Annotated in this window: 52 protein-coding genes (2 of these 52 running past the window's edge); 28 read left to right on the top strand and 24 right to left on the bottom strand. The window is 59.7% G+C overall.

All coding sequences use genetic code 11. The annotated features are described in order from the left end of the window. Positions 1 to 90, top strand: partial view of an SDR family NAD(P)-dependent oxidoreductase gene (locus RWK44_RS10180; RefSeq protein ID WP_131642824.1) — the 3' portion only. 714 nt of this gene lie to the left of the window's left edge; 90 of the gene's 804 nt are visible here — the last part of the coding sequence; its start codon lies off the left edge, out of view; its stop codon occupies positions 88 to 90. Positions 91 to 109: 19 nt separating this feature from the next. Beyond that, positions 110 to 1,504: an FAD-dependent oxidoreductase gene (locus tag RWK44_RS10175; RefSeq protein ID WP_316028745.1), complete on the top strand. Its 1,395-nt coding sequence runs from the start codon at positions 110 to 112 to the stop codon at positions 1,502 to 1,504. Between the two features lie 41 nt (positions 1,505 to 1,545). On the opposite strand, the gene RWK44_RS10170 is transcribed toward RWK44_RS10175, so the two are convergent. Genes RWK44_RS10170 through RWK44_RS10160 form a run of 3 tightly spaced genes read right to left on the bottom strand, consistent with a single transcriptional unit; the run spans position 1,546 to position 3,951 of the window. Then, a complete protein-coding gene (locus RWK44_RS10170; RefSeq protein WP_077979179.1) occupies positions 1,546 to 1,881 on the bottom strand; it encodes a hypothetical protein in 336 nt (111 codons plus the stop codon). Then, positions 1,881 to 2,747 carry a DUF6772 family protein gene (locus RWK44_RS10165; protein ID WP_026265415.1) on the bottom strand — a complete coding sequence of 289 codons (867 nt, stop codon included), beginning with the start codon at positions 2,745 to 2,747 and terminating at the stop codon, positions 1,881 to 1,883. Before RWK44_RS10165 ends, RWK44_RS10170 begins: the two co-directional genes overlap by 1 nt. Positions 2,748 to 2,805: 58 nt before the next feature. Further along, the gene (locus RWK44_RS10160; protein WP_316028744.1) at positions 2,806 to 3,951 is read right to left on the bottom strand and encodes a mandelate racemase/muconate lactonizing enzyme family protein; all 1,146 of its coding nucleotides are present in this window, start codon (positions 3,949 to 3,951) and stop codon (positions 2,806 to 2,808) included. Positions 3,952 to 4,111: 160 nt separating this feature from the next. On the opposite strand from RWK44_RS10160, the gene RWK44_RS10155 reads away from it, so the two are divergent. From RWK44_RS10155 to RWK44_RS10130, 6 genes are all read left to right on the top strand, one after another. Then, positions 4,112 to 4,870, top strand: coding sequence for a FadR/GntR family transcriptional regulator (locus RWK44_RS10155; protein ID WP_077979277.1), 759 nt, complete (start codon positions 4,112 to 4,114; stop codon positions 4,868 to 4,870). Further along, complete coding sequence (locus RWK44_RS10150; protein WP_168284564.1) at positions 4,867 to 5,658, top strand: SDR family NAD(P)-dependent oxidoreductase; 792 nt, start codon at positions 4,867 to 4,869, stop codon at positions 5,656 to 5,658. Before RWK44_RS10155 ends, RWK44_RS10150 begins: the two co-directional genes overlap by 4 nt. A 132-nt stretch (positions 5,659 to 5,790) precedes the next feature. Then, positions 5,791 to 7,038: an ABC transporter substrate-binding protein gene (locus RWK44_RS10145; RefSeq protein ID WP_316028743.1), complete on the top strand. Its 1,248-nt coding sequence runs from the start codon at positions 5,791 to 5,793 to the stop codon at positions 7,036 to 7,038. 11 nt (positions 7,039 to 7,049) lie between these two features. Beyond that, on the top strand, positions 7,050 to 7,973 hold the full coding sequence (locus RWK44_RS10140) for a carbohydrate ABC transporter permease (RefSeq protein WP_168284562.1): 924 nt from the start codon (positions 7,050 to 7,052) through the stop codon (positions 7,971 to 7,973). Further along, positions 7,970 to 8,812, top strand: a complete 843-nt coding sequence (locus RWK44_RS10135) for a carbohydrate ABC transporter permease (protein WP_132613920.1) — start codon at positions 7,970 to 7,972, stop codon at positions 8,810 to 8,812. Before RWK44_RS10140 ends, RWK44_RS10135 begins: the two co-directional genes overlap by 4 nt. A gap of 13 nt (positions 8,813 to 8,825) precedes the next feature. Continuing rightward, positions 8,826 to 9,875 carry an ABC transporter ATP-binding protein gene (locus RWK44_RS10130; RefSeq protein ID WP_077979174.1) on the top strand — a complete coding sequence of 350 codons (1,050 nt, stop codon included), beginning with the start codon at positions 8,826 to 8,828 and terminating at the stop codon, positions 9,873 to 9,875. Positions 9,876 to 9,935: 60 nt separating this feature from the next. On the opposite strand, the gene RWK44_RS10125 is transcribed toward RWK44_RS10130, so the two are convergent. Together RWK44_RS10125 and RWK44_RS10120 are read right to left on the bottom strand one after the other, a co-directional pair. Next, complete coding sequence (locus RWK44_RS10125; protein WP_029872506.1) at positions 9,936 to 10,934, bottom strand: ABC transporter permease; 999 nt, start codon at positions 10,932 to 10,934, stop codon at positions 9,936 to 9,938. A 40-nt stretch (positions 10,935 to 10,974) separates the two neighbouring features. Next, positions 10,975 to 11,715 (bottom strand): ATP-binding cassette domain-containing protein, encoded by a 741-nt coding sequence (locus RWK44_RS10120; RefSeq protein WP_025395777.1) that lies wholly within the window; start codon positions 11,713 to 11,715, stop codon positions 10,975 to 10,977. Positions 11,716 to 11,974: 259 nt separating this feature from the next. On the opposite strand from RWK44_RS10120, the gene RWK44_RS10115 reads away from it, so the two are divergent. The 5 genes from RWK44_RS10115 (at position 11,975) to RWK44_RS10095 (ending at position 16,213) form a co-directional block, all read left to right on the top strand. After that, positions 11,975 to 12,955: an NAD-dependent epimerase/dehydratase family protein gene (locus RWK44_RS10115; RefSeq protein ID WP_077979173.1), complete on the top strand. Its 981-nt coding sequence runs from the start codon at positions 11,975 to 11,977 to the stop codon at positions 12,953 to 12,955. A gap of 48 nt (positions 12,956 to 13,003) precedes the next feature. Further along, entirely contained in the window at positions 13,004 to 13,990 is a 987-nt protein-coding gene (locus RWK44_RS10110) for a substrate-binding domain-containing protein (RefSeq protein WP_077979172.1), read from the top strand. A 193-nt stretch (positions 13,991 to 14,183) separates the two neighbouring features. Next, a complete protein-coding gene (locus tag RWK44_RS10105) occupies positions 14,184 to 14,966 on the top strand; it encodes a FadR/GntR family transcriptional regulator (RefSeq protein WP_316028742.1) in 783 nt (260 codons plus the stop codon). A 133-nt stretch (positions 14,967 to 15,099) separates the two neighbouring features. After that, positions 15,100 to 15,693 (top strand): ankyrin repeat domain-containing protein, encoded by a 594-nt coding sequence (locus tag RWK44_RS10100; RefSeq protein WP_316028741.1) that lies wholly within the window; start codon positions 15,100 to 15,102, stop codon positions 15,691 to 15,693. Positions 15,694 to 15,706: 13 nt separating this feature from the next. After that, positions 15,707 to 16,213 (top strand): YHS domain-containing (seleno)protein, encoded by a 507-nt coding sequence (locus tag RWK44_RS10095; protein ID WP_131666190.1) that lies wholly within the window; start codon positions 15,707 to 15,709, stop codon positions 16,211 to 16,213. A gap of 14 nt (positions 16,214 to 16,227) precedes the next feature. On the opposite strand, the gene RWK44_RS10090 is transcribed toward RWK44_RS10095, so the two are convergent. The 3 genes from RWK44_RS10090 to RWK44_RS10080 form a co-directional block, all read right to left on the bottom strand. Further along, a complete protein-coding gene (locus tag RWK44_RS10090; protein ID WP_165504466.1) occupies positions 16,228 to 18,399 on the bottom strand; it encodes an adenylate/guanylate cyclase domain-containing protein in 2,172 nt (723 codons plus the stop codon). A 194-nt stretch (positions 18,400 to 18,593) separates the two neighbouring features. After that, positions 18,594 to 20,381: an adenylate/guanylate cyclase domain-containing protein gene (locus RWK44_RS10085; RefSeq protein WP_316028740.1), complete on the bottom strand. Its 1,788-nt coding sequence runs from the start codon at positions 20,379 to 20,381 to the stop codon at positions 18,594 to 18,596. Positions 20,382 to 20,527: 146 nt separating this feature from the next. Further along, a complete protein-coding gene (locus RWK44_RS10080) occupies positions 20,528 to 22,846 on the bottom strand; it encodes a membrane-bound PQQ-dependent dehydrogenase, glucose/quinate/shikimate family (RefSeq protein WP_316028739.1) in 2,319 nt (772 codons plus the stop codon). Between the two features lie 142 nt (positions 22,847 to 22,988). Between RWK44_RS10080 and RWK44_RS10075 the strand changes: the two genes are divergently transcribed. Together RWK44_RS10075 and RWK44_RS10070 are read left to right on the top strand one after the other, a co-directional pair. Next, on the top strand, positions 22,989 to 24,209 hold the full coding sequence (locus tag RWK44_RS10075; RefSeq protein ID WP_206105933.1) for an acyltransferase family protein: 1,221 nt from the start codon (positions 22,989 to 22,991) through the stop codon (positions 24,207 to 24,209). A 591-nt stretch (positions 24,210 to 24,800) separates the two neighbouring features. Further along, positions 24,801 to 25,097, top strand: a complete 297-nt coding sequence (locus RWK44_RS10070) for a hypothetical protein (protein WP_131666186.1) — start codon at positions 24,801 to 24,803, stop codon at positions 25,095 to 25,097. Between the two features lie 152 nt (positions 25,098 to 25,249). Here the strand turns inward: RWK44_RS10070 and RWK44_RS10065 are convergent, their stop codons facing one another. Continuing rightward, the gene (locus tag RWK44_RS10065; RefSeq protein ID WP_131666185.1) at positions 25,250 to 25,906 is read right to left on the bottom strand and encodes a sugar transferase; all 657 of its coding nucleotides are present in this window, start codon (positions 25,904 to 25,906) and stop codon (positions 25,250 to 25,252) included. Positions 25,907 to 26,358: 452 nt separating this feature from the next. Here RWK44_RS10065 and RWK44_RS10060 point away from each other — a divergent pair, with 452 nt between their 5' ends. Continuing rightward, the gene (locus RWK44_RS10060) at positions 26,359 to 27,108 is read left to right on the top strand and encodes a Crp/Fnr family transcriptional regulator (protein WP_077979163.1); all 750 of its coding nucleotides are present in this window, start codon (positions 26,359 to 26,361) and stop codon (positions 27,106 to 27,108) included. A gap of 186 nt (positions 27,109 to 27,294) precedes the next feature. Here the strand turns inward: RWK44_RS10060 and RWK44_RS10055 are convergent, their stop codons facing one another. After that, positions 27,295 to 28,317: a glycosyltransferase family 2 protein gene (locus RWK44_RS10055; RefSeq protein WP_316028738.1), complete on the bottom strand. Its 1,023-nt coding sequence runs from the start codon at positions 28,315 to 28,317 to the stop codon at positions 27,295 to 27,297. Between the two features lie 133 nt (positions 28,318 to 28,450). Further along, a complete protein-coding gene (locus RWK44_RS10050; RefSeq protein ID WP_131666182.1) occupies positions 28,451 to 29,362 on the bottom strand; it encodes a glycosyltransferase family 8 protein in 912 nt (303 codons plus the stop codon). Between the two features lie 308 nt (positions 29,363 to 29,670). Between RWK44_RS10050 and RWK44_RS10045 the strand changes: the two genes are divergently transcribed. Then, positions 29,671 to 29,970: a hypothetical protein gene (locus tag RWK44_RS10045; protein WP_077979160.1), complete on the top strand. Its 300-nt coding sequence runs from the start codon at positions 29,671 to 29,673 to the stop codon at positions 29,968 to 29,970. Positions 29,971 to 30,155: 185 nt separating this feature from the next. On the opposite strand, the gene RWK44_RS10040 is transcribed toward RWK44_RS10045, so the two are convergent. From RWK44_RS10040 to RWK44_RS10020, 5 genes are all read right to left on the bottom strand, one after another. Next, entirely contained in the window at positions 30,156 to 31,622 is a 1,467-nt protein-coding gene (locus tag RWK44_RS10040) for a hypothetical protein (RefSeq protein WP_168284558.1), read from the bottom strand. 125 nt (positions 31,623 to 31,747) lie between these two features. After that, positions 31,748 to 33,133: a polysaccharide biosynthesis/export family protein gene (locus tag RWK44_RS10035; protein ID WP_168284557.1), complete on the bottom strand. Its 1,386-nt coding sequence runs from the start codon at positions 33,131 to 33,133 to the stop codon at positions 31,748 to 31,750. 6 nt (positions 33,134 to 33,139) lie between these two features. Next, positions 33,140 to 34,162, bottom strand: a complete 1,023-nt coding sequence (locus RWK44_RS10030) for a glycosyltransferase family 2 protein (RefSeq protein ID WP_206116923.1) — start codon at positions 34,160 to 34,162, stop codon at positions 33,140 to 33,142. Then, a complete protein-coding gene (locus tag RWK44_RS10025; RefSeq protein ID WP_168284556.1) occupies positions 34,159 to 35,922 on the bottom strand; it encodes a GumC family protein in 1,764 nt (587 codons plus the stop codon). Before RWK44_RS10025 ends, RWK44_RS10030 begins: the two co-directional genes overlap by 4 nt. Positions 35,923 to 36,040: 118 nt before the next feature. Next, complete coding sequence (locus RWK44_RS10020; RefSeq protein WP_168284555.1) at positions 36,041 to 36,742, bottom strand: sugar transferase; 702 nt, start codon at positions 36,740 to 36,742, stop codon at positions 36,041 to 36,043. Between the two features lie 468 nt (positions 36,743 to 37,210). Between RWK44_RS10020 and RWK44_RS10015 the strand changes: the two genes are divergently transcribed. From RWK44_RS10015 to RWK44_RS09995, 5 genes are all read left to right on the top strand, one after another. Continuing rightward, a complete protein-coding gene (locus RWK44_RS10015) occupies positions 37,211 to 37,948 on the top strand; it encodes a Crp/Fnr family transcriptional regulator (protein WP_026265410.1) in 738 nt (245 codons plus the stop codon). Further along, complete coding sequence (locus RWK44_RS10010; protein ID WP_206105931.1) at positions 37,945 to 39,294, top strand: glycosyltransferase family 4 protein; 1,350 nt, start codon at positions 37,945 to 37,947, stop codon at positions 39,292 to 39,294. Before RWK44_RS10015 ends, RWK44_RS10010 begins: the two co-directional genes overlap by 4 nt. Next, a complete protein-coding gene (locus RWK44_RS10005) occupies positions 39,291 to 40,535 on the top strand; it encodes a glycosyltransferase family 4 protein (protein ID WP_221943135.1) in 1,245 nt (414 codons plus the stop codon). The genes RWK44_RS10010 and RWK44_RS10005 overlap by 4 nt, the downstream gene beginning before the upstream one ends. A 69-nt stretch (positions 40,536 to 40,604) precedes the next feature. Then, positions 40,605 to 42,086 (top strand): lipopolysaccharide biosynthesis protein, encoded by a 1,482-nt coding sequence (locus RWK44_RS10000; RefSeq protein ID WP_316028737.1) that lies wholly within the window; start codon positions 40,605 to 40,607, stop codon positions 42,084 to 42,086. A gap of 50 nt (positions 42,087 to 42,136) precedes the next feature. Then, the gene (locus RWK44_RS09995) at positions 42,137 to 42,964 is read left to right on the top strand and encodes a glycoside hydrolase family 16 protein (protein WP_316028736.1); all 828 of its coding nucleotides are present in this window, start codon (positions 42,137 to 42,139) and stop codon (positions 42,962 to 42,964) included. Between the two features lie 134 nt (positions 42,965 to 43,098). On the opposite strand, the gene RWK44_RS09990 is transcribed toward RWK44_RS09995, so the two are convergent. From RWK44_RS09990 to RWK44_RS09965, 6 genes are all read right to left on the bottom strand, one after another. Further along, on the bottom strand, positions 43,099 to 44,172 hold the full coding sequence (locus RWK44_RS09990; protein WP_316028735.1) for an ABC transporter ATP-binding protein: 1,074 nt from the start codon (positions 44,170 to 44,172) through the stop codon (positions 43,099 to 43,101). Beyond that, complete coding sequence (locus RWK44_RS09985) at positions 44,169 to 45,098, bottom strand: PfkB family carbohydrate kinase (RefSeq protein WP_131666172.1); 930 nt, start codon at positions 45,096 to 45,098, stop codon at positions 44,169 to 44,171. The genes RWK44_RS09990 and RWK44_RS09985 overlap by 4 nt, the downstream gene beginning before the upstream one ends. Continuing rightward, complete coding sequence (locus RWK44_RS09980; RefSeq protein ID WP_131666171.1) at positions 45,099 to 46,121, bottom strand: SIS domain-containing protein; 1,023 nt, start codon at positions 46,119 to 46,121, stop codon at positions 45,099 to 45,101. Beyond that, positions 46,118 to 46,963, bottom strand: coding sequence for a carbohydrate ABC transporter permease (locus tag RWK44_RS09975; protein WP_222011768.1), 846 nt, complete (start codon positions 46,961 to 46,963; stop codon positions 46,118 to 46,120). The genes RWK44_RS09980 and RWK44_RS09975 overlap by 4 nt, the downstream gene beginning before the upstream one ends. Beyond that, positions 46,963 to 47,847: a carbohydrate ABC transporter permease gene (locus RWK44_RS09970; protein WP_131666169.1), complete on the bottom strand. Its 885-nt coding sequence runs from the start codon at positions 47,845 to 47,847 to the stop codon at positions 46,963 to 46,965. Before RWK44_RS09970 ends, RWK44_RS09975 begins: the two co-directional genes overlap by 1 nt. A 74-nt stretch (positions 47,848 to 47,921) precedes the next feature. Further along, positions 47,922 to 49,160, bottom strand: coding sequence for an extracellular solute-binding protein (locus RWK44_RS09965; protein WP_222062000.1), 1,239 nt, complete (start codon positions 49,158 to 49,160; stop codon positions 47,922 to 47,924). A gap of 223 nt (positions 49,161 to 49,383) precedes the next feature. Here RWK44_RS09965 and RWK44_RS09960 point away from each other — a divergent pair, with 223 nt between their 5' ends. From RWK44_RS09960 to RWK44_RS09940, 5 genes are all read left to right on the top strand, one after another. Beyond that, the gene (locus RWK44_RS09960) at positions 49,384 to 50,595 is read left to right on the top strand and encodes an ROK family transcriptional regulator (RefSeq protein WP_168257759.1); all 1,212 of its coding nucleotides are present in this window, start codon (positions 49,384 to 49,386) and stop codon (positions 50,593 to 50,595) included. 357 nt (positions 50,596 to 50,952) lie between these two features. Further along, positions 50,953 to 52,308: an extracellular solute-binding protein gene (locus RWK44_RS09955; protein ID WP_168257760.1), complete on the top strand. Its 1,356-nt coding sequence runs from the start codon at positions 50,953 to 50,955 to the stop codon at positions 52,306 to 52,308. A gap of 127 nt (positions 52,309 to 52,435) precedes the next feature. Next, entirely contained in the window at positions 52,436 to 53,320 is an 885-nt protein-coding gene (locus RWK44_RS09950; RefSeq protein ID WP_168257761.1) for a carbohydrate ABC transporter permease, read from the top strand. 10 nt (positions 53,321 to 53,330) lie between these two features. Continuing rightward, the gene (locus RWK44_RS09945; RefSeq protein WP_222062001.1) at positions 53,331 to 54,245 is read left to right on the top strand and encodes an ABC transporter permease subunit; all 915 of its coding nucleotides are present in this window, start codon (positions 53,331 to 53,333) and stop codon (positions 54,243 to 54,245) included. A 12-nt stretch (positions 54,246 to 54,257) separates the two neighbouring features. Further along, positions 54,258 to 55,367, top strand: coding sequence for a sn-glycerol-3-phosphate import ATP-binding protein UgpC (locus RWK44_RS09940; protein ID WP_168257762.1), 1,110 nt, complete (start codon positions 54,258 to 54,260; stop codon positions 55,365 to 55,367). A gap of 73 nt (positions 55,368 to 55,440) precedes the next feature. On the opposite strand, the gene RWK44_RS09935 is transcribed toward RWK44_RS09940, so the two are convergent. Further along, positions 55,441 to 55,914 (bottom strand): cupin domain-containing protein, encoded by a 474-nt coding sequence (locus tag RWK44_RS09935; protein WP_131666164.1) that lies wholly within the window; start codon positions 55,912 to 55,914, stop codon positions 55,441 to 55,443. A gap of 132 nt (positions 55,915 to 56,046) precedes the next feature. On the opposite strand from RWK44_RS09935, the gene RWK44_RS09930 reads away from it, so the two are divergent. Next, complete coding sequence (locus RWK44_RS09930; protein ID WP_168257763.1) at positions 56,047 to 56,589, top strand: hypothetical protein; 543 nt, start codon at positions 56,047 to 56,049, stop codon at positions 56,587 to 56,589. 4 nt (positions 56,590 to 56,593) lie between these two features. Here RWK44_RS09930 and RWK44_RS09925 read toward each other — a convergent pair whose 3' ends face one another. Further along, on the bottom strand, positions 56,594 to 56,903 hold the 3' portion of the coding sequence (locus RWK44_RS09925) for a beta-galactosidase (RefSeq protein ID WP_316028734.1). The gene runs 1,793 nt beyond the window's last position; only the last 310 of its 2,103 coding nucleotides appear in the window; its start codon lies off the right edge, out of view; the stop codon is at positions 56,594 to 56,596.

Here is a 56,903-nt window from a genome sequence, read left to right as displayed (position 1 = left end):
GCGGCGGCAATCATGTTCCTGTGCTCGGATGCAGCCAGCTTTACCTACGGCGCCGCGCTCGATGTCGATGGCGGATCGATGTTCCGCTAGATGGGGAGGGGATAGAAGTATGCAGCAGACAGCCCACCGTTACGCCTATTCGGCCGATATTCCCGAACTCGATGGTGTCGATGTGCTCGTCATCGGGGGCGGACCATCGGGATTATCGGCCGCGGTCGCGGCGGCACGTCTTGGCGTGCGGGTACGCCTTGTGGAGCGCTACGGCTTCCTCGGCGGCAACCTTACGGCGGGCCTCGTCGGCCCCTGCATGACCTCCTATTCGCTCGACGGCAGCCAGCAACTGATCCGGGGCATCTACGAAGAATTCGTTCAGCGGATGATGGCGCTCGGCGGCGCGCTGCATCCGAGTACGATCCCGGCAGGTTCGGCCTATTGCGGCTTCATCGTCTACGGCCACGACAAGGTGACACCTTTCCAGCCTGAGGCGGCGAAGGTCGCGGCGCAGCGCATGTGCGTCGAGGCGGGAGTGGAATTGTTGCTGCACACCATGGTCGTCGATGCCATTGTCGATGACCATGACGCGGACAATCCCCGGGTGCTCGGGGTCGTTTGCGCCGGCAAAGGCGGGTTGAGGAGCGTTCGTGCCAAGGTCGTCGTCGATTGCTCGGCCGACGGCGATGTCGCCCATTATGCCGGTGTCCATACCCGTCAGGGGCGGGAAAGCGACGGCCTTTCCCAGCCGCAAACATTGTTCTTCCGCGTGCAGAACGTCGATGACCAAGCTGTGGAGGATTACATCCGCGCGCATCCGCAGGATTTTCGGCCTTTCGCCTCGATCGTCGCCAAGGCGACGGCCGAGGGCCGCTTTCCCGCGCCTCGCCGCGGCATCGGCCTTTACAAAACCATGGAACCGGGCGTCTGGCGCATCAATACCGGCCGCGTGTTGCGCCGCAATGGGGCTGATGCCCTTGAGCTCTCGCTTGCCGAGATCGAAGGCCGGGAGCAGACCGTGGCGCTGCTCGATTTCTTCCGCAACAATCTGCCCGGCTTCGAACAGGTGGAACTGCGGGACACGGCAACCCAGATCGGCGTACGGGAAACCCGACGGATCGATGGAGCCTACGAACTGACGCTGCAAGATTTGCATTCCGGCCGCGCCTTCGACGATGTCGTGGCGTTGTGCGGCTATCCGCTCGATATTCACGACCCCACAGGCTCGGGCGGTGGGACCGGTGGCGAGGGGCTTGATGCGGCGAATATCTACCAGATACCTTACCGGGTCATGCTGCCGCGCGTTCATGAGGGCCTGCTGGTGTCCGGCCGCGCGGTCTCGGCGACGCATGAGGCGCTCAGCGCCATTCGCGTCATGCCGCCCTGTTTTGCGCTCGGCCAGGCGGCCGGTGTTGCCGCGGCACTTTCGGTCGGCAACAGGGCCAGTCCCCGGCATGTCGACTACGCGGACTTGCGCAGGGAACTTCTGGCCCAGGGCGCCTATCTTGGCTGACGGAAGGAGAAAGCGGGGAGCGATACCCGCGGTTTCTCAAGTCAGGCCTTCAGATGAAGGGTCACCAGCACGGTGCATTCAGCGCCATCGGCAAATCGGGTTGCAACGCGCAGCCAATTGCCGAAGGCGTTGAGCCGGGCCACGGCAACGCCGTCCTGTTCGGCCGGCATGGCGAATTCCGTTCCTTCCCGGACCCAGTGCATGCCGTCAGGCGAGATTTCCACCCAGCCCTTGGGTGCAGTGCCGACGGGAGGCTTCAATGCCCGAATGAAGAATACGGCTTCATGCGCCCAACCGGCCTCATAGGGTTCGCTCGCGGCGTCACCGCTCCAGCGCTCATTGCGGGTTATCACCGCCGTGATGTTTTCGGGAAGCATCAAAAATCCCCTGAAATGCAAATGGAATCGACATAGAGAAAGGCACGCTTGGCGACATCCGTCTCGGCGAACAGGCAGAAGTTCAGCATGCACCAGAGGTTTTTCATCGCCGGAATCCGGATCGACTCGAAGCCGGATACATCGAAATTCCGGTCGTTGCATTGCAAGCCGGTCGCCTTCATGGAGGCGAGGTCGAAATCGAAGCGCATATAGCTCCAGTTCACCTTCGTCGGGATCTCGTTGTAGCAGAGCCGTTGTTCACCATCCGGCAAGTCCAGCCAGCCTTCGGGCGCCAGGTGATAGTGGCTTACGGTCTTGTCTTCCCGGCCGATGGCGGTGAAGGGCGTGGTCTCGCGTTTGTACTGCCATTTCTGCAAGTGCTTGCCGTCAAGTGCATTGAGAAAGCGCAGATGCGGCATAACCCGCTCGCCGTCTCCGTCCCGATCGCCGCATTGCAGATCGAACAGGAAGCCGATCGATCGCACGTCGGTTTCCGATAGTTTCAGTTCCGTCGCCTCCGGCTTGAACGTGAAGAAAATCTCGAAGCGGATCGGGCCGCGCTTGCGGAAGGTATGGCGCTTGATTGCAACGTTCTGGGCGCCCGGTTTTGCCTTTGTGGCGATCTTTAGCGCATAGGACGAATCCATGCCGCCGTGGGATCCTGCATCCCAATGCCCGAGAGTTGAGAGCATGGCGCTCGAGTGCTGGGCAAAGCCCGGCAGCATGACGTCGAGGCTGTCCTCGTAATTGCCGACCAACTGCGACCAGCCGCAATGCCCGCGCGAAAAATCGTCAAACGACAGGATGCGCGGCAGAGGATCGAAACGACTGAGCGCCGGATCTGCGCGAAGCATTGCGAGCCTCATGGCTTCCATCATGTCGGCTGTAGAAGAGGGCGCTGATGTCGTCATTATGGTGTTGACCTCACTGTACGCGGAGCCGTTTGACGGCGTCCCAATCGATTTCGATGCCGAGACCCGGCCGTGTCGGCACGTCGAGCCGGCCATTCTTCTGGCGCAGGCAGCCGGGCGCCAGATCGGCCAGGTCGCGCTTGAAGGTGCTAAGATCGCATTCGCATTCCATCACCCGGAAATTCGGAAGGGCGGCTGCCAGATGCGTGCTGGCCGTCTCGCAGATAATGCCGGACATGCCGATATGCGGGGCGTAGCCCACATCGTGCAGGGCGGCATAGTCTGCCATGCGCCGTGTTTCGGATATGCCGCCGGCACGGGCGACATCCGGCTGCAGGATTGAAAGGGTGCGGTTGGCGACGAGACGCTGCGCCTGATCGGCGGTAAAGTTGCTCTCTCCGGCTGCGAGCGGCACGTCGCAGCGCTTGCGCAGTTCCTCGTAGCCTTGCTCGTTTTCCGGCGCCAGCGGCTCCTCGAACCAGAAGTAGCCATTGGTCGAAAGTGCCCTGCCGACCTCGATCGCCTGGTCCAGATCATAGGCCCAGTTGGCGTCGACACAGAGTTCGATATCGTCGCCGGCGCGCTTGCGCAGCCGTTCGATGCGCCGGCAGGCTTCTCTGACCGGATTGGCCATCTTGACTTTGATGCGCGGGAATCGCTCGCCGATATAGCGCTCCAGTTCCCGATCCGCCTCAGCATCGTCGACCCAGTTTACGGCGGCGGCATAGACCTCGATCGTTTCCCGGCCGATGCCGCCAAGCAGCTTGGCGATCGGCATGCCCGCGGCCTTGCCCATGATGTCCCACAGCGCAATGTCGACGCCTGCGATCGCCTCGATCAGCATGCCGCCGGCGCGGCCTGACAGCGAGCGCCGCATGGATTGCCAGAGCGCGCCGATGTTACGCGCGTCCTGTCCGATCAGCCGTGGCTTTAACGAGGTTTCGATCAGTTCCGCATAGGCCTTAGGCGAAAACCGGGCCAGAACCTCACCGACGCCGACGATGCCGGCATCTGTGCGCAACTCGACAAGAACCATCGAGACTTTGTGATAGGTACCCCAGGACGTGACGGTCGGTTTGGGCAGCGTCTGGCTGAGCGGATGGGCGATGACATCTGAAATAATGATCGCCGGTCCGGTCGAAGGTTGCACAGAATCCATCGGCTCTTTCGTTCCCAATGTTTTGCTCGTTGCTCTTGGTTTTGCTCGCTGCTTTGGGGCGTGTCTGTTATTCCTAGCTAGATGTTGGTGACTTGGCAACTGATAAACCTAGTTGCTAAGTTGGAAACTGCGTGTTAGCTTTGTGAATATGAGGATCGAGATGAGTGAAATTCCCGAAAGGAAACCCGTTTTCACCGCCAAGCCGCCCAACCCTTCGCGGTTGGCGGATGGGGTTTCCGATGCGATTGCCGCCGCGCTCTTTGATGGGCGCATCTCGCCTGGCGAGCCGTTGCCGCCCGAAGGGGAGATCGCCAGGGAGTTCGGCGTCTCGAAGCCTATCGCCCGCGAGGCGCTTCGCCAGCTGACGGCAGCCGGGCTGATCTTCACCCAACAAGGCAAGGTTGCCCGGGCCAAGGCGCTGAGCGGCGAATCGATGGACAAAATCTACGGCTACGCGGTCCGCTCCAGTCTCAAGCGGCTGCGCGAAGCCAATGAAATGCGCCGCGTCGTCGAGACGGGAATTGCCCGACTCGCCGCCGAACGTCGCGATCCGGAAGGTCTGGATATTATGCGGCAGGGCTTGGCGGGCATGCTGGCTTCCGTCCAGGAGCCCTCCGGCTTTACCGCCGCCGACATCCTGTTTCACCTCGGCCTCGCCGTGACGACGGGTAATTACATGATCCGCGTGCACATGGAGAGCATGCGTTCCGTGCAGCGCGAGGTGTCGGAATTGTTTTCACGTCGCGCCAATCGCAGCGACGCTGACTGGCGGGCAACGATTGGCCGGCATCAGGCAATCTACGACGCAATTGCAGTTGGTGATGCCGACCTCGCCGAGCAAAAAATCCGGGAGCATTTCGAAGCTGCCGACATTGCCTCGCTCGAGGTGGCCGACAAGTTGAAAGATGCCGAGCGATGAGCGCCGCGCGCTTTTCACTGAAAGGCCGACGCGTGCTGGTAACCGGTGCCAGTTCCGGCATCGGCCGGGCTGTTGCGCTTGGCCTTGCGGAGCATGGAGCGGAACTGATCCTGCATCATTTCGGTAATGAAACGGGCGCGCGTGAGGTGGCCCGGGCGACCGGAGGGACGGCGCCGGTACTGGAAGCAGACTTCACCGACGGGCGTGCGACGCAGGCTTTTGCCGATGAAGTGCTCAAAACACACGGCCCGATCGATATCCTCATTGCCAATGCCGCCATCGAACGTCGGCGGCCCTGGCAGGAATTGGATGAGGCGCATGTCAACGCCCATGTGGCATCGAATTTCTCGGCGCTGCTGACGCTGACGGCAAAGCTGGTTCCACCGATGGCCGAGCGGGGCTGGGGCAGGGTCGTCGCCACAGGCAGTATCATGGCGGTGCGACCGCGGGCGGAAACGGTTGTTTATGCGTCGCTCAAGGCGGCGCAGTTGACTGCGATCAGGTCGATTGCGCGCGAAATCGGCCGTCGCGGCGTCACGCTGAATGTGGTTTCGCCGGGTGCGATCGAGATCGAGGCCAATGCCGCGCGCTACGGCGACCCGGCGTTCCGCAAAGCGGTAGCCGCCAAGATCCCTGTGGGCAGGCCGGGCCAGCCGCAGGACCTGGTTGGGGCGTTTGTTTTTTTGTGCAGCGATGCTGCCAGCTACATTACGGGTGCAAATATTCCGGTCGACGGAGGATGGTCGATCGGAGACGCGCCCGGGAGCCTTCCGCACGCTGCCGGGTGAACGGCCTGCGGCAAGGTTTTCGAGATCATGCGGCGGAACCATCCGCCGCAGCTTGCAGCCAAATTCCAGGCGAATGCCGTTTGCATTCAATCGGTGAAGGCTGATTGCCGACGACCAAAAAGGGAGGAAACCATGAAGGCCGCATTAGCAGGTATCGCAGCATCCGCGTTGACATTGTGCATATCGACGTCTGCCGTCTTCGCGACGGATCTCCGCATGACGGTCTGGACCGGGAGCGAGGCTCATCTGAAGATGCTGAATGGCATTGCGGAGAGCTTCAAAGCCACACATCCCGACGTCAACGTGAAGTTCGAGACCGTGCCGGTCAACGACTACACGCAGAAACTGACCTTCCAGATCGCCGGCGGCAATGCTCCCGATGTAGCCTGGATGATGGAGGATGCCGCTCCGGCTTTCGAAAACGCCAATCTTCTGATGGATCTCGGCCCGACGCTCAAGGCGGCGGAAGGCTATGATTTCGATGATTTCTCAAAGCCGGCCATGGGCCTCTGGCAGAAGGATGAAACGGTCTACGGCATTCCGTTCTCCACCTCGCCTTTCATGATCTACTACAACAAGGACATGTTCGATAAAGCCGGGCTCGAAGATCCGCTGACGCTCGCCGCCAAGGGCGAATGGAACATGGACATGTTCCAGGAAGTCTCCAAGAAGCTCGCGGCAGCCAATCCCGGCAAATGGGGCTTCGAGTTCAAGGATGGCGAAGGCTATGCCTCTCGCATGACCCACGCCCTTCTGCCGCCAATCCGCGCCTATGGCGGCGACATCTGGTCGAACAAGGAATGCGGCTTCGACAAGCCAGAAGCCGTCAAGGCGGTCAAGCAGCTGCATGACATGGTCTTCAAGGACAAGTCCATCGTTCCGCCGGGCGAACAGGGTGATTACTTCTCCGGCAATTCGGCGATGACGGTCAACCAGATTTCCCGTGCTTCGAAGATGGCGGAAGCCGGCTTCAAGTGGGGCATCGCACCGTTGCCCACCGGCCCAGGTGGTGAGTCACCCGTTATTGGCCAGGCCGGTCTTGTTGTGTTCGCCGAAGGCAAGAATACCGAAATCGCCGCAGAATTCGTGGCGCATATGACCAATAAGGAGAACGTCGCCACCATGGCGCAGTTCTTCCCGCCGGCCCGCAAGAGCGTTCTGCAGGCCGATGCATTCATCAACGGCAACAAGCTCGTGCCGCCCGAGATGATGAAGAATGTGGCTGCCGCGATAAAAAAGGGCCGGGTGGTCTCGGCTAACGAAAAAGCGCCCCAGATCCTTGCCGCCATGGCGCCTCGCGTCGATGCCCTGTGGAAGCCGGATGCCGATGTCGATGCCGCCATCAAGGGCATCTGCGCGGCAATCCAGCCGCTGCTTTGATCAGAACGAAGATGGCCGATACCGTTCATAACTCCATTCGAACCGGCCAAAAGACCTGGCTGACGTTGAAGATAAGAGAGATGATGGAGGCGTGGCTGTTTGTCAGCCCCACCTTCATCGGCTTCCTCATCTTCTTCCTCGGTCCGCTCTGCGCAGTGGTCTATTATTCAATGACCGAATGGAACCTGCTCAGCCAGCAGGCCACCTTCGTAGGCCTTGCCAATTTTCAGAATGCGCTCCTCGAAAACCCTGACTTTTGGCTTGTGGTACGCAATTCGGTTATTTTCGCGATCGGTCTCGTGCCGCTCAACATGGCGCTCGCGCTCGCCTTGGCGCTCGCCCTTTCCCGGCCGTTCTTCGGGGTCGTGTTCTTTCGCACGGTGTTTTTCGCTCCCGTCATCACCTCGGCCATCGCCTGGGCGATCGTCTGGAAATTTCTGCTGCAGGGAGAAGGTGGTTTCATCAACCAGGTACTGGCGCTGGTCGGGATCACTGGTCCAAACTGGCTGCGTGAACCGAACTGGGCCATGGCGGCGGTCATCGTCACCCGCGTCATCAAGATGGTCGGCCTCAACATGATCCTCTACATTGCGGCGCTGCAGGCGATCCCGCGGGACTATGAAGAGGCAGCGCGCCTGGAAGGCGCCTCGCGCCGGCAGATCTTCAGCATGATCACCTGGCCGTTGCTGGCGCCGACCACGCTCGTCATCATGGTCATCACGACGATCGGTTCTTTCAAGGTCTTCGATCATATATATCAGATGACCGGTGGCGGCCCGGAAAACGGCACGCTGGTGCTTGCCTTCTACATCTACCAGCAGGGCTTCAAGTTCTTCAATGTCGGCTATGCCTCGGCGCTCGCGATGATCATGTTCGTGATGATCATGGCGCTGACCCTGGTACAGGTGATGCTGCGGAGAAAGGGATCGGAATGACCCAGCGCCAAATCCAGATCCTCTACCGCACCTGCTGGACGATCGCGCTCCTGATCGCCGCCATACCTTTTGTTTTCCCATTCGTTTGGATGGTGTCTGCCGGCTTCAAGAGCGTGACCGAGATATTCGGTGCGCCGACGCTTATTCCCCGCGTCTGGCGCTGGCAGAATTTCGTCGAAGTGTTCACCTACCAGCCGTTCGCGCGGCAGTATTTCAACTCGCTTTACATCGCGATCGTGGTGACGGCGCTCACCCTCGCCATCTCGTCCCTGGCCGGCTATGCGCTGGCGCGCATGCGGTTTGCCGGTGCCGGGCTGCTGATGCTTTTTCTGATCTCGGCGCTCATGGTGCCGGAGGAAGTGACGATCATTCCGAACTTCTTCCTGATGCGTTGGCTGGGCCTGGTGGATACTCACTGGCCGCTGATCCTGCTGCCCACCTTCGGCCCTCATGGGGTGATGGCAACGTTCCTGATGCGCCAATATTTCTTGGCCCTGCCCAAGGAACTGGAAGAAGCCGGCAAGATGGACGGCCTCTCACGCTTCGGCGTTTGGTGGAAGATAGCGCTGCCGATGGCGCGTCCGGCCCTGGCTGCGGTTTCCATCATCACCTTTCTGTTCTCGTGGAACCTGTTCCTGGAGCCGCTGATCTTTCTGAGCTCGCTCGACATGTTCACGCTGCCTTTGGCCTTGTCGAACTTCAACGACAGCTACGGCTTGCCGTTGTGGAACCTCCAGCTTGCCGCTACCAGCCTTGCCGTGGTGCCGATCCTGATCGTCTATCTGATCGCCCAGCGGCAGATCATCGAAAGTTTTGCGCTATCAGGCGTGAAGGGATGAGGATTTTTCGTTCATGAGCAGTGTATCGCTTAAAGGCATCGAAAAACGCTTCGGCGCCGTCGAGGTCATCCGCGGCGTCGATCTCAGGATCGATCCGGGCGAGTTCGTCGTATTCGTCGGTCCGTCAGGCTGCGGCAAGTCCACCTTGCTGCGGCTGATTTCGGGACTGGAATATCTCAGCGGCGGTGAACTTGCGATTGGCGGCCGGGTGGTCAACGAAGTGCCGGCTTCGAAACGCGGTGTTGCCATGGTCTTCCAATCCTATGCCCTCTATCCACATCTGACCGTCCGGGACAATATGGGTTTCGGGCTGAAGGTTCGCAAAGTTCCGGCACAGGAGCGTCAGAAGCGTGTCGATGAAGCAAGCGCCACGCTGAAGCTCGAAGCATTGCTCGATCGCTACCCCCGTGAGCTTTCCGGCGGTCAGCGGCAGCGCGTCGCGATCGGCCGGGCCATCGTCGGAAATCCTGATGTCTTCCTGTTCGACGAACCGCTGTCGAACCTCGATGCAGAGTTGCGCGTGCACATGCGCTCTGAAATCGCCGCACTACACAAGCGGCTCTCCACGACGATGATCTATGTAACGCACGACCAAATCGAAGCGATGACGCTCGCCGACAAGATCGTCGTTCTGCGCGACGGCCGTGTCGAGCAGGTCGGTTCCCCCCGGGAATTATATGAGCGGCCGGCAAATATCTTCGTGGCGCAATTCATCGGAAGCCCAAAAATGAACCTGCTCCCGGCAGATATCGCGCCTTTGCTGACAGGTGCAAGGGCAGCGGATACCACGGCCGAGACCATCGGGATAAGGCCGGAACATCTGACGGTCGTGGAACCTCGAGACGGGACGCTGCGCGGAACCGTCGGGCTTTGTGAATATACCGGGGCGGTAACACTGCTTCACGTCAAGCTGCCGGACGGGCATGATTGCCTCGTCCTGCACGACGGTGGTGATATGAAGGCGGGAAACCAACTAGGGCTCACCGCCGATGTCTCGAAGGTGCACTTTTTCAATGGCAACGGGCAGACAATAAAGCGGACTGAACAAGGCTGGACTGCTTGAACGTATGGCAGCTCCTGGCGCGGGCGCGAGCCGCAGAAATCTCTGAAGAGCGGGGTTCGTCTACTCGCCCTGTCGCAAGTTGCGAAGTCGGTCGAAAAGGACGGCGAGCACGATTGCGCCACCGATAAAGCAACCCTGCCAGAACGCGTTGATACCGAGCAAACCAAGACTGTTACGGATGACCTCGATGAGTGCGGCGCCGACCAAGGCTCCAAAGGCGGTGCCGACGCCGCCCGCCAGATTGGCGCCGCCGATAACCGCGGCGGCAATGACCTGAAGTTCCATCCCGGCGCCGATGTTTGTGGTGACGGCGCCGAGCCAGCCGGTCTGAATGATGCCGGCAACCCCCGCCGACAGGGCAGAAATCATATAGACGATGACCTTGATCCTCGGCACCGGAACGCCTGTCAGTGTCGCGGCGTGCTCATTGCCGCCGATGGCAAATACATAGCGGCCGAACTTGGTCCAGCGCAGCACGAAACCGGTAATGAGTGCCAGCACGACCATGTAAAGCACTGGATTGGCGATGCCGAAAAACCAGGCGCCGCCACCGAGAGCCAATAGTTTGTCGTGATCAGGTCCGAATTCAAAAACCACAGTGTTGTTGGATGCAACCATCGCAAGGCTGCGCGCAATCGACAGCATGCCGAGCGTGACGACGAAAGGCGGGAAGCCGAGATAGGCAATCAAGACGCCGTTGAAAGCTCCGACCAGAAGAGCCGTACCGATCGAGGCGGCGATGCCGACTTCAATACTATAGCCCGCGTGCATAACCACAGCCAGCACCATGCTGCACAGACAAAGTACGGAGCCAACGGACAAATCGATGCCGCCGGTGATGATGACCAGCGTCATGCCCAGCGCGATAATGGCGACGAAGGTGACGTTGCGGGTGATGTTGTAGATGTTCTTCGCCGTCGCAAAGGAGTCCGTTGCCATCGACAGAAAAATGCAGGCTAGAATGACTGCAATCAGCACCCAGAATGTCTGGCCGCTCATGATCGTTGCAAGCCAGCTCCGTTGCTTCTGTCCGATCGTTTGGTCAAGTGTAATCGCCATCGTCGACCTTCTTCCTTCTTGTTGCAACGGATAGCATCGATCACACCTGTTCGATGGCGCCGGTAATCAGTCCCGTCACTTCCTCCGGCGAACTTGCCGCAATCTGTTTGTCGGCTACCTTTCTGCCTCGCCGCATCACGATCACACGGTCGGCGACCGAGAAGACGTCGGGCATGCGGTGGCTGATCAGGACAACGACAATGCCCTGATCCCGCAATTGGCGGATCAGATTCAGAACCTCAGCCACCTGGCGCACGGAAATGGCTGCGGTCGGCTCGTCCATCAATACGATTTTCGCTTCCGACAGCATCGTGCGGCCGATCGCGACCGCTTGGCGCTGGCCACCTGACATTTGCTTGACGAGATCGCGCGCCCGCGTCTCGGATTTGAGCTCGCGAAATATCTCGCCGGCGCGCTTGTACATGGCCTTGTGGTCGAGAATGCGAAGAGGCCATACGCCGCGGCGCAATTCCCGACCGAGGAACACGTTCGCTGCCGCCGTCAGATTGTTGCAGAGCGCCAAATCCTGGTGAACGATCTCGATGCCATGCTGGCGTGCTTCCTTCGGCCGATGAAGCACGAGATCGGCGCCGTCGAGCCGCATGGTTCCATGGCTCGGCCGAAAGTTGCCGGCGATCATCTTCACCAATGTGGACTTGCCAGCGCCGTTATCGCCCATCAGGCCGACAACCTGCCCGGCTTCGAGCGAAAACGAAACATCGTTGACTGCCTGGATGGCACCGAAATGTTTGGAAATATTGCTGAGCTCAAGAACCGCCACCAGCCTCCTCGCCTCCCAAAACCTGCGGGCTATCCATCGCACCGAACCCTGCATGTCTTCGATGCAAGGCTCCGGCGAATTCGCTTTTCCAATACCCTCCCAGGAAAAGCGATTGGGAGCATTTACGCAAAACCCTGCGACAGCGTCAACTCATTGTCCCGGCCATTGACCTTATTGTCGCAAAAATCTGTTTTGTCAGACAAATATCATTTGACGAAAGTGGCGCCCGGATATTAGCTATCAATGGGGGAGAAAAAGCATGCTGATCCTTGTGACCGGTGCGACGGGCAAGGTCGGGCGGCGCTTCATTGCTGGGCTGCTTGACGATCCGAGATTTTCCAAAGCCCGTATTCGTGCGCTTTGTCATAATCGTTTGTACGAGGCGACCGACCGTGTCGATGTCTTCCAAGGCTCGATCGCCGATCGCGATGTCGTGGCAAAGGCGCTGGATGACGTTACCCATGTCGTGCATCTCGCCACATGCAAGGAAACGCCTGAAGACATCATGGATGTCACGGTCAAAGGTCTCTTTTGGCTGCTCGAGGAGTTCCGTACGAGCGTCACCGCACGCCAGTTCATCCTGATCGGTGGTGATGCGGGTGTGGGACATTTCCACTATCGCCACGACGGCCCGATCACCGAGAACGCCCGCCATTGTGCCTATCCGGGAAGCTATGCGCTCTCCAAAGTCCTGGAAGAGGTCATGCTGGAGCAGTTTGGCATTCAGTATGGCCTCAATGGCTGTTGTCTGCGCGCGCCCTGGATCATGGAAAAGGACGATTTCAAGTATTCGCTGTCTTTTGGAGACGACGTCTTTGGCGGTCCGGACTGGAAGACGCTCGTTCCGGAAGACGCGGCGCGGCGTTATGCGGCGATGGGTACGGTGCCGCTGCTGCTCGATGCTGACGGTCGTCCGCTGAAACGCAACTTCGTTCATGTCGACGACCTTGTTTCGGCAATACTGGCAGCGATCGACAACCCGCGGGCGGAGCGGCAGCTCTTCAATATCTGCATGGATCGCCCCGTCGACTATGCTGAAGTCGCCGCCTATCTCTTGCGCACGCGCAATCTCGGCTCTGTCGACATACCGAGCCGCTTCCATTCCAATTGGATGGACAACAGCAAGGCCAAATACCTGCTGGATTGGCAGCCAAACTACGATCTCGAAATGCTTATCAACTCGGCCTGGCAATACGAGCGTTCAAAGGAGGAGCCTCGCATCGTCTGGTATCCGGGTTGATTTGGTGTGGCGGGCACGCGGTGTCCGTCTGTTTCAAGGGAGGAAACTATGAGGAAGGCATTACTACTTACAGCCGCAGTTTTAGCACTGACCGCCGGGCAGGCCTTGGCCAAGAAGCAACTCGTCATCGTCGTCAAGGGCCTCGACAATCCGTTCTTCGAAGCAATCAATCAAGGTTGCCAGAAATGGAACAAGGAGAACCCCACTTCGGAATACGAATGCTTCTACACCGGTCCGGCATCGACATCCGATGAAGCCGGCGAAGCGCAGATCGTTCAGGATATGTTGGGCAAGGCAGACACGGCGGCAATCGCAATCTCGCCGTCAAATGCAAAGCTCATTGCCCAGACCCTGAAGACCGCCAATCCGACGGTTCCGGTGATGACGCTTGATGCCGATCTTGCCGCCGAGGACGCAGCCTTGCGCAAGACCTATCTCGGCACCGACAACTATCTGATGGGCGCACGCATCGGCGAATACATCAAGAAGGGCAAGCCGAAGGGCGGCAAGATCTGCACGATCGAAGGCAATCCGGGAGCAGACAATATTCTACGCCGCGCACAAGGGATGCGCGACACACTTACTGGCCAGAAAGGCTTGACCGAGCTGAAAGGCGAGGGTGGCTGGACCGAGGTCGCCGGTTGCCCGGTGTTCACCAATGACGACGGTGCCAAGGGCGTTCAGGCAATGACCGATATCCTCGCGGCCAATCCCGACTTGGACGCATTCGGCATTATGGGTGGCTGGCCATTGTTCGGCGCACCGCAACCCTATCGCGACCTGTTCAAGCCGCTGGCCGACAAGATCGCCAGCAACGATTTCGTCATTGGTGCCGCCGACACGATCGGCGACGAGGTCGCCATTGCGAAGGAAGGGCTGGTGACAGCGCTCGTCGGCCAACGGCCGTTCGAGATGGGCTACAAGGCACCGTCGGTGATGATGGATCTGATTGCCGGCAAGCCGGTTGAAGATCCGGTCTTCACCGGGCTCGATGAGTGCACGAAGGATACAGTCGACACCTGCATTCAAAAGTAGGTTCACGGTTGGCGCACCCGGTTCAAAGGGTGCGCCATCTGTCGTTACGAGACGGATCGAGAGATCCGCTGGGCTTGACGCGCCCTGAATTCCACGCTTTGTGCTGGCGTCAATCGCAGGCGACTTCCTCGTTATTACGATTGTTTTGATCACACGTGCAGACAGTCGAAGAATGCTGAGGCAGTAGAAATAAATGCCTGACAAAAAATCGGGAAAGCCAACGGCTGCGCTCGAGGTGGTGATGGTTGACCGCTCGGCCACCACAAGGCGCCCAAATTCTCCCCGCATGACTGGGGCGAGTGTTCATGTGTCCTTGGCAGGCGAGATCGGTCTGCGAATCGTGCGCGGCGACTATCCGCCGGGCACGATCCTGCCAAATGAAGCAAAATGGTCGGAAGTCTTTGAAGTCAGCCGATCGGCGGTGCGCGAAGCGATCAAGATGTTGATGGCCAAGGGCCTGCTTTCTTCCCGCCCGAAAATCGGCAGCTGGGTCGAACCCAAGGAACGTTGGAACCTGCTGGATCGAGATGTCTTGGGCTGGTATGCGGCATCTCCTGATCGCGAATCCTTTCTGAGGGCCGTGCAAGAACTCAGGCATATGATCGAGCCGGAAGCGACTGCGCTTGCTGCGGAGCGCCGAACTGACGAGCAAATGACCGCGATCAGCCAGGCCTTGCATGACATGGATCAGGCGACATCGCTCCAGCAGCGAACAGAATCCGATACGCGATTTCACATCGCGATCTTGCGCGCCTCCGGAAATGATCTGCTGGTGCCGCTCGGCGTCTTGATCGAATCGGCGCTAAACCACCTCTTCGCCCATGTGACGCGGGAGGAAGACAATTTGCGATATGCGCTGAAACTTCATGAAAATATTGAGAAAAGCATTCGACTGCAGCGACCGACCATGGCGCGCAACGCAGTCCGCAAGGCGTTGGCAAATACCGACCAAATCATAGCCCGGTGGTCACGATAGACGTTTGCATCCTGTCTAGTTTGCGCGTTGCCGACAGCTTGATGCAGGGTAATTCAACCTCCTACAGTCCTCGATGCCTACCCAAAACCCGCGGCTTGTGCTACTTTCCTTGGCAACCTTCGGGGGCTGAGCCATGCGTGGGCTGCTTGCATCGGTGGCGTTGATTTTCACAGCGACGGTGGCCGCTGCGGGGAGCCCTTTGTTCGATGCCGTTGCCACTGGAAACACCGCCGTCGTCGAGCAGGTTCTGGCTACCGGTGCCGATGTCGACAGCCGGGCACGCGATCAGGCAACACCTCTTATCAACGCTGCGCTCGGAGCCCAGCTTGCCATAGCCGCATTGCTGATCGGCAAAGGGGCCGACGTCATGGCTCGGAACTCGGGCGGCTTTACGCCGCTTCATGCCGCGGCCTTTTCCGGCAGCGTGCCGATCAGCAAACTACTTCTCCACCATGGCGCGACGCTCGACGATGCGGCCAATAAAGCAGGTGTGACACCGCTGATGGTCGCCGGTGAGGAAAACCACGTCGCTCTCGCCACGTTTCTTCTCGCTGAGGGGGCTGACGTCGGTCATGCGGAGGTTCACGGCTACACGCCAATCACGCGAGCAATCTGGAAAGGCAACTCGGACATCGTGCGGCTTTTCAGGCGGCATGGTGCGCCTTGCCCTCCGGCCAGTCGCATCGGCGAGAAAGAATACGCGAAGTGCATGGAAATCCATGATTGAATAGGAGGCACAGATGTATGCGGGGACCAGAAGCGGTGCACGAGGAATTGGTCGCTCTGTGGCGGTGTTCGTTGTGGCTTTGGCAGCTGTCGGTGGATCGCGGGCTTTTGCCGACGACTCGGTAAACACGGGCTACTTCGGCGGCGTGGCGATCATGGGATACGACCCCGTAGCCTATTTCACCGAAGGCAAAGCGGTGAAGGGCTCTGAGCAATTCTCCCACGAATGGCTGGGGACGCCGTGGCTTTTTGCCAATGCCAAACACCGTGAAATGTTCATCAGCGAGCCGATCAAATATGCGCCTCAATATGGCGGCTACTGCGCGGGCGAGGTGGCTCTCGGATCGGTGACGATCAACGTCGATCCGGAAGCATTCAAGATCATCGACGGCAAGCTTTACCTGATCTACGACAAGGGATCGGCAGAAGGGTTTGCCGCTCATGTGGCCGAAGCAGCGCCGAAAGCCGATAGAAACTGGCCGAAGGTCGCAGCCGATCTCGAACGGGATCAGTATCACTGACCGGTCGAGCGCGGCTATTTGACGGGCGAAAAATAGAAGACCTTCGTGGAGTTCACGTAAGCATAGCTGGTTTCAGCGGGCGAGTTTGCAGGTCTGTAGATCGGGCCGCAATCGGCTCGTCCAAATGCGTTTTCACTCTGCTCGCAAAGCATGTCGCCATTGACGAAAACCGTTCCGGTGACCATCTGCGTCGTCGAGCGGAAGGCCGCCTTGCCGTCGCGTTCGATTTGCATGAGTGCAGGGCTTCCTGAGGGCTCGGTCTTGCCCCGGAGGAGTTTGCCCATGACGATACTTGCGATTTCTTCACCGTGCAGGCGTTCGTGCTCGTTGCCCTTGAAACCGAACGGCCACTCCGGCAGGCCGGCCTCGCGCAGAGCATCGAGGATAAACGCCAAATCCTGCTCGTTGCGGAAATGGGCATTGCTGAGACGCCAGTCCGCCAGAGAATCGCGCCCAGCCAGCAAGCGGAGTCCCTCGGCGACAGTCGCACGGGCGTCGTCGAGGCGACCGGCACGGACATAGGCCATAGCGAGTGGGGTAACGAAATCGCCATTTCCCGGAGAACCATCGCGCGCGCGTTCGAAGCTGTCGATGGCCTTCGTGTAGTCGCGCTGCAAATAAAATACCAGGCCAGCCGTGTATCGATTGATGGCGGAGAGGTTCGGATCGTGCCTGAGCGCCGTGTCCACGGCCGCGCCGGCCTCGGCATGATTGCCGGAGAACAATTGAACGTATGCCAACGCCATATGAGCTTCGGCATCGGCAGGCCCGAGCGAAACTGCCTGCTGCGCCGAGGTGACCGCCTGCTCGTAGCGGCGGTCCACGACTTGCATGACGGCAAGAACGGCGTATGGCGATGAAAGAGCCGAGTCGAGCGCCAGCGCGCGACTTGCCTTCTCGTAGGCCCTTTTTCGCGCCGGCGCGCTCTGGAGAACGTCGTCGTAAGCGCTTCGCCAGACATAGGCGGTCGCGTGCGCGTCGGCCGCGAAGGCCTCTGCAAAACCGGGGTCGAGCGCCTCCGCCTTGTCAAAGAGCGCCAGTGCCTCGAGCAGCCGGGAACGGCGGCCGGTACGCGTCGCCTGCTCGGCACGAAGGTAGTAGTCGTATGCCTCGAGATTGGCGGTCGGCGGACGGGTAATCCGTTCCGTCTCAGATTGAGTGAGTTTCAGGCCGAGCGCTTCGGCGATCTGCCGACTGAGCTCATCCTGCACAGCCATGACATCCGCCGCGGCGCGGTTAAATCGGTTGGCCCACAAGTGGTCGCCGCTTGCGGCATCGCTCAGCTGCGCATTGACGCGGATTTGATCACCTATCCGTTGCACGCTGCCCTCAACGACAAACCGCACGCCGAGATCGCGTCCGATGTCGGCCAAAACGAGAGGCTTGCCTTTGTATGCAAACACCGAATTGTGACCGATGACGTCAAGGTCCGAAAGCATGGTCAGATCGGCAATCAGGCTGTCGGTAATGCCATCCGTGAAATAATCCTGGCCGGCGTCGCTACTCAAATTGGCGAAGGGAAGCACCGCTACCGATGGACGTTGGGGCACAGACGGCCATTGCCATGCGAAGACAATCGCAGCGGCCGCAATCAACAGCGCTGCAAGTGTGGCCAGGATGATCGCCCGGCGGCGCGGCCGACGGGAAGCGACGACCTTGCCTGCCTCGGAGGGATCTAACAGAACACGATAGACGCGAATCGGATCGGCTATGTTCTTCAGTTGCTGCTCACCGAGAGAGGAGAAACCGACCTCAGCCTTGTGTACCGTGTGATCGAATGCGGTGCCGGATATGCAAATCCCGCCGGGCTGGGCAAGGCTCTCCAGCCGCGCCGCTATGTTGACGCCGTCTCCATGAATGTCCTCTCCTTCGACGATGACATCGCCGAGATTGACGCCAATGCGAAAAAGCATCCGCTGCTCGGGCCGCAGGGCCGCATTGCGTTCAGCCTTCTGTTGCTGGATTTTGACGGCGCAGCGCAAGGCATCCACCACGCTATGGAACTCAACCAGGATCCCGTCGCCCATCGTCTTGATCAGGCGGCCGTGGTGCGTGGCGATTTTCGGTTCGAAGAGTTCGTGGAGGTCGGTGTGGAAGCGGATACGCGTTCCCTCTTCGTCGATCTCGCTCAGGCGGCTGTAACCGACCACATCCGCAATCAGGACTGCTGCAAGGCGGCGCTCCATACCAGCTCTTTCCGGGTGTCCGATCCCTTACCGTTATCTTACAGCAGGTGCCGTGCCGTTGCTATCAAAGTCGCCCGAACTGGCATCACGTTCGCCGGCCAAATGCTCCGTGGAGAGGGCGCAATCTGAGAGGATTCTCGCACGTCCGCCCATAGAATGAGCAGCCCGCGATATAGGGTCGACAGCAGCTTCCTTCAGCATTGACCAAGATTCGGACCTGTAAGTCCTGCCTTACGGAGTCCTTCTACACGGCGGTTAAAGTCCTCGGGGTTTCGGAATGGAAGGACGCGGCGGCGGCGCTCGACAGAGAAATTGGGATTGATCTGGAGTGCCTTCTCCCAGGCCTGACGGCTCTCCTCCGACCGACCGAGGTGGCCGTAACATGAGGCAAGCAGGGCGTAGGCGGTCTCCGATTGGGAGTTTTGTTGGAGCCGCTGCTCGATGGCTGCAATCGCTTGTTCATACTCGCCGAGAGAAAAGTGCGCATCGGCGCGAAATTGGAAGAGAATTTCCGGATGGTGCGGGTCGAGCCGCATCGATGCATCGAGTGTTTCCAGGGAGCCGGCGGGGTCGCCGGAGAATATCTGGATATGGGCCAGCAGTAGCAGAAGCTCGGCGGAGTTGGGCTGCAGCGCGAGGCCCTGCTGCACTTCTGCCCGCGCCCGGTCCAGTTCCCGGTTCCACATGCAAGCCATGCCCAGTGCAAAGTGGCCGTTGGGCTGTTCCTCGGCAATCTCCACGGCCTGCTGCGCGAGACCCATCCCGATCCGCAGCGAGCCTTCCGGATCGTTGCTCCAGGCGTTGACGTAGTCGAGTACGTGGGTGAAGGAGATGAGTGCTTGGGCGGCCGCATATTGCGGATCGATTGCGAGGGCGTCGGCCGCCAGGCTGCGGGCCGCTCTGTTTCCGGTTCGGGTATGAGCCGACGCCTGCTCGCGGCCACGCAATAACAACTCGTAAGCGTCGACGTCGAGTGCGCGTCCTTTGGCCAATCGATCCTGGTCGCCATGCGTGAGGTTCAGCCTGAGCGCGGCCACGATCTCCTGCGTGAGCTCATCCTGAACCGCGAAAATGTCGGTGAGGTCGCGATCAAACCGGCTGGCCCAGATATGTCTGCCATTGCTGGCGTCGATCAATTGGGCGGTGACACGCACGCGGTTGCCGGCCCTGCGCACGCTGCCCTCGAGGACATAGCGGACGCCGAGCGCCTTGGCCATCTCAGGCACTGAGGCTATTACATTCTTGTAGACGAAGGATGAGTTGCGAGCGATCACGTGCAGCTCGGACAGCTTCGAGAGGTCGGTGATGATGTCCTCGCTGATACCGTCGGAGAAGTATTCCTGTTCGGCGTCGCCGCTCATGTTGTTGAACGCCAATACGGCGATGGACGGCTTGTCGGGAACGGCCGGAACTGACGGCATTTCGATTGCGGGCCGCACCTGTCGTGCCGCGGTCGGCTGCGGAGTTCCGATCTGAAGCGAATAGACCTGCATCGGTTCAGCAATATTCTTGAGCTCAATTTTGCCGAGATCGGTCACGGCAAGATCGAGCCGCGATTTCACCTGGCGGTAGGCGTCTTCGGAAAGACAGATGGCGCCGGGCTTGGCAATTCCCTCCAACCGCGCAGCGATATTGACGCCGTCGCCCATCAAGTCGCCGTCGTTCTCCTCGACCACATCTCCCAGATGGATCCCGACCCGGAACTCGATGCGATGTTCAGGCGACACGCCGATATTGCGCTCAACCATGGCAGTCTGCACTTCGATCGCGCAGCGCACGGCGTCCACGACGCTGCGAAACTCGATGAGGCTTCCGCCACCGGTACGCTTGACGACCCGGCCATTGTGCACGGCAATGGTCGGATCGACTAGGTCGCTGCGCAACGTTCTCAGCCGCGCCAGGATGCGATCCTCGTCCGCACCGGCGAGGCGGCTGTAGCCGACCACATCCGCGACCAGGATCGCCGCCAGTTTTCGCGTCACGCTCGTAAGTCCCAATTCCTCGTCGGATCAAAATAACACAGTGTGATCGGCAACGCCGCCAAATCCGATTGCGTTCGCTAAGAAGCGGTCCGTGGCGGGTTGCTTGGACTTGAAGATGGTCGGTGAAGCCTAAGCGATATCCGCGGCTAAGCTCCGTCTTTCAGAGAGAAGGCAAGGACGTAGTCGCCGACGTCTTTCGAATAGGGTGCGCCGCCAACCGATATCAGGACATATTGCTTGCCTGTTTTCGGCGAGACGTAGGTCATGGGCGTCGCGCTCGAGCCGACCGGCAGTGGGTATTTCCAGAGCTCGGTACCGTTCTCGGCGTCATACGCACGGATATAATAGTCCTGGAAGCCGGCGAAGAAGACGACGCCGCCGGCGGTCGCCGAGGTGCCGGCATAGCTCGGCAGGCCCATCGGCATAGGCAGCTTGGTTTTGATCTTGAACGGCCCGAGTTCTTCGGCGGTGCCGGCCGGAACCTGCCATGCAATCTTGCGCGTATTCAGATCGACTGCAGTGACGGTGCCGAAGGGCGGTTGGGTGCAGGGAACGCGGAGCCTCGATGTCCACATCTCGGTGGCCATGGCGTAAGGCGTACCGCGCTGCGGGGCGGAGGGGCCGTGGGCGGTCGTGGTGAGGGCAAAGTCGACATACTCCTCGCGTGGGATGAGTGCGAAGAGACTGGGCACGCGGATATCGTTCATGAAGACCCTGTTGTTGGGCAGATCGACCGATACGCTTCCCCAGTTGAGACCACCCAGATTTCCCGGCTGCTGGATTGCATATTGCGTGCCGATCGGGGTGAAATCACCGTCATAGCGCATTTTACGGAAAGCGATGCGGCATGCCAACTGATCGAACATCGTCAGGCCCCAGGCCGTCTGCTCCGTCACGCGCTCCGCACCGATTGTCGGCATGCCGACGGAGTAGGGCTGCGTCGGGGAGAGTTTCTCTTCGGGCACGCCGCCTTGCTGCGGCACCGGCTTCTCCTGAACTTCGGCAAGCGGTGTGCCGGTTCGGCGGTCGAGGAGAAAAAGCTGCCCGCGTTTGGTGGTCTGCAGCAGAGCAGGCACGGTGGCGCCATTGCCGTCAGGCAGATCGACCAGGACCGGTTGAGCCGGCAGATCATAGTCCCAGATATCGTGATGGACGGTCTGGAATTTCCATTTCTCTCGACCCGTCGTCACATCGAGTGCCACCAATGTCGCGTTGTATTGATCGGCGAAGGCAGGGCGATTGACGCCGTAATAATCCGGCGTGGTATTGCCGAGCGGTGCATAGATGAGGCCGAGCTTGTCGTCGAATGCGGCCGTCGTCCACATGTTGGGCGTGGCCCGCGTATAAGTCTGGCCCTCCGGCGGAAGTTTGGTGATCTCCGGGTTGCCGAGATCCCATGCCCATTCGAGCTCGCCGGTGACGACGTTGAACGCACGGATGACGCCAGAGGGTTCGCCGACCTCCTGATTGTCCGTGACCCAGCCTCCGACGACGATCAGGTTGCGGGCAATCAACGGCGCCGATGTCTGGAAATAATAGCCCGTCTTGACTTCGCCCATGCCCTGGGAAAGCTGCACGGTGCCATTGTCTCCGAAGTCCTTGCAGGGCGCGCCGGTCTTGCTGTCGATCGCCAGGAGACGGGCATCGATCGTCGTCTGCACCAGGCGCTCATTGCAAAGCCCATCGGCGGACTGGGCTTCCGTCGGTATCTTGTAGTAACCGAGGCCGCGGCAGCGCTGCCAGTAAGGCGCCGTCGCCTTGGGATCGAAGGTCCAGCGGGGTTTGCCGGTATCTGCATCGAGCGCTGCGATCACATCGGTCGGCGTGCAGGTGTAGACGGTATCGCCGATCTGCAGAGGCGTGTTCTGATCGGCGCCATCGCCTTTTCCGGTGCGATATGTCCAGGCGAGATCGAGCTTGGAAACATTTCCGCGGTTGATCTGATCGAATGGGGAATAACGATCTCCTGCCGTGGTGCGGCCATAGGATGTCCAGTCGGAGGGAGAGTTGTCGCCCTTGACGACCTTATAGGCGGTAATGTCGGCGGAGGGCCGGATGATCCCATGCGGCACGAAGCTGAGACCGAAACCCGCGATAAAGATGAGAGCGGTCACCAAGGCGCCGCCATAAAAGAGCTTCCGGTTGGCGGCCGGGGAAAGCGACGGTGCAAAGAGAAGGGCAAAGCCCGCCAGCGCGATGGGGGACATCAAGCGGGCAAACAGCGCCCAGAAATTGAGACCCGACTCCCATAGCGCCCAGGGAAGGGTGAAAACGGCGACAAGCAGGACGATGAGCCCGCCTGGCGTCTTCCGGCGCCACAGCAGAAGCGCGGCAACCACATAGGCAAGCCCGACGATGGCGTAATAGGGCGAGCCGCCGAGGCGCAGCAACCAGGCGCCGCCTCCGATCAGCCCCAATCCGATGAGGGCGAGAACAATACAGAACAGGGTGGCCAGAAATTTCATAGTCTCCTCATCCAATCCGCCGCCCGATCACCTGAATTCCAACTCCGACCGTCGCATGGCCCTCGGGAAGCACAGGGCCATGGGTTGATGGTCAGAGACGCGTCTTCGGGAGAGGGCTGCTCTCTCGTTCAATTTTTACCTGATGTACCTGTGGTCACTGACACGCGGCCTCGACCCGGCAATGATGCCGCTGCCGCTCTGCGGCAACGGCTTGCCATTCCAAATCGAGTCAATACTTCTGAAAGGGGCACAGATGGTTCTCGGCGAAAAGCTTGATCTAGCGAACGGGCGACCGACAGGATTCGATTATATGCGATTACTGTTAGCCTTTTCAGTGCTTTGGATACACACGGCCCGTGTCACCTATGGCGATGATCTGTTTCTTTGGGAGTCGCCCTTCCGCCCTGTCATCAAGTCAGTTCTGCCCATGTTCTTCGTCCTGAGCGGGTTTCTGGTGGCTGGCAGTCTCGAACGATCGAAGACATTGATCTCTTTTCTCGGCAATCGATTTATCCGGATCTATCCCGCTCTCGCGGTAGAGGTGTTGCTGGCTGCCTTTATACTCGGAGCGATCTATACAGAGTATGACCTGCGTGACTATTTCACCGATCCTCAGTTCTTTACATATCTGATGAATGTCACAGGGCACATTCACTTCAATCTACCCGGGGTATTCCTTGATAATCCTGACGCCGCAATGGTGAACGGGCAGCTCTGGACGGTGCCCTTCGAGCTTGAGTGCTATGCCGTCATCGCCGTTCTCTTCCTGCTCGGCGTGGTCAGGCGGCGGGTGATTGCCCTTATCGCCACGCCGGCGTTGATCATAGCCTTCGGTATTGCAAGATATTGGAAACATGGAAGCGATTGGGCAGCCATGCCGACGACCGCGTCGGGCAATCTGCTCATTTGTGCTTTTCTTGTGGGGGTGACCTTCTATCTCTACAAGGACAAGGTTCTTTGGGATATCCGAATTTTCCTCGCCTCTGTGGCAATGATTTTGTGGGCCTACTGGTTCACTTCCTTTGGGGACTTCATTGCCATTCCGGCCATGGGATATGTCACGGTCTTCCTTGGTCTCACCTCGCCCCGCAAGCTCGGCGTCCTGCGTGGGGCCGACTATTCCTACGGCGTCTTCCTCTATGGCTATCCGATCCAACAGGCGTTCGTAGCGCTTGGCCCCTGGGCGCATAACTGGTGGTTGAACGGCATCGTCTGCAGCATTGTTGCCGCTTGCTTTGCCGCCTTCTCGTGGAGATTCATCGAAAAGCCGGCGTTGAAATTGAGGAAACAAGTCACCTGGCTGGAAAACCTCCGTCTCCAACGCGGCGTAAAACGGCAACTGGCGGGCGCGGTCTCGAAATAGGTTTGTCGATATCGGCCTCGATGCTGGCAATTCCATCCAGGTGCTCAACCGGCAAGGACATCAGCAGGGCTCGCCATAGCGGCGGCCCTGTTTCGCTGTTGCCTGACCGATCACCTCGGACAAGTATCCGGGTCCATCGATGGGCCGAGTTTCCCGTAGGCTGCTGCGCAACCTTGATGCGGTCGATGTCACGCTTGCCGGACGAGCATAAGGCTGTTCGTTGCCAGGCGAATATGCGCTCGAGCGTAAGCCTATGGCCAAATTCATCTTTTCAGGGATATCAAATGAGTGTTCAGTTCGGCGAGAGAACGCCGCAGCTGCATTATCGGCTCCTGTATAAGCCTCAGATACCTAAATCTATCTGACCGCAATATCCAAGGATTTCTTGGGTTTAATCGGTAGAGCGGCCCCGCTGGATGAATAGTCGAATATTCTCCGGCGTTGTTCCGTCGATTTGCTAGGCTGCTGTTAGCAATATTTTAACCACAATAGGTAAAATACTTTGATCGGACTTCGTTTCGACTTTGGGTTTTGTCATGTCATCGAGGGCTGACGGTGGCTTGAAGGAGGTGTGAAGAGAGGATCAGAATAATGCTGAAGAGCACGCTCGTCGTGGTTGCCGTCTCTATCGCCGCCGGAGCGACCATTCGGGCCTCGGCCTTTGCAATCTTTGCATTTCTGGTGGTCACGGCCTTGGGCGGCGTGATCCTGCTCAAAGGTTCCTCCTTGACGGAGGCGGTCGTTTCTTGCGTCGAAGTGCTTGTATTGATGGAGATATGCTATCTGGTGGGTCTATTCGCTTTCTCCTTGTGGCATATTCAAAAGCGCCGCAAAAAGAACTCCATTACTGAGCGCTCCCATGTTACCGGCAAGCGTCCTCATGGGTAATGACATGACCGAGGCGGCAGAATGCTCTGCTGCGCTATGTCAGGGTGCTAAAGCGCGGCGCGATCTTTTAGGTCCGCTTGGCCCGCGCTTTAGTCTCTGGTTTTGCGCATGTCTCTATCGCAAAACCGCAACACAGTTTTACGCGACATGCTTTAGGAATCGACTTTGGGCAGCAACGCGTGCCGGGAAAGCAGCGCCGACAGCGTTTTTGCCATGATCACGAAATCCAGCCTGAGCGTCCATTTAGACAAATATTCGACGTCGAGGGAAATTCCATTCCGATAGCTGACGTCGTTGTGCCCGCTGGCTTGCCAATGGCCAGTCAGGCCGGGACGGACGGCCATGTAGGCATAGGCATGTTCACCGTAATGCGGCAGCTCTTCTTTGGTAATGGCGCGAGGCCCGACGAGGCTCATTTGACCCAGCAACACGTTGATCAATTGCGGCAGCTTGTCGAGGCTCGATCGCCTCAAAATATCGCCGACGACCGTAACGTGCGCGTCGGTCGTTGCGTCGGATCCTGTCGTCCGAAACTTGAGGCAACCAAACTCTTTTCCCTTATAACCGATCCTGCGATGAGAATTGAAAGCAGGGCCCCAATCACTTAGCGTGACGATGACTGCCGCCGACAGAAGGAGCGGTGACAGAAAGAATAAGAAACTTGCCGCAATGATGATGTCCAATGCGCGCTTCAGAATTCTGCTGATCAGACGGGGTTGTGACGAATTGAATGGACGCCTTTCCTGTCGAGCCCTGGCGAAATCCCGCCAAGGTCCGGTTGGGTTGATGCCCTGATTTTTTCCCGCCACCCGCGTCTCCGTTAGACGAATTCCAGAAATCACAGCCAAAGCTTTGTTTTAATGCAAGTTTGATGTCTGTGACCGAGGTCATGATCATGAATAAATTCTTTACTCTCTTAAGAAATTCTTGCGAATATTAAAAGTATTACCTTTTCTTTTGACTATATAGCAGAAATCTATTTAGATTTATTTTAAAATTCGGCGTTGTTATTATATTTGCCAAATGTATTCTGCAGGCGGGCAATTGTCATAAATTGTATAAAAATCGTCATGCCGCCCCTAAGACTTATCTGCGATAGAATTCAATATGAATTTTATGATATATAAAGATGAGGATTATTCATAATAATGTATAGTTTGAGCACGAATTTTTTATTTTATCATTGTTTGACTTTCTAATTTAATCTATTACGAATGTCGCTCCAGATAATAAGTTATTTAGTCTGTGTGGAGTTGTGCGTATGGACGGGGTGATCAGTACCAGGGACAACAGAGCTAGAGGAAACGCGGTGCGAATAAGCGAAGCGGTTACTTGCGGGTCTGCAGCTATTGTTTACGGCGGCCGGGCGGATTTGGATCACGAGTTCCCGTTTTGCCGCTCGAGTGTTCGAAAGTTTCGCCGCGGTGAGATTATTGCCGGCGCCGGCGTCGTCCTCGACGTGTTCGCCCGCGTACAGCGCGGAATGGTAAGCGCAAGCACCCCGCTTGCCGATGGACGAGAGTTCATCGTGGAAATCGTTCCGAAAGGCGGCTTGATCGGCGAATTGGAGGTGCTCCGCAAGCAGTCTCTCAGCCTGGAATATCGAGCCTCGTCGGATTGCGAACTGCATTACTTCGACGGTCGGTTGCTGCGGGACCTGTGTGCGAACGATCCGCAATTTCAGGTGAAGATCCTGTCGAAGGCGCTGGCGCGTGTTTCCGAACTGGAACTGCGGATCATTTCCAATGCCGGATCGAGTCTAAGACAGAGACTGGCCCGGACGCTGCTGCGTCTTTCTGCCCTGTACAGAATGGATGCGCAAAATAGCGGCGACGAGCTGATCATCTCCCAGCATGAGCTGGCCGCGACACTTCCGGCGTCGCGTGAAAAGGTCAACCAATGCCTGCGGCGCCTGCGCGAGAGCAAAGTGGTCGACGGGACACAGGGCAAAATCCGCATTCTCAATCGGAAAGCGCTGGAGGCTTATGCCGAGGGGGCGGGTCTCGCCTGAGGCGTTGCCGCAATAAAAGACGGAACGGCAGAAAGCCTCGACAGAACCCGCCGCCGGCGGGTTTTGTGATGACAGTGCGAGTTGATAGTCAGGCGAAGCAGGCGGACAGATCAGGTTGGCGTGTTACCGCTTGTCTTCATGCACGTCGTCTAAAAATCGCTGCGCATTTTGGGCCGACGTGCATACTTAGACTTCGCTCTCGGAAATATTCCTCCAGTATTTCCAGCCTTCACCTTGGATGAGCCCGTGATCGGACAGGTCCTTCCAGCTTCTGTAGGTGCCCGTATCGTCGTAGACGAAGTCATCCATGTCCTTGCCTGAGGAGTATACGGTATATTCTTCCGTATGTTGGGACCGGTGTGCCGCATCGGCGACCTTGTGCACGAAGGTCGACAGGAACTTGAAATGCAGAAGGGCGCCGGATACGCCGAGCGCTCCGCGCATGTCGCCCAAATTCAGGGAGAGCGGCCAGACCTGGTGCGATGATTTGAGAAACAGACGTTCACCCGCCACATAGACGAGGGGTATCTTGTTGAGCGCGGGGCCGTCCCAGAGCCGGTCGTGGAAATAGACACGCCCGCGAACGCCGCCCTTGATCCATATCGTCCAGTTGCGTTTGTCGAAATGCGCCACATAGCCGGAGCGGTCGAAGAGATTGCAGACCTCGAGCGGGTTGCGACCGGGTTCGCATATGTTTTCGAGAACGGGATGCGGGCTGTACATGTCGATCATCACCGAGCGGAGGGAATGGCCGCCCATGGAAGCGATATAGGAAGTCAATTGATCGATCGGCCGTGTGTCGCAATGCGGATAGACCAGGAACTCGTCTGCATCGACATACAGGACCCACTTCTCCCGGCAGTGGCGGTTAATGACTTCGTTGATCCAGTCGTTTCCGAACCTCGCCGCCTTGTAGGAACCATGGGCCGAAAGAAGGGAGACATCGTCGAAGCCGGACAGCAACTCGGCCGTGCCGTCGGTCGAGCCGTTGTCGATACAGATGAAGTGCTCGAAGCCGAGATCGCGATAATACTGAAGGAAGAAGGCCAACCGGTGCCCCTCGTCACGGATGACGCAGATGACGACGTGGCGCGCCTGCTTGAGCCCGTTGCGCAGCAGGTCATAGCGAACCTGCCGAGCCTTGAGCGACCGGCGCAGACGGGCTTTCACGTAATGCGAGATACTGACGGCGGAAGCCCTATAACTCATATTCTGTCCTGAAGATTATCCATTCCTGGAATGAATGGATGAATACTTTGCGCTTCCGTCTGCAAATCCACGGCTCGACCGGCGACCCTGAGTTCAGTCACGCGGACATTCAAGTCGGACCAACAATACATCATCATACGGCGTAGTCGCCAACCAGCAGGCTCTGGACCCTGGGATTGGGTCCTTGTTTCTCAATTGCGTTCTCGATGCGCGCCCGTATAGACCGGTATTTATACAGCATCTTCCGATCGAAGGTTATCCCGCGATACAGCGAGTTGTAAATCGGATGTGCTTTGCGCAGGTCGACGTATACCTGGCTTTCCTTATCGGTCCACGGAAAGAAAGTTCCATGCCATGGCTTCGGATGCGCCATATAATGGACGATCGACAAGGAGGAGATGTTCACCAGATGAAGGAATTGTTTAGGAAAGTTCCAGCGGTTCGATACCAGCATCAGCGATGAACCGCAGACGTAATTCAATGCGCCCTGATCATGTTTGCCCTCGCAGGCCTCGGGATTTCTAGCGAAAAGCTCGAGCGCCTCCTGCCCGATCCAGCCGTTTCGATGGAATTTCAGGACGCCTGCGTTGAAATAGTGGCTGTCCCTTCCGGTGTCGAGGAAGTCATGGATCGCCGTGTAATCGCGCGCCGCGAAAAACCTGCCCTCGGGCACAGTGGCACTTTCGAACGCGCCGAGATCGCTGACGATCTGGGTATCCCCATCGAGGTAGATGATCTGGGTATAGTTGGAAGGCAGGATCTCGCAAAGGACCAGCTTGGCCATTGTGCTGACGCTGATGCGTCCTTGGAAATGTGAATTGTCGAGCTTGCCGAGCGAGTCCTGCAGCGCTTCGGTCGCATCGGTCAATATGACCCCACTCCTTGCGAGCAGGGCTTTCAGCTCTTCGAAATTGTCGAGATGTTCCGACATCAGAACGCAGACGTCGGTCGCAGGGCTTGCGAATTTGCGAGCTTGAAGCGCCGAGAGAATGGTCGGAAATGAATACTCGACATCCGTGACGTAGACGACGCACTGGTTGTTCATGTCATCACCTTTCCGATTGGGCGCAATACAAGTGAATCGGTATTGTCTTTGCGAGGCGAGGGACCATTTGTGAATTGAGCCGACGGGTCTGCCATATGAAGGCCCTGTTCGGTATATATAGGCCAGCATCCAGTGCGCTGGTGCTGAATCGGTGTCTGGCTGTCGGCGGCTTTTGTATGTTTCATTGTTGAGATATTCACCATGAAGAGTGCCTTGCCTGTCATAAGGCTATGTTTCGACATGTTGTTTCGCGGTACGATGATTGGTGCCGGGACCCTTGTCGGAATGCGGAGGGAAGGGGGATTGTCATGTTGATCACCACACTCGGGGCAGCCGTGATTTCGATCGCTGCCGGGGCTTCCATCCGCGCCTGGGCTTTCGCGATTTTTGCAATCCTGGTGGCAATCGGCTTCGGCGGCGTGGCTTTTGCCGGCGGGTCGTCCGTGATCGCGGCCATGCTTTCCGGGATCGCCATCCTCGTGCTCATGGAAATCGGCTATCTGGCAGGCGTGTTCCTGTCGGGGCTTTTGCGGCGCAGTGCCAAGCTGCGCGAAAACAATTCCGTTGCAGATAGCGTCGCGACCACCAGCGAACACCCGCAAGGCTGACGTCGACATAAAGCCTGCAACATGGCCTTCCGCGACTGACCTCCGACGGCGTTTATTCGATGGACTGCTTTTACAGGCGATCCTTGAAAGATGCGGTGCGGCCGGCCGGCTTCGGCCCAATGCGGGCACGCCGATGGCTCGACGAGATTGCCATTCCGCGCCCTGGCGGAGTTCCAAAGCGGGCGTCATCGTGTTGAAAACATCGGCGCTCTCATCAGAGATGTCGATGCCTCCAGCGGGGTTCGATTAGCGAGCGATCGGGTCGCGCGCCGGGGAGAGGTATTGGTTGCCAGGCAGCCGGCCGCCAGACCTGCCGTGGTGCTGAACAGCAAGCCGAGATCCGTGCCGCTCCCCGAGATCGCCGCGGAGGCGACCTGCGCGATGGATGCCATAACCGCAGCGTTTCCGATCGCTTGCGTCTCCCGATCGCCTGACATGTGCCGGCCGGAGGCCCTTGCAAGGCTGTACAGGAAGGCGGCGAAGAGAAGAGTGCCGGTCAATCCGACATTGGAGAGCAACGCAGCGATAAAACTCGAGGCCCGAACCGTGCCGAGCCCGGCGCCGAAGGTGGCGGTATCGACGAATGCGATCAATGCCAGTGTATTCCAGGCGGTGCGCTCTTCACCGGATTGCGATTGGAGCTTGTCCGACAAGGTGGTGCTCATCAGGCCGGCGATGGAATTCCACGCATCGGGGACAAGGCTGAGTGCGACGATGGCGCAGGGAATCAAAAACAGCGTGATCACCAGGAAAGCCACATGCGGGGTCTTGGCGGGGCCGCTAATCAGTCGTTTCAGGCAAAACAGAACGAACATGCAGACAACGAAAATGCCGGCAATATAAGCGGTTGTCGATGTGCAGAGGACGATCGTCGGGCCGATGAAAAGCGTTGCAAGTCCTGCCATACGGATTTGGACGCGCTCCAGCCAGAGCAGAAGCGTGAAGGAAAAATAGGCTAATGCGACTGCGCCATAAGTGCTTGCTTCGGGGAACGGGCCGACGATGCGTTTGAAGCCGCTGATCGTCTCGGCCGTATGCATCGTATAGTTCGCGTTTCTGATGACATCGAGCAGGTAGGACTGGTCGGTCAGGAATGTTCCGATATCAATCAATGCCAGGGTAAAACATGCGATCGAGGCGACGATTAACTGCAGTGCGATGAAACGGGCATAGCCGAGCCTGGTAAGCCCCGAGACGACGGCAAAGCAGGCGAGGTCGCCGAGCAGATAGACAGACTGGCTGAGATTGGACGAACCCGGCGACAGGGGAGCGGCCACCGTCGACATCATGCCCGTGGTGTCGCGTGCAGAGGAGTAGACGAGGGTCGCGCCTGCAAAGATGCGCGGCAAAAAGAAAGATGATGCCACGGAAAACAGGATGTAGGCGGCAAACCAGAAACCGGGACCCGGATAGGCCATGCTGGCGAGCGTCGCCTGTGTTTGAGCCGGGCGCAGCAGGGCGGCTACCACGAGAAAAAGCACGAGAAGATGGCTTGGCTGGATGCTGCTGCCGCCGAGTGCGGGCAATTGCAGAGCCGCGGCCGCTCCGAGCAGCGTCGACAGGCAAAGGGTCGTGATCGCAAAACGCGCGCCGTTGACCATGCTGAGCAGGCCAAGCAGCAGAACGATGAAGCCGATCGGTTCTATCGACATGCTTCAGATCCCGATCCGGACGGAGAGCGGCGGAGGCATCGGGTTTGCCGAAAACCGGCATCCGCCTTCCGACGCAATGCCCGAGGCGAAAGCCGCCAGCTGTCGTTCATGGTCACGACCGCCCCCTAATTCGATCCCGTCTGGGATATCCAGCCGGGAGCCGTGTGATTGTCGCCTGCTACATCAGACAGCGGGACTGCCGAGCTTTGCTGCTGTGGCGCGGACTGCAGCTGCAGCGGAGGCGACGGCGTCTGGAGATCCGTGTCGATGCCGATTTCGACGACATCATGCGGCCGCAAGCTGGTCGTCTCGTCCGCCTCGATGTTGCGATAGGTGCCATCGTCGTTGCGGCGCACGATCCTGTAGTTCTTTTGCGCTCTGCCAAGACCCGGCACGTCCGTATTCATCTGGGCGAGTTGCGCGCTGTAGCCAGCCTGTTCGCCAAGAAGCTGGGCCACCTGGATGTCGATCGCAGCCCTGCCGATCGCGAGATTGACCTGGTTGAGCAGCTCCTGGTTTTCGCTGTTCTGCCGGTTGACGATATTAATCTTCGAGCGATCGGCTTCGCTGAGCCCCTGGCGAGCCGTGGTCAGGGCGACTTCGAGATCGATCAGGGTGCCTTGTGCGTCCGCAACGCCGCGGTCGACCGTGACCTGCCGGGAATTGCTGACCAGACCCTTGCTCACCAGGCTGTTGACATTATCCAGTTCCTTTTGCGCAAGGTCGATCTGCCGCTTTTGCGAATTGATCTTGGCCTCGAGTGATTGGACCTGTTGGCCGTAGAGACGGGCGAGGTCGCTTGCCGCTTCGATCTGGCTTTCGATATCGACGCGTCGCAGCCGCATCAGGTTCAATTCCTGCGCCTTCAGCTTGTCCACATCGGGTGTTCCGGCGAGTTCTGCAGGGATCTCGAAACTCTGTTCGCCGGCGATCTCGGCGCGCAACCGCGCCTGGCGCATCAGAAGATCACGCCGGTTGAGAATGGCCGTTCGGTAGGCGCCGGCAGCCTCGATCCGGTCGCGCTCGAAGACGGTATTCTCTTCGCGCTCCCGAAGGAAGCCGCCGGCGATGCTGACGGCCTTCATGACCGTCATATCGGCCTCAAAAGCATAACGCCCGGGGGTCTGCACGGTCCCGGTTACGAAGATCGGCGCATGCTGGGCAATTTCCACGGCGATGAACGGCTTTCCCGGCAGTTCCGCCTTTTCGGAGAGCGCGGTGGCGATCGCATCGGAAACCTGCTCCGTCGTCTTGCCGATGGCCTGCACCTGGCCGGCGATCGGAATCGCCAGATTACCGGCATCGTCGACTGTATATGTTCCGCCGAGGGCTTCCCAGCTGGCATACCGGGAATCCGACGACCGCCATTCGACGACACGCAGTCTCACCTGATCTTCCGGCACGAGGGTATAGTTTTCCGCATGGGCGACACTCCAGCCGGTCACGCCGGAAAATACCAGCAAGGCAAGGGCGATGGAGATGAGGCGAACGGACAAGGATGTGCGCTGCATTGTCTGCTATCTCCGTTTCGTTGCGATCGACGGCGAAGGCATTTCGCGCGGCGCGTGATTGCCGAATTCCAGGATGCGGGACGGAGAGAGGCGGCCGACAAGAAGGTCGGAAAGCGCCAGAAAATTGCCGTTCAAGCGTCCCCATCGGTCGATCAGGCGGTCATTGAATAATAGACCCCGCGTATTCGCCAGGATGTTGCGGCCGATCTGTGCGACAGCACGGCTCTTCGACATCGTGCCCTTCCGGATCAGGTAGACAGGATTGGCAACCTGCGAATAGCCGAGCCTTCGGCCGGGCTGGCGCCCGGATCTGACGCCGAGATGCACGCCGCGAGCACCTTCGACACGCACGGACCTGCCGTAGCGGGCGATGGACCGGCTGAAATCGACATCTTCGAGCCAGCCGTAGAGTGGTAGCTGTTCATCGAAGGCCAGCGCGTGCTGGAGAACGGGTGAAAGGCGAACCGCCATGTTGCATCCGTAGGCGTTATAGACCTCCGTCACCTGCTCGGCCCCTTCACCGGCTGTTTCAAGAACCTGGAGGGCCTTTGGCATGCTGAGGCCGCCATCGAGGATGCCGTCGGCCAGGACTTCGCCAGTCGCGATCGCCACGTCGGGGTTTGCTGCAAAGACAGCCGCCATCCGCGACAGGAAGGTCGCGGCGGGAATGAAGTCGTCATCCAGGAAGATCAAAATATCCGTGTCGGCGGCGGCGGCCTGGATAATCCTGTTGCGCTGGGAGGTCAGGCCACGGCTGCCGACGATGACTTCCACATCAAGGCGGTCGGCGAGGCCGGCGGCGTCGTCGATCACGGGCACGCAGACGATCAGCCGCTCGGCCTGGTCCGGCAGGGCCGTGAGATAATCGACAGTCTCCTTGAGTATCGAGGGGCGGCCTGCCGAAGCAATCCCTACAGCCAGCCGCAATGGGCGGCGCGCGCGGCCCGCCATGGCTTCAGCGCCGCAAGGAACAGGCGCCGGTCCGATCGGGCTGTCCTGCCGGGTTGCTTCTGCAGAAGGTGAAGTCATGACTCTATTCTTTTCGGTGCATGGTTGATGATCGCGCCGAGGATCTCCGCGCCGACATTCCGCAGGGTCTCGATGACGTGCATGGTGTCGTCGATCGAGGTGTGCCCGTGCGAGGTGACCACGAGGACACCGTCCAGTTCCGGCGCGATCGCATTGACATCCGACGAAGCAGAGAATGCGGAAATGTCGACGAATATGGCGTCGAACTCCTTTTTCAAGTCGGCGAAGCTCAACTGCGTGCGGCGGGAACTGAGGCGAATGGCCGGCGTCACCGCTTCGACTTTGCCGAGGGGTAGGAATTTCAGCGTCGGGGTGAGGGGCAATGCCGCCGTCTGGATCAGTTCGCCATTGTCGAGAACGTCGACGAGGCCTGTGGAACTATGGGGCGCGATCGATTTGCTGAGCGACGATTTCTGCGCAGCCGCATCGATCAGCAGCGTCTGCGCTCCTGATATCGACGAGAGCACCGCAAGTTCGCATGCGATGGTCGATGCCCCGCTGCCGGGATTAACGGCGACGATTCCAATGACGACCCGACGTTTGCGCCGAAGACCAACGACCGTCGCGCTCAGCTCCGCCATGCCTGGAATAGCAGGATAGGCGGCTCCGGTGCCGCTGCTGCCGATACCGGCGGGGAAACGCGCAGAGTGACCATTGCGGGTCCTCGATGTCGCCAGCAAAGTGACAAAGGGCAGCCCACCGGCTTCCGAGATCTGATGGGGCCGGACGATCCGGCGATCGCCAGCGTGCCTTATCAAGGCGAGTGCGAAGCCGACGCCAAGACCAACCGCCGCCGCAAAGGCGATGATGAGCGTGCTGCGTGGTCTGGCTTTCGAAAGAGGCAGGGTGGCCCGAGAGACGATCGTGGCATCCGACACCGGGTAGGTGATGCGCTGCCTGGCTTCGGTCAGCTGATTCAAAGTATTTTCATAAAGGGTGCGGCGGGCGTCAGTTGCGCTCTGTAGCTCCGCAAGCTTGAACTGATCGCGCGGATTGCTCGTGAAGCTGGCCAGGGCACTGGCAGCTTCGGCCAGTCCGCGCTGCTGCTCGCTTACGAATCTGGTCAGCCATTCGCTGTATTGCCGGGACGCATTGGCCTTCATTGCGATATTCTTCTGGATATACTGCCTGGCCAGCGTGTCGGCGATGTCGACGGCCTGCTGCGGGGTCGACGCTGCAGCCGATATCTCGATGATCGTCGAACTCCCGATCCGGCGTACTCCCATCATGTTCAGCAGCGTGGCGACCGCCCGATCATGGATCCGCCCGTCCTCGATCTGCTGTTGCGGCTGTCTGTCACGCGGTCCTGCGCCTGCCGCTTCCTGCGATGCCGTATCCGGTTCGGAAGAAACCCCCATCAACCAGCTCTTTGCCCTATCCTGCAGCGAAGGCGTCTGATCGACAAAGTCAGGATCGGTATCGAGACCAAGTGCCGTTACCGTTCCACCGACGACATCGCTGGATTTGGCGATCTCCAACTGTCCCTCGATGAACGCGTCTTCCGCGAAAGCCCTCTGTGCTTCGGAGCCGCCGACCTGGGGGACGATCACAAGTTGCGTGTTGGCAACGAACGTCGGTTCGGCGGTCAGCACGTAGCTCCCTGCCATTACGAGGAAAGCGAAAGTCGTCGCCGCAATCCACAGCCAGCGCATTCTGAGAAAGAAGAGCATATCCCGCAAGGTGAGCGGCGAATTCCCGCCGGTGGCTGCGGCAGGCAGGGATATCGGAGAAACACCGCTGAAGATCGTGCTTGAGGTCATGTCGTCCTAATCCAAAATGGCGAGCTCACGGAGTAACCAGGTAATGGCAGCTTGGAGGGACGGGGAAGTAGCGTGTCTTCCGACTCCAGGCATGATTGCCGGCTCTCCCCATGAATGCTCAATACGAGCCGCGCTGCGAAAACAGAGCGGGAATGGTCTTGGCAATGATGATGAAGTCCCGGCCGAGCGACCAGTTGTTGAGATAGTGAACGTCGAGGGAAACCCGGTACTCGTAACTGACATCATTGCGCCCGCTGGTCTGCCAGTGACCGGTCAGGCCCGGGCGGACGGCCATGTAGGCCCATATATGCTCGCCGTAGCGCGGCAATTCCTCGGCCGTGATCGGCCGGGGGCCGACAAGGCTCATGTCGCCACGCACGATATTGATCAGCTGGGGAAGCTCGTCGATGCTCGACCGCCTGAGGATATCACCGACGGTCGTGATCCTCGGATCGTCCTTCAGCTTGCGTGTCTCTTCCCATTCGCTTCGCGCAGCCGGGTTGTTTTGCAGCAATTCGGCAAGCTGAGCACTCGCATCGGTCTTCATCGTGCGAAACTTGAGGCATCCGAACGGCGCTCCGCCGACGCCGATGCGCGTATGGGAATAGAAGACCGGGCCGCGGTCGCTCATCTTCACGATCATTGCGACGATCAACAGAAGCGGGGAAAGCAGGATCAGCGCCGTGACTGCGATGACAAAGTCTAGCGCGCGCTTCGACGATCTGCCTGCCGCACGAGGCCGGGACGAATGGAGATCGCCGCCTTTCGCGGTCCGTCCGACACGCGACCAAGCCTCGAAACTATGTGCTTCCCATGTCATCGGTGGTCTCCAAAACATTCCGATTAAGAACCGTTCAAAGTTTGCTGCGCCGCACTCTGGTTGTCTGTTACCAAGGTCATAATCCTTAACAAATTCTTTATGCTACTAACGGGCAATCGAGGATTCGGACTACACCTTGATGGCCTTCTTTTCATTTAAAACGATAATCTAATCTAATTCGTGGTGATTATCAGCTGACGCTTGTTTATCAGTTTTGATGTCATCACTTTGATTATTGCCGTTTTTTATTCAGTAAGCCGTTTTAATAGGCAGAGATCTTCGATCGCGTGGCGGCTTTTTGGCTTCTTTGGGATTTTTTGTCCTTTTTATGGTGTATATTTTGTTTTGAAGTTAAATATATACTTTATCTTTACGTCATATCTCCGTGATGTTATTTGACTCTCATATTAAGACAATATAAATGATGCAGTGCAGCATTGCCTATGGTTATCGAGTGGAGTTATGCGCATGGATGGGGCGACACACGCATCAGATCGCAGGGCCGGCATCGGCAAGGCGGCGATATCAGCTAACGGCGGCATTCATCTGAACAGCCGCATCGTCATCGACGACGAATTCCTTTCCTGCCGGTCGAGCGTCCGGCGTTTCCGGCGCGGCGAGATCATCGCCGGGGCCGGCGTCCTCGTCGATACGTTCGCGCGCGTTCATTCGGGGGTGGTCAGCGCAAGCACGATGCTGCCCGACGGCCGGGAATTCATCGTCGAGATCATTCCGAAATCCGGCCTCATCGGCGAGCTCGAGGTTCTGCGCAGGCAGACGTTGAGCCTCGAATACCGTGCCGGTTCCGCCTGCGAGCTGCATTTCTTCGAAGGCCGGCTGCTGCGTGACATGTACGCCAGCGATCCCTGCTTTCGCGAAAAAGTCTTCTCCAGGGCGCTGGCGCGCATTTCAGAGCTCGAACTCCGGATCATTGCGAATGCGGCGTCGAGCCTGCAATCGAGGCTGGCCAGCACGCTGCTGCGGCTCTCCACTGTTTATGGAAAAGATCCGGCAAACAGCGGCGACGAACTGATCATCTCGCAAAATGATCTGGCCGCGACGCTGCCGGCGTCCCGCGAGAAGGTCAATCAATGCCTGCGGCGCCTGCGGGAAGGCAAGATCATCGACGGGGGCCAGGGCAAGATCCGCATCCTCAACCGCAAGGCGCTGGAGGCCTGTGCCAACGGCGCAGTTTCGGTGAAGTGATGCGCCCGTCGCTTCCCGAGGTCCTTCGATCCGCCGCAAGCGTCGGCCGGTTTCCCAGCCCCGGCACGACAAAGATCGATCGCGTGGTCATCATCGACGATTATTCGGTGGCCAGAGGCGGTGCGACGGCGCTGGCGGTGCTGTCCGCCAAGCTTTTTCGGGGCCTCGACATCCCCGTGACCTATATTTGCGGGGATGACGCCGCCAATGCGGAGCTCGTCGCACTCGGGGTCTTAATGGTCGGGCTGAACAGCCGCGACCTGCTCAGTGCCGAGCGTGCGAAGGCTTTCGTGACCGGCATTCACAATGGCGCCGCCGTCCGCATGGTCGCGAACTGGATTGCCGCAAACGACACCGCCAACACCGTCTATCATGTGCATGGCTGGCACCAGATCCTGTCTCCGGCGATTTTCAGGGCGTTGATGCCGGTCGCCAGACGATGCGTGGTGCACGCGCATGATTTCTTCACCGCCTGCCCCAACGGCGCCTTCTTCGACTATCAGGCGCAGGAAGTCTGCCTTCGACGCCCGCTCGGCGGAGGCTGCATTGCGACGGCCTGCGACAAGAGAAGTTATTCGCACAAATTATGGCGGGTTGCCCGCGGCTCCAATATCCTCCGGCGGCTGAAGGATCAGGCCGATTTCGGCCGGATCATCCTGTTGCACGAGAAGATGGCAAGCTTCCTCGTCGGCGCCGGATATCGGCCCGAACGACTGACGACGATCCGCAATCCCGTCGCTCCGCTCTCCATCAAACGCATCGAGGCGGAGGCCAACGAGGAGTTCGTCTTCATCGGGCGGCTGGACGAAGAGAAGGGCATAGAGGACGCCGTGGCCGCCACACGCAAAGCCGGCGTCAGGCTCTGCGTGATCGGGGACGGGCCGCTGATGCCGCTGGTTGCGGCTTCGGGAGATCACGTCAGGGCCGTCGGCTGGCAGTCGCATGCGGAGATCGGCCCGACCATCCGCAAGGCGCGTGCACTGTTGATGCCGTCTCGCTATCCCGAGCCATTCGGCCTCGTCGCTATCGAAGCGGCCAGGAGCGGGCTACCGGTCATCATGTCGCACAGCGCCTTTCTTGCCGAGGAAATGCAAAGAGCCGGCATGGCGATCGCCTGCGATACGGCTGACGAAAGCGCCTTTGCCGATACTTTGAAGCGATTTAGCCAAATGCCGAGGCACGAGGTCCGCGCCATGAGCGAGCGGGCTTTCCTGAAGTCGCCGGATCTTGCGTCGACTCACGAGGAATGGCGCGACGCGCTTCTTTGCGAATACCACAGCCTGATTTCGACGAATGCGGTTCCCGACCTGACAGACGGTGTGGCGATACAAGGAGTATTGAGTTGACCCTTAAGGCAACAACCTCTCTTCCCGACGCGAGGCCATTTCTCGGCGATGCGCCAGTTATGGCGAAAAGACGTGTCACTGATGCCGGAAGCGCGAGCGATACCAAGCAGCTTCGTGTCGCCATCGTGCATTATTGGCTCGTTTCGATGCGCGGTGGCGAGAAGGTCGTCGAAGAGCTGTGCCGCATGTTTCCGCAGGCCGACATCTTCACCCTCGTCTGCAACCGGGATCGCATCAGCGATTTTCTGAAGACGCGGAACATCCGCACATCCTTCCTGCAGAAGATCCCCGGTGCAAAACGGCATTATACCAAGATGTTGCCGCTGATGCCTTTCGCGCTCGAGCAGTTCGATCTGCAGGATTACGATCTCGTGCTGTCGAGCGAATCCGGACCCGCCAAGGGCATCATCACGCGCGCCGACGCCCTGCATGTCTGCTACTGCCATTCGCCGATGCGCTACATCTGGGATCAGTTCCATGTCTACCGCCATGGTCTGCCCTGGGTGGGTCGCGCCTTGATGTCGATCACCGCACCCATGCTGCGCGCCTGGGACGTGACGACCTCCTCGCGGGTCGATGTGTTCGTTGCCAATTCCGATTATGTCGCAAGCCGTATCCGCCGCTTCTACGACCGGGAATCCATCGTCATCCATCCGCCGGTTGCGACCGACGATTTTGCGGTGGGGAAGGGGAAAGGCGAATTCTATCTCTATGCGGGACAGCTGACCACGTACAAGCGGCCGGACATCGCCGTTCGCGCCTGTACCGAGGCCGGCCGAAAGCTGGTCGTGATCGGCGAGGGAGAACAACTGGCCTATCTGAAGTCGATTGCCGGACCGACCGTGCAGTTTCTCGGCCATCAGCCCTTCAACGTTCTGCGCGACCATCTGTCGCGATGCCGCGCCCTGTTGTTTCCGGGCACGGAGGATTTCGGCATCCTGCCGGTGGAAGCCATGGCATCCGGGCGGCCGGTCCTGGCTTTCGATGCCGGCGGCGCCAGGGAAACCGTTTGCTCGCCGCAGGTCGGCTTTCGCTTTGCTGAGCAGACCACGGAAGCTCTATTGGAAACAATGGCGGCGTTCGAAGAGGTGGAGGACGATATCGATCCGCATGCCATCCGCGCGCACTCGCTGAAATTTTCTTCCGCCGTGTTCCGCGACCGCCTCTCCCGCCTGATCGAGCAGCAACTGACCGACCATGGCGACCGATCCGCCGAGGTCTTCAGAAGACGGGCGGGCTGAGGGCAAGGAACGGAGCTGCCTGTCTTGCCGCTGCGACCGAAACCGTCGACGAGGAATAGAAAATAGATCATGTCAAGCGTATCTCAGAGGACGGCGACGGCAAGTATCTGGACTATCAGCGGAAAGTTCCTGGCGCGACTGCTCGATTTCGTCAGCCTCCTGATCCTCGCAAGGCTTTTGAGCCCGGCGGATTTCGGCCTTGTCGCCATCGCGACCTCGGTTCTAGTCATCGTCGAGACAATCCTGGATCTGCCGCTGACGCAGGCCCTGATGCGCCAGCCGTCGCCTTCGGACGATATGTTTGCTACCGCCCTTACCCTCAGCCTTCTTCGAGGCGTGGCCATCAGCGTGCTGATGATGACCATCTCCTGGCCGATGGCTCTGATCTATGACGATCCCCGGCTTTTCTCCCTTGTCGCCGTGCTCTCGATTGCGCCTGCCATGCGCAGCGTGATCAGCCCGCGCATGGTTCTGTTCATGCAGCAGTTCGATTTCAAACGCGAATTCGCACTCGATCTTATTACCAAGGGGTCGACACTGCTGTTCGGTGTCGGGGTGGCGGTCGCGACCGGCAGCTATTGGGGACTGGCGATCGGCGCGGTTGCGGGCCCGACCGCCGCGGCGATCACCTCCTATATCTTCGCGCCGATGCGACCGAGATTCAGCCTTTCCGAGTGGAAGCACTTTCAGGACATGATCAGCTGGAACACCGTCTCGCAGGTGCTGAGTTCGATCAACTGGCAACTGGACCGGCTACTTTTGCCGCGCTTCACGGGCCTGTCGACTTTCGGCGCCTTCAGCGTCGCCGACAATATCGCCGCTATTCCATACCAGACCTTCGTCGGGCCATTGTTGCGTCCGCTGATGGCGGCATTTTCGACCGTCGATGACCGTCGTAATCTGATCGCTGCCTATCTGAAGGCGACGAACGCGATCACCTTCGTGGCAGCGCCCATCCTCATCGCGCTCGCCTTGCTTGCTGAGCCGGCCGTGCGGATCATCGTCGGCGAGAAATGGGCATCCGCCGCGCCGATTCTGCAGTGGCTGTGCATCGGCAGTCTGCTCGGTCTTCCGACGAACATGATGCCGCCATTGGCTATGGTGCTCAACAAAACCCGTTATCTCGCTCTCCGGATGTTTGCCGAGTTCGCCGTCAGGGTTCCGGTCACCATCCTGGGCATTGTCTATTTTCAAGTGGCAGGAGCACTGGGCGCACGGATCGTGGCGGTGCTTGTTGCCTATGCCGCATCGCTGATCATCACGCGGCGGCTGATCGGCGCGACGTTTGCCGCTCAGTTGCACGCCTTTTTAAGGCCTCTGGCCGCGAGCTTGCCGATGATTGCTTTCCTGCTGTGGATGGAGCCGATGCTCGCCGCCATGCCTGTCGGCCTCAACCTGATCGTCAGCCTGGCGCTTTGCGGCGGGGCGGCAGTGGCGATCTTCTGGGTCTTCGCGCTGCTCGTGTGGCAGATTGTCGGAAGGCCTGACGGCATCGAGACCATCGTCGTCCAAAGGCTCATGCCGCGACGAAACGGAGTTCTCATTTCATGATCGAGACAAGTGCAGCCCAACGATTGATTTGGCGTTTTCGGAGGAGCAGAATGCGTTACGGGATATCTTCTAAGGCTCTGGGTTTGCTGATCGTTCTTGGTCTGGGCGCGTTACCCAGCCAACCCAGCGTGGCTCAGGAACCACTCAATATCGATGCGTACCGGCTGACGTTCGAGGAGAGTTTCGACAGTCTCGACGTCTCGGCCTGGGGAGAAAAAAGCTCCCGCTGGATCGCTCATACGCCCTGGAACGGCGATTTCGGTGACGCCCGTTTCACAGATCCGGCCCCCGGCTTTCCGTTTACCACCGATCAGGGAATTTTGAAGATCGAAGCGCGCAAGGAGGCCGATGGAACCTGGCGCTCGGGCCTGCTGTCGTCGGTCAACCCGAAAGGCGAAGGATTCTCGCAGCAGTTCGGCTATTTCGAAGCAAGGATGAAGCTGCCGCCGGGCAAGGGCGTCTGGCCGGCCTTCTGGCTCATCGGGCTCGACCGGTCGAAATACACCGCAGAGATCGACGTCCTGGAATATTATGGACGCGCGCCCTACGAATTCAGCATGGGCTTTCATATCTGGCGTCAGAGCCAAGGCGGCCAGAACACGACCGGCGGCCATTGGCAAAAGGTCCAGGACGGCATTTTGAACAGCGACTATCACACCTACGGCGTCGATATCCAAGCCGACAAGACGAGCTTCTACTTCGACCGTCAGTTCATCTGGAGCTTCGATACGCCGAAGGAATTCTACATGCCGTTCTATCCGCTGGTGAACCTGGCACTCGGCTCGGGTTGGCCGATCGATGAAACGCCGAATCCTTCCATTCTACTCGTCGACTATATTCACGTGTACCAGCGGAAGCCTACTGACGCAGCGAATTGAACAACTGACGGGAATAGCCGTTCCATCGCTAAAGCGCGTCGCGGTCTTTCAGATTCGCTCCTCGCGCTTTAGGTCCTTGTTTTTACGCATGTCGTTGTCGCCAAATCCGCAGCACACTTTTGCCGCGACATGCTCTAGCAGCCGCAGCTGAGACCGGTTTCCGGGTCGAAGAGATGCATTGCCTCCTCGTCGAAAAAGAGGGTGAGCTTTTCGTTGTCGCGGATCGGCGTGCGTGGCGGCAGGCAGGCCATCAGGCGCTGATTTCCCGCAAGGGCGGTGACGACGAGTTCCGGGCCGGTCAGCTCTGCGACCTCAAGGGTTGCCTCGATCGACGGGCCGGCGCCGTCCGTGCGAAGCGCCTCGGGGCGAATGCCGAGGATAAGCTCGCGGCCGTTTCCGACCGTCTCGCGGAAAAGGGCGGGTAGGGGCAGGCTGGCATCGGCGCCGGAAAGCGCCAGGCGACCGTCTCGCGCGCTCGCCTTCAGCAGGTTCATCGGCGGCGCGCCGACGAAGGTCGCGACATAGAGCGTTGCCGGATGGTTGTAGATCTCCTCCGGCGTGCCCAGCTGCTCGATGCGGCCGTCGCGCATCACGGCGATGCGGCTTGCCAGCGTCATCGCCTCGATCTGGTCATGGGTGACATAGACGACCGTGGTCTTCAACATCTGATGCAGCCGCTTGATCTCGGTGCGCATCTCCATGCGCAGCTTGGCGTCAAGGTTGGAGAGCGGCTCGTCGAAGAGGAATACCTCCGGCTTGCGCACCAGCGCGCGGCCGATCGCGACCCGCTGGCGCTGGCCGCCGGAAAGCTGACTCGGCTTGCGGTCGAGGAGGTTTTCGATCTGCAGGAGCTTTGCGGCATCACGCACGGCCTTGTCGCGCTCGGGTGCTGCCACCTTGCGCATTTCCAGGCCGAAACCGATGTTCCGGTGCACCGTCAGATTGGGATAGAGCGCGTAGGATTGAAAGACCATGGCGATGTCACGGTCCTTCGGATGCACGCCGAGCACCGAGCGGCCGCCGATCCTGACATCGCCGCTCGTCGCCTCGGCAAGGCCAGCGATGATGTTCAGCAGCGTGGACTTGCCGCAACCGGAGGAGCCGAGCAGCACCAGGAACTCCCCGCTTTCCAACGAGATGTCGATGCCCTTCAGCGTCTCGACGTCGCCATAGGTCTTGCGGATGTTTTGAATTTCGAGCGCGCTCATCGCAAGGGCTCCTGAAGAGATGTCGTGCCGCCATAGTTGCGGGGAAGAGTGGAGATGGCGCGCGAGGCAACCTCGGTTCCCGCCGTCAGGCAGGAAACCAGCGGCTCACCGCTTGCGAGCGCGGCGAGAAAGGCGGCGTTGAAGACATCGCCGGCGCCGATCGTATCGACGACGTCGACAACGGGCGCTGCCACCGAAACCAAACTGCCGTCCGGCCCAATCGCGAGAGCGCCGTCCGGGCCGCGTTTGACGACAACGATCGCACCCGCCGGCATAGGCGATTTGATGTGACGCGCGGCCTCGATCGGATCGGCGATGCCGGCAAGCGTCGTCGATTCGACCTCGTTCAGCAGCGCGACACCGCTGCGGGAGAGCCAGGCGCGTGTCGCTGCGCAATTCTCGTCGGTCCAGCCGTCGAGTGGCCAGCCGGTATCGAGCGCGACGGTAATGCCATGGCTGTCGGCCCAGTCGAAGAACTTGCCGTATTCTTCTGTCAGATCGTCGGTCAGGAACGAGCCGCAGAGAAGCGCGTAGCCGCCCTGCAGTCTTGCGCCCTCAATGACGGCGAAAACGTCTGCCAGGCTGAAACGCGGCAGGTGGCCCCTCGTCGTGAAAAAGGTGCGCTCGCCGTCCGGATGGGTGATGCCGACGGAGAGCGTCGTTTTCTCAGGACGTACCGGCCACTTGTCGGAACGGTGGCCGAAGGCTTCGCTCAGCCAGCGGCCGAACTGGTCACTGCCGATATTGGCGGCGATCTCGAATTCGACGCCGAGCGCTTGCCAGGCGAGCGCGCTGTTGCCGGCGGCTCCGCCAACGCGCAACTCGTCATGGTCGACGATGATTTCCGTCCCGGCCTTCGGCCAGGGGGCGGCCGGGCCAAGGATCAGATCGACGTTGACGTTGCCGATGACTGCAAGCGGCCGCATTCATTCGCTCCGGGTGATTTTGGTGGATCGAACCGGCGTTCCGGCATTCTCCACGCGGGCATCGGCAAAGGCGATCATCAGCCGCTGGGCGACCGGCAGCATGGCGAAGATCGCGGCAAGACCGGTTGCAGGCGCAAAGCGGATCGTCACCGCGCCGGCGACCGGCGCTTCGCCCGAGGCGTCGAACAGGATGACCGGGGCGCCGGTCTCGATGGCGGATGTCGCCATTGCCGTCACCAGGCCAGCTGTCTCGTCCAAGCCGCGGAACAGCACGACGCCGATTTCCGGCCCCAACATCTCCATGGGCCCATGGCGCAGCTGGCCGCCTTCGAGCGAGAAGCAGGGACGGCGCGACAGCTCGGTCAATCCGAGCGCGAGCGCCTCGGCGATACCCTGCAGCCGGCGGCCTGACGTGACAATGGTCGCGACGTTTTCGAGCGCCGAGAGAGCGGCGGCGATGTCATGATCTTCCGGCGCCTTGAGGGCGGCAAGTGCGGTGTCAGGATCTTCGCCGAGGGCGGAAAGGATTGCCAGATGCAGGGCGAAGGTCACCGTCAGGCTGCGGGTCGCGGCGAAGGCAAGCTCTGTGCCGCCGGCACCGACCAGCGACGGGGCGGTTCTTGCGAGGAAGGAATTGCCTTCGAGTGTCAGGCCGAAAGTCTCCTCCGTGCCGCCGGTCTCGCTGAACCAACGCACGACCTCGGCGCTTTCGCCGGATTGCGACGTGACGAAGATCGTCCGGCCGATGATCGGCAGCGGCTGGCCGAGCTGTTCGGACAGCGGCGAGGCGACGGCATCGATGCCGAGCGCGCGGTAGAGCGGCTCGACGGCGCGGTTGACGGCATGCGAACCGCCCATGCCGATGAGCAGCAGCCTGCCGGTCTTTTTCAGCGAAGAGGCGGCCCTGACGGCCATCGGCTGGGCCGCTTCATAGGAGGCGATCGCATCGGCATGCTGGCGCGCCATTTCGCGATCGATCGCGGCAAGTCCGGCCGGCCGGGTTCTTTCTTCTGTCATGTTCATCCCTTGACGCCGCCGCTGGTGAGCCCCGAAATAAGGGCCCGTTGCATGACGAGACCGATCAGCACTGGGGGCAGGGCGGCGAGTACGCCTGCCGTCGCGATCAGTCCGTAGTCGGAAACGCGGCCGCCGGCGAGATCGGCAATGGCCACGGTCAGCGTCTTGGCGCGCTGGTCCGAGGTGAAGAGCAGCGCATAGAAGAATTCATCCCAAGCCAGCAGGAATGCAAAGAGGCTGGATGTCGCGACCACCGGCGCGGCGAGCGGCAGCGTGATGATCCTCAGCGTCTGGAACAGGCCGGCACCGTCGATCATCGCGGCGGATTCGATCTCACGTGGAATGGAATCGAAGCCCGACTTCATCAGCCAGGTGGTGAAGGGGGCGAGAATCGTCAAATAGACGAGGGCGAGTCCGAAGACGTTGTTCAGCATGCCGAGATTGGAAAGGCCCATGTAAAGCGGCACGGCGAGCGCCACCGGCGGCAGCATGTAGGTGGCGATCACCATCGACAACGACCATCCCACAGAAGGCGTACGTGACACGGCCCAGCCGGCTGGAATGGCGAGCGCGATGGCGGCGATCGTCGCCATGCCGGCCACCTCTATACTGTTGCGCAGCGATGCGGTGAAGGCGCCGCCGGCGCTGTTTTCGAGTGTCGAGAGCAGCACGCCGTATCGCGAGAAATCCGCCGTCTGCGGCCACCAGCGCAGCGGCTTTGCCGCAAGGTCGGCGGCCGGTGAGATGCTCATGATGAACAGCCACAGGATCGGCGCCAGGATGACGGCGGCAAGCAGCAGCGCGCAGACATATATGAAGGCGGAAAAGAGCGGGCTCTGGCGTTCCATCAGGCAGCGCTCCCGGCCGTCTTGCGCACCAGAGCGGCATAGCCGGCAGCAAGCAGCGTCACCAGCAGCGTGACGATCAATGCCAGCGAGGCGCCGGAGCCCGCCCGCTGGAACGAGAAGGCTTCCTGATAGACCAGGATCGACAGCGTGCGCGTACTGTTGGCCGGGCCGCCGCGGGTCATGACCCAGATGATGTCGAACACCTTGAAGGCCTCGATCGTGCGCAGCACCAGGGCCACCATCAATGGACCGGCGAGATAGGGCAGGATGACGAAGCGGAAGCGGGCGAAAGCGCCGGCGCCGTCGACCAGCGAGGCGGCGGTGATGTCGCGCGGCACGGCCTGGAGTGCGGCCAACGCGATCAGCGCCACCAGCGGGAAATTCTTCCAGCAGTCGGCGACGATCAGGGCTGCCAGCGCCGTGCCCGGCTCGCCGAGCCAGGAGCGGTAGGCCTCCAGCAGGCCGAGCTGCGTGAAGGCGGCATTCAGCGCGCCATATTCCGGATTGTAGATCAGCCGCCAGAGCGTGGCGTTGACGACGGTCGGCAGCGCCCAGGGCAGGATCATCAGGGCGCGAAGCGCGGTGCGGCCGCGAAACTGCTGGTTCAGCAGCAGGGCTGCCAGAACGCCGATCACCATTTCGGCGGCGACCGAGACGATCGCGAACCATGCGGTGGTAACAAGCGTGCGCTGGAAATTCGAGCCGGAGATCATCTTCGCGTAATTGTCGATGCCGACGAAGTTTCCTTCCGTGCCGACCAGCTTGGCATCGGTGAAGGAGAGGCCGACGGTGTCGATCAGAGGCCAGCCAATGACTGAAATCATGACCACGAGAAGCGGCAGCATCAAAAGCCACGCGCGGGTTGTCAGCCAAGTGCCCGACATCGAGGCGACCCTTCTTCATTATAGGTTTTGGAGACCGGGCGACGGCAGGCGCCGCCCGGGGTTTCATGCGTTGCTCAGAGGCCGCTATTGTCGGCTGCCGACTTCAGCGCGTCCTCGGGCGAGGCCTGGCCAAGCAGCGCTTCCTGGATCGCCTGCTGCAGCGCCGTCGAAAGCTCCTGATATTTCGGCGTCGTCGGGCGCGGATACATGGCGGCAAGGCCGACCTTGGCAGCCGAGATCAGCTCTTCCTGGCCCTTGGTGACGGCCGGATCCTCATAGGAGGACGCCCAGATCGGCAGGCTGAGCTTGGCATAGGCATTCTGCGTTGCCTGCGAGGTCATGAAGGTGATGTATTTCCAGGCCTCATCAGGATGCTGGCTGGCCGAGGTGATGCCGAGACCCATCGAGCCGTTGACGGCAGAAGCCTCGCTCTTGCCTGTAATACCCGGCGCCGGCACGACGCCGACCTTGCCTGCGACCTTGCTGTCCTTCGGATTGTTGGCCATGTTGTACATGTAGGTCCAGTTCAGCGCGAAGGCGGCATCGCCGTTTTCGAAGACCTTGCGGACGTCCTCTTCGAGGAATTCCTTGGAGTTCGGATTGGTGAGGCCGGAGGAATAGCTGGAAACCATGTATTTCAGCGCATCGAGGCCGCCGCCGGTCTGGAAGGCCGGCTTGCCGTCCTTCAGGAAATCGCCGCCATAGGCGCTGACGAGCGTGGTGTAGTCGCAGATCGCGGCTTCGGCCTGCGACCAGCTCCAGGCGATCGGCGTGGCGAGCAGGCCCTTGTCCTTGATCGTCTTTGCCTGCTCGGTCAGTTCGTCCCAGGTCTTGGGTGGCGCCTTGATGCCGGCCTTTTCGAGGATTTCCTTGTTATAGAACAGGTATTTGGTGTCGAGGATCCACGGCATGCCGTAATATTTGCCGTCATATTGCACGGTGGTCCAGGCACCCGGCAGCACGCCCTTTTTCATCTCGTCGGTGACGCGCGAGGAGACGTCGACAAGAACCTTATTGGTGGCGTATTCGGCCGGCCAGATAACGTCGAAGAGGACGACGTCATAACCGCCGCCGGAACCCTGCGCCAGCACCGTCTTGTCGTGCAGGCCTTCATAGGGGACGAATTCGAGATTGACCTTGATGTCGGGGTTCGCCTTGGCGAAGGCGTCGGTCATAGCGCGCACATCGGCCTCGCTATAGGCAGCTTGCGCCATGAAAAGCGCGTTCAGCGTTGTTTCGGCGAAAGCGTGCGGCGCAAGGGACACGCCGATCAAGGCCGCACCCAGAAGCGTCTTGTTAAAGGAATTCAGCATTGCAGCCTCCAGTTTTTGACATTTACGCATTGCCGAGGGCGGTCCTCCGCCATCGGTGTTCGAGAGGGCACGCGCGGAAAGCGTGCCGGTTCGTCGTCTCGGAGCGTCGTCGGAGCCGTTGCCCGCCTCCTGCGTTCCCTGGAACTCTCCGGTTCCTCATTAAGTCAAGTGTCTTGACTTATTACTTCTTCAACATTCTATTGGAGTCAAGAGGGAATTGCACATGAATGACAGCCGCCCGATCCGGGCCAAGAGCGGCACCAATCACGAAGGCACCAGCGCGCATAACCGGCGCGTCATGATCGATGCCCTGAGGATCAACGGCGCGCTTTCACGCGCCGATCTGGCACGGGCGACGCGGCTGACCAAGCAGACGGTGTCGAATATCATCGAGGAACTCGAGCGCGACGGTCTCGTCAGTTCGCAAGAGGCGGTGAGGAGGGGCAGGGGGCAGCCGTCGACACCCTATCGTCTCGTGCCCGAAGGCGCCTTTGCAATCGGCCTGCAGATCGACCGGCATGTGACGCGGGCGGTCGCCGTCGATCTCGTCGGCAGCGTTCTCGTGCGAGATGAGGCCGGACTACCACCCGGAGGTCCGTCGAACGGGACGAAGGTCATCCTCGATCTCGTCGCCGGCGTGCGGTCAAAACTTGCCGGGATCGTCCAGCAGTCGGAAAAGCGGCTGGTCGGCCTCGGCGCCGCCATGCCCGGGCCTTTCGGGGTTGCCGGCAGCGGCGACGATCCGTGGATGATGGAGGCCTGGCAGAAATTTCCGTTGTTGGAAACGCTGACCGCCGGCACCGGGCTCGATGTCGGCCTGCAGAACGATGCGGCGGCGGCAGCGACCGCCGAGCGTATGGTGGGAGCCGCCCACGGCATCGACCATGCCGTCTGCCTCTTCGTCGGCTATGGCATCGGCGCCGGCCTTATTCTGAATGGCGAGCTCTACCGCGGCACCAACGGCAATGCCGGCGAGATCGGCATGGCGCTGCTGTTTGCCGACGGCAAATCGACGCCGCTCGAACATCGCGCCTCGCTCGCCTCGCTCTATCAGCATCTGTCGATAGATCCCGCCGATCCTCATCTCCACGCACGCATCAACGACCTTGCCTTAAGAGGCGACCAAAGCATCCATGCCTGGGTCGAGGCGGCCGCAGTGGATCTGCGCTGGAGCATCCATCTCCTTGAGACGCTTTTCGATCCGCAGACGGTGATCCTCTGCGGCAGCGCGCCGGAGGCGCTGGTGAACAGGTTGATTGCGGCAATCGGCCCGTTGCTGCCCTCGATCGCCGAACATCGCGGCCGGACGCTGCCGCGCCTGCAGCCCGGCATGGCCGATCCCTGGTCGGTGGCGCTTGGTGCTGCCGCCGGACCGATCAGCCGTGCATTCGATCCGCGTTTTGCGGCGATCCTGAAGGATTCCCTTCAATCCTGAGGCCTAAACTCTCAGGTTGCACACAAGTGCAACGGCCAAAATGTCAGCGTTTTGCAAGTTTCGTTGCATCGGAGCAGGCGAATAACTTCGCTCCGCCGTAATATAAATTAATATCAATCCTCCCCTAAGAATCCATTGTTTCGAATATAGGTGTAATTTATTAACCGACTTCGGAAGCAATCGACGAAATTTCTATAAATATTTCCTCGAGGTCGGCGAATAACGATTGTATGAAGGTTTTATGACGACTGGATTTCGATCATTTAATGTCATGTAATCTTCATTGGAAGACGCAATTTGAACCAGCTAATAGGGCGTGCGCTGAAAGTGCGCGTCCCTTTTACGTTCGAGGTTCTCATGCAAGCCAAGCTTCTCGGCGCCGTCGGCGCCCTTCTCGCTACAGCGTTTCTTGCTGGTCCCGCTGCCGCCGCCGATAAGACCAAGATTGACTTCTGGTTCGGCAATTCCGGTGACATCGCAAAGCGTGTCCAGGAGCAGTGCGATCGCTTCAACCAATCGCAGGCCGACTACGAAGTCGTCTGCACCAGCCAGGGCAGCTACGACGCGTCCCTGCAGAATACCATCGCTGCCTTCCGCGCCGGCAAGCAGCCGACCATCGCCCAGGTCTCCGACGCCGGCACCCTCGACATCATGCTCTCCGGCGCCTACTACCCGGCCAACAAGCTGATGACCGACATGGGCTACACCGTCGACTGGAAGGACTACTTCTCCGGTATCTCCGGCTACTACGCGACATCCAAGGGCGAGATGTACTCCTTCCCCTTCAATTCCTCGACCGCTCTGCTCTACTGGAACAAGGACGCCTTCGCCAAGATCGGCAAGGATCATGCTCCGGCGACCTGGAAGGAAGCAGGCGAGGACCTCAAGGCTCTGAAGGATGCAGGCTATGCTTGCCCGCTCGGCTTCGACATCTCCAACAACGAAGTCTGGCAGTACATCGAGCAGTTCGAAGCCGTCAACGGCGAAGCGATCGCCACGAAAAAGAACGGCTTTGAAGGTCTCGACGCCGAGCTGGTGTTCAACAAGAACCCGCTTCTCGTCAGCTACGTCAAGGATCTCAAGTCCTGGTACGACAACAAGCTTGCCGTCATCAAGAACAAGGCTGTCGGCCAGACCTTCGTCGAAGCCTTTGCCGCTGGCGATTGCCAGGTCATCCTGACCTCGGTCGGCGACCACGGCAACGTTGGCCGCACCGCCAAGCAAGGCATGAACTGGGACGTTGCCATGCTCCCGACCTACGGCGATGCAACCCGGCACAGCTCTTATGTCGGCGGCGCTTCGCTCTGGGTTCTGAAGGGTCATTCCGACGCCGAATACAAGGCTGCCGGTGCCTTTTTCAACTTCATCGCAAAGCCGGAAGAAGCTCTCACCTGGTCGACCGTTACCGGCTACATCCCAGTTCGTAACTCCGGCTTCGAATATCTGAAGAAGCAGGGCTTCTACGACAAGGCTCCTTATGCCGGCCGCGAACTCGCTATTCAGAGCCTGACCGCATCGCCCGCTGACGATGCGGCTCCGCACGGCATCCGCCTTGGTGGCCTGCTGCAGGTCCGCACCGAAATCGCCAATGGTCTCCAGGCAATCTTCGTCAACAATGCCGATGTCCAAGCTTCGCTCGACAGCGCTGCCGAACGCGGCAATACTCTGTTGCGTCGCTTCCAGCAGACCTACAAGAACGTTCAGCTCCCCTGATCGCTTGATATGAGCCGCACCCGGTCCGCGTTCGCGCGCCGGGTGCGTCTTTGTAAGTTCTTCAGTCGGCCGCGGATGCGAACTCGCCGCCCGCGCCTAAACCAAACCAGGCCGAAAACGACCACCCATGGAAAAGCGTGTCACTTTCTCGTCGACGACGATCGGACTGCTCTTTGCATTTCCGATGCTGTTGCTGATTTTCGTCTTTTTCTACTGGCCGAGTGCGCAGGCGCTCTATTGGGCGTTCACGCTCGAGCAGCCATGGGGCGGCGGTAATGCCTGGGTGGGTTTCGACAATTTCAGACAGCTGCTCACCGATCCGATCTATTGGGACTCGATCACCCGCAGCATGATCTTCGGCTTCAGCTCGACGGCCATTGCCATGGGGCTGGCCCTCATCCTGGCGCTTTTGACGGATCGTGAACTGCGCGGCCACAAAGTCTACCGGTCGGTCTTCATCTGGCCTTACGCAATTGCCGCTCCCGCTCTCGGCCTCGCCTTCCGCTTCATCCTGGCGCCGGAGGCCGGCCTTCTGTCTGTTATCAACCACGTCTGGCCCGGCCTCTGGAATCCCGCGCTCGACGGCAAGGACGCGATGATCGCCGTCATCGTCGCCTTCTCCTGGAAATATATCGGCTACAATTTCATCTTCTTCCTCTCGGCGCTGCAAGGCATTCCGCGCTCGCTGATTGAGGCCGCCGCAATGGACGGTTCGGGGCCGATGCGCCGGATCTGGGATATCCAGCTGCCCCTGCTGACACCGACGCTGTTCTTCCTGCTCGTCATCAACATCACCGAGAGTTTCCAGGATTCCTTCGGTATCGTCGACGTTATGACGCAGGGCGGCCCGGCGCGCGCCACCGAACTCATGGTCTACAAGATCTATTTCGACGGCTTCAGAGGCCTCGACTATTCGGGCGCCGCAGCGCAGTCCATCATCCTGATGGTGCTCGTTGTCCTGCTCACCGTCTTCCAGTTCCGCTTCATCGAGCGGCGCGTGCACTACAAGTGAGGTTGCGGACATGATCGAACGCACGCCGATATTCAACTTCATCTGCTATAGCCTTCTCGCGCTCGGCATGGTGATCGCGCTTCTGCCTTTCGCCATTGTCATCATCGCCTCGACGCTTGATCTGGAGACGGTCAATCGCGTGCCGCTGCCGCTGGTTCCAGGCTCGCATTTCTGGGAAAACGCTGAGACAGCCTGGGTTCGCGCCGATCTCGGCAACAAGCTGTTCCACAGCATCATCTTCGCCGCAACCGTCGGCGCCGGCAAGGTCATGCTGTCTTCGATGGCAGCCTTCTCGATCGTCTACTTCCGCTTCCGCGGCCGGTATGTGATTTTCTGGATCATCTTCATCACGTTGATGCTGCCGCTGGAAGTCCGCATCGTGCCGACCTATTCGATTGCGGCCAACGCGCTGCAGCCTTTCCAGACGATCCTAGACGTTACCGGCATAAGCTGGCTCGTTGCGCTGATCACCGGCGTCCAGATCAAGCTCGAATGGGGCCTGCTGAATTCCTATCCCGGTCTCGTTCTGCCGCTGGTCGCAACCGCGACCGGCACCTTCCTCTACCGGCAGTTCTACCTGACGGTTCCCGACGAGCTGGCCGAGGCCTCGAAGATGGACGGATCGGGCCCGGTCCGGTTCTTCTGGGACATTCTGCTGCCGCTCTCGCGGCCAAATATGATCGCGCTCTTCACCATCATGTTCGTCTGGGCCTGGAACCAGTATCTCTGGCCGCTGCTGATCACCACCGATCCGAATTTCGGCATCGCCGTGACGCAGCTCAAGACCCTCATCCCGTCCGAATTCGGCCTGCCCGACTGGAACGTCGCCATGGCCGGAACCCTGATCATCATGTCGCCGCCATTGATCCTCGTCATTCTGATGCAGCGCTGGTTCGTACGCGGCCTTATCTCCACCGAGAAGTGAAGGAGTACTCCCTTGGCACCGATCTCCATTCGTGGCGTGAAGAAAAACTACGGCAAAACCCCCGTCGTTCACGGCGTCGATCTCGACATCCAGTCGGGCGAGTTCATCGTCATTCTCGGGCCATCCGGCTGCGGCAAGTCCACGCTGCTGCGCATGATCGCCGGTCTCGAGGAAATCACCGGCGGTGAAATCGCTATTGACGGGCGCGTCGTCAACCAGTTGGAGCCGCGCGAGCGCGGCTGCGCCATGGTGTTCCAGAACTATGCGCTTTATCCGCATATGAGCGTTGCCGAGAATATCGGCTACGCATTGAAGGTGGCCGGCGTCTCGAAGGCGGAGCGTCAGCGGCGCATTGGCGAGGTCGCCAAGGCGCTCAGCCTCGAACCCTTCCTCGAACGCCGGCCCGCCGCTCTTTCCGGCGGTCAGCGCCAGCGCGTCGCCATGGGCCGCGCGATGATCCGCGAACCGAAGGTGTTTCTCTTCGACGAGCCGTTGTCGAACCTCGACGCCAAGCTGCGTATCGCCATGCGCGCCGAAATCCGCCGTCTGCACCGCCGCCTCGGCGCCACTTCGATCTTCGTCACGCATGACCAGACCGAGGCGATGACGCTGGCCGACCGGCTGGTGGTGATGAACGGCGGCAGGGTGGAGCAGGTCGGCACGCCGGAAGAGGTCTATCATCATCCGGTTTCGCGCTTCGTCGCGGGCTTCGTCGGCACGCCGGCGATGAACCTGCTCGAGGGCACGATCAATGACGAAGGCGTCTTCGTCTACGATCAAAGCCGCAAGGTCGCGCTGCCGCGCGAGCGCGCCGCGCCGCTGAAAGGCAAACGTGTCGTGCTCGGCATGCGCGCCGAAGCGGCCCGGCTGGTGGCCCCGGATGCGCCCGGAGCCCTCACCGCAACGGCCGATTTCATCGAAGAGCTCGGCGCAAGCCGCATCGTCCACGCCGATTTCGATGGGCTGCCCTTTGCCGTGGCGCTGACCGAAGCGGTGAAGGTTAAGTCGGGCGACCCGATCGGCATCGCGATCGATTACGACCAGATCCACCTCTATGCCGCCGATACCGGCCGGATCATCGAGAACCCGGTTACAGCAGGTGCAGGTGCCGTTCACGCCTAAAGCAGTCTTCGATGGGCCTTGCAGAGCGTTCGGCGGCTGAGGGTGTCAGCCGCTTGCTCGAAGGCGAATTGCTCTAACGGTGGATCGGGTCGATCCACGGGACGTCTTCCGGCTTTTCGACTGGCTCGATGTCGAGATTGACGACGACCGGTTCCTGGCCTGAGCGGACGAGAACGCATTCCAGCGTCTCGTCCCGGCTGGCGTTGATCTCTTGATGCGGCACATAGGGCGGAACATAGATGAAGTCGCCTGGGCCGGCCTCGGCGGTATATTCCAAATGCTCGCCCCAGCGCATGCGGGCCTTGCCCTTGACCACGTAGATGATGCTTTCGAGATCGCCGTGGTGATGGGCGCCGGTCTTGGCGTTGGCATGGATCGTCACCGTGCCGGCCCAGATCTTTTCGGCACCGGCGCGCGCATTGTTGATCGCGGTCGCGCGATTCATGCCCGGCGTCTGTGCGGTGTTCGGATCGAGCGAATTGCCGGGAATGACCTTGACGCCATGTTCCCGCCAGTCGACATGATGATGCTCGTGGTCGTCGCCCATGCCTTGCCTCCACTTTCGATTTCGTCAGTCTAAGCGGGAGCCGGGCGGTGGCCAAGCGGATTTGCCGTTGCGCAGCCACACGACATCTCCGCACCGATAGCTTCTGTGTGCCTAAGGAAAGAACGGATCCCGATGAGCCATGTCCCGCAGATCGACTACGACAGTGCTTCGGAAGAGGTTCGTGCGGCGCATGACGAAGAAGTCAGGCTACGCGGGCGCATGACCAACATGAAGCGGACGCTGCTGCATTCGCCGGCCGCCCACCGCATCTATGCCGAGTGGTTCACGCTGCGGGCCGAGCTCGATCCTGCCGTCAGCGACCGGGCGATCTGGATCTTCTCGCATGCGATCTCGAAGGCGGCGAAATCGAAGATCGCTATCACCTTCTTTCGCCGGGCGCTGATCAACAAGGGTTTCAATCCCGATGCGCTGGAGTTTTCCGACGAGGAAGCGCTGCTCGACGCCTTCGGCAAGGCGATCGTCGCCGATTCCAATGCTGTTCCCGCCGAACTCTGGGCAAAGCTGAAAGAGCGCTACGAGACCAAGGTGCTCGTCGATCTCGTCGCCTTTGCCGGCATCATGCTGGCCACCGCCGTCTTCAACAATGTCGTCGAGGTCGACTTCGACCCCGAGCTTGAAGCCTTTGCCGAAGGCGCCAGTTCATCCGCATCCTGAAATTTCAGCTATCGAGCGGCAGGATCAGCACATCGCGCGGCGGCACCTCGATGCCACTATTGCCGATATGGTCGATCGGCCAGACTGCCTGGCTTTGCGCAAGGGCTCCTTCGGCTAGCGTCAGCTCGGTCTTCTGCGCCGTTCTCGTCGGATTGACGAGCCAGAGGAAGCTACCCTTTTCCCCCTTGTGGATACGGGCGAAGAGTGCGGCATTCGACAGCGTCACGTGGCGCTTCTTCCCGCTCCATCTCAATAGCTCAGCGAAGAAAGCGCCATTCGCCTTCCCCTGCGTGCGGTAATAGGCAACGGAAGGA

The sequence above is a fragment of the Rhizobium sp. 25PS6 genome, from assembly GCF_032464655.1.
In the GTDB taxonomy this organism is placed as follows: domain Bacteria; phylum Pseudomonadota; class Alphaproteobacteria; order Rhizobiales; family Rhizobiaceae; genus Rhizobium; species Rhizobium laguerreae.
This window is presented reverse-complemented; position numbering and strand designations above follow the sequence as displayed.

Excerpts from the sequence above, each read along its gene's own strand:
- RWK44_RS10080 (WP_316028739.1), bottom strand. The coding sequence starts at position 22,846 with ATGAAATTTCTGGCCACCCTGTTCTGTATTGTTCTCGCCCTCATCGGA.
- RWK44_RS09980 (WP_131666171.1), bottom strand. The coding sequence starts at position 46,121 with ATGAACATGACAGAAGAAAGAACCCGGCCGGCCGGACTTGCCGCGATC.
- RWK44_RS10105 (WP_316028742.1), top strand. The coding sequence starts at position 14,184 with ATGCCTGACAAAAAATCGGGAAAGCCAACGGCTGCGCTCGAGGTGGTG.
- RWK44_RS10020 (WP_168284555.1), bottom strand. The coding sequence starts at position 36,742 with ATGACATGGGAAGCACATAGTTTCGAGGCTTGGTCGCGTGTCGGACGG.
- RWK44_RS10070 (WP_131666186.1), top strand. The coding sequence starts at position 24,801 with ATGCTGAAGAGCACGCTCGTCGTGGTTGCCGTCTCTATCGCCGCCGGA.
- RWK44_RS09930 (WP_168257763.1), top strand. The coding sequence starts at position 56,047 with ATGAGCCATGTCCCGCAGATCGACTACGACAGTGCTTCGGAAGAGGTT.
- RWK44_RS10175 (WP_316028745.1), top strand. The coding sequence starts at position 110 with ATGCAGCAGACAGCCCACCGTTACGCCTATTCGGCCGATATTCCCGAA.
- RWK44_RS10130 (WP_077979174.1), top strand. The coding sequence starts at position 8,826 with ATGAGCAGTGTATCGCTTAAAGGCATCGAAAAACGCTTCGGCGCCGTC.
- RWK44_RS10055 (WP_316028738.1), bottom strand. The coding sequence starts at position 28,317 with ATGAGTTATAGGGCTTCCGCCGTCAGTATCTCGCATTACGTGAAAGCC.
- RWK44_RS09965 (WP_222062000.1), bottom strand. The coding sequence starts at position 49,160 with ATGCTGAATTCCTTTAACAAGACGCTTCTGGGTGCGGCCTTGATCGGC.
- RWK44_RS09970 (WP_131666169.1), bottom strand. The coding sequence starts at position 47,847 with ATGTCGGGCACTTGGCTGACAACCCGCGCGTGGCTTTTGATGCTGCCG.
- RWK44_RS10025 (WP_168284556.1), bottom strand. The coding sequence starts at position 35,922 with ATGACCTCAAGCACGATCTTCAGCGGTGTTTCTCCGATATCCCTGCCT.
- RWK44_RS10060 (WP_077979163.1), top strand. The coding sequence starts at position 26,359 with ATGGACGGGGTGATCAGTACCAGGGACAACAGAGCTAGAGGAAACGCG.
- RWK44_RS10000 (WP_316028737.1), top strand. The coding sequence starts at position 40,605 with ATGTCAAGCGTATCTCAGAGGACGGCGACGGCAAGTATCTGGACTATC.
- RWK44_RS10035 (WP_168284557.1), bottom strand. The coding sequence starts at position 33,133 with ATGCAGCGCACATCCTTGTCCGTTCGCCTCATCTCCATCGCCCTTGCC.
- RWK44_RS10030 (WP_206116923.1), bottom strand. The coding sequence starts at position 34,162 with ATGACTTCACCTTCTGCAGAAGCAACCCGGCAGGACAGCCCGATCGGA.
- RWK44_RS10075 (WP_206105933.1), top strand. The coding sequence starts at position 22,989 with ATGTACCTGTGGTCACTGACACGCGGCCTCGACCCGGCAATGATGCCG.
- RWK44_RS10110 (WP_077979172.1), top strand. The coding sequence starts at position 13,004 with ATGAGGAAGGCATTACTACTTACAGCCGCAGTTTTAGCACTGACCGCC.
- RWK44_RS10160 (WP_316028744.1), bottom strand. The coding sequence starts at position 3,951 with ATGGATTCTGTGCAACCTTCGACCGGACCGGCGATCATTATTTCAGAT.
- RWK44_RS09975 (WP_222011768.1), bottom strand. The coding sequence starts at position 46,963 with ATGGAACGCCAGAGCCCGCTCTTTTCCGCCTTCATATATGTCTGCGCG.
- RWK44_RS10150 (WP_168284564.1), top strand. The coding sequence starts at position 4,867 with ATGAGCGCCGCGCGCTTTTCACTGAAAGGCCGACGCGTGCTGGTAACC.
- RWK44_RS10155 (WP_077979277.1), top strand. The coding sequence starts at position 4,112 with ATGAGTGAAATTCCCGAAAGGAAACCCGTTTTCACCGCCAAGCCGCCC.
- RWK44_RS10145 (WP_316028743.1), top strand. The coding sequence starts at position 5,791 with ATGAAGGCCGCATTAGCAGGTATCGCAGCATCCGCGTTGACATTGTGC.
- RWK44_RS09950 (WP_168257761.1), top strand. The coding sequence starts at position 52,436 with ATGGAAAAGCGTGTCACTTTCTCGTCGACGACGATCGGACTGCTCTTT.
- RWK44_RS10015 (WP_026265410.1), top strand. The coding sequence starts at position 37,211 with ATGGATGGGGCGACACACGCATCAGATCGCAGGGCCGGCATCGGCAAG.
- RWK44_RS09955 (WP_168257760.1), top strand. The coding sequence starts at position 50,953 with ATGCAAGCCAAGCTTCTCGGCGCCGTCGGCGCCCTTCTCGCTACAGCG.
- RWK44_RS10165 (WP_026265415.1), bottom strand. The coding sequence starts at position 2,747 with ATGAGGCTCGCAATGCTTCGCGCAGATCCGGCGCTCAGTCGTTTCGAT.
- RWK44_RS10135 (WP_132613920.1), top strand. The coding sequence starts at position 7,970 with ATGACCCAGCGCCAAATCCAGATCCTCTACCGCACCTGCTGGACGATC.
- RWK44_RS10040 (WP_168284558.1), bottom strand. The coding sequence starts at position 31,622 with ATGTCGATAGAACCGATCGGCTTCATCGTTCTGCTGCTTGGCCTGCTC.
- RWK44_RS10100 (WP_316028741.1), top strand. The coding sequence starts at position 15,100 with ATGCGTGGGCTGCTTGCATCGGTGGCGTTGATTTTCACAGCGACGGTG.
- RWK44_RS09935 (WP_131666164.1), bottom strand. The coding sequence starts at position 55,914 with ATGGGCGACGACCACGAGCATCATCATGTCGACTGGCGGGAACATGGC.
- RWK44_RS10115 (WP_077979173.1), top strand. The coding sequence starts at position 11,975 with ATGCTGATCCTTGTGACCGGTGCGACGGGCAAGGTCGGGCGGCGCTTC.
- RWK44_RS09990 (WP_316028735.1), bottom strand. The coding sequence starts at position 44,172 with ATGAGCGCGCTCGAAATTCAAAACATCCGCAAGACCTATGGCGACGTC.
- RWK44_RS10095 (WP_131666190.1), top strand. The coding sequence starts at position 15,707 with ATGTATGCGGGGACCAGAAGCGGTGCACGAGGAATTGGTCGCTCTGTG.
- RWK44_RS10045 (WP_077979160.1), top strand. The coding sequence starts at position 29,671 with ATGTTGATCACCACACTCGGGGCAGCCGTGATTTCGATCGCTGCCGGG.
- RWK44_RS10140 (WP_168284562.1), top strand. The coding sequence starts at position 7,050 with ATGGCCGATACCGTTCATAACTCCATTCGAACCGGCCAAAAGACCTGG.
- RWK44_RS10125 (WP_029872506.1), bottom strand. The coding sequence starts at position 10,934 with ATGGCGATTACACTTGACCAAACGATCGGACAGAAGCAACGGAGCTGG.
- RWK44_RS09995 (WP_316028736.1), top strand. The coding sequence starts at position 42,137 with ATGCGTTACGGGATATCTTCTAAGGCTCTGGGTTTGCTGATCGTTCTT.
- RWK44_RS10090 (WP_165504466.1), bottom strand. The coding sequence starts at position 18,399 with ATGGAGCGCCGCCTTGCAGCAGTCCTGATTGCGGATGTGGTCGGTTAC.
- RWK44_RS10050 (WP_131666182.1), bottom strand. The coding sequence starts at position 29,362 with ATGAACAACCAGTGCGTCGTCTACGTCACGGATGTCGAGTATTCATTT.
- RWK44_RS09960 (WP_168257759.1), top strand. The coding sequence starts at position 49,384 with ATGAATGACAGCCGCCCGATCCGGGCCAAGAGCGGCACCAATCACGAA.
- RWK44_RS10170 (WP_077979179.1), bottom strand. The coding sequence starts at position 1,881 with ATGCTTCCCGAAAACATCACGGCGGTGATAACCCGCAATGAGCGCTGG.
- RWK44_RS09985 (WP_131666172.1), bottom strand. The coding sequence starts at position 45,098 with ATGCGGCCGCTTGCAGTCATCGGCAACGTCAACGTCGATCTGATCCTT.
- RWK44_RS09945 (WP_222062001.1), top strand. The coding sequence starts at position 53,331 with ATGATCGAACGCACGCCGATATTCAACTTCATCTGCTATAGCCTTCTC.